The sequence below is a fragment of the Lentzea sp. NPDC051838 genome (assembly GCF_040681245.1).
In the GTDB taxonomy this organism is placed as follows: domain Bacteria; phylum Actinomycetota; class Actinomycetes; order Mycobacteriales; family Pseudonocardiaceae; genus Lentzea.
Map to the genome: position 1 here is coordinate 286,174 of NZ_JBFAYI010000002.1, position 57,671 is coordinate 343,844.

The following is a 57,671-nucleotide window of genomic DNA, read 5'->3' on the forward strand; positions in this document are numbered from 1 at the left end:
TCGAGCTGCGGAACAGCACCACCGTGATCGACTCGGCGGAGATCGGGCGGAACTCGATCACGGCGTCCTGGCGCGGCAGCGAGACCTCCTGCCGCAGGAACTTCTCCAGTTCGAGGTCCTTCGCGGCCGCGGGGTAGCTGAACAGGATCCGCAGCTTGCCCGTGCCGCTCGGCGCGAACCCGCCCGGCACGAGACCAGCGAGCTTCTCCCGGAACTGCAGCAGCTCGTCCTCGCCGACCTGCACACCCGGCTTGCCCGCCGCGGCCGCCAGCAGGTCCTGCAACGCCGGCAGCAACGGCCGGTGGTCCCCGTCGCGGAACGAGAAGAGCCGCTTCACCGCCTGTTTGACCTGGTCCTTGACGTGCGCGACGGCCATCGCGGGGCCGCGTCCGTCCAGCACCATGTCGTAGGCGTTCTTCCAGCCCTCCTCGCCGAGGATCTCGGTGACCAGGTCGCCCGCCGTCGCGGTCGGGTGCAGCTTGCCGGCCTGGTGCACGTAGTAGGCCACGAACCGGCGCACCACGGCGTCGTAGAACGAGTCGAGCTCGCCCTGGCGCGGCAACAGGTACGTGACGCCGACGCGTTGCTGGTACAGCTCCTGGGTGCGCGGGCCGAACCGGCGTTCGCTCTGCCGCGCGTGCTCCTCGAACGCCGTGACGAGCGAGAGAACCTGCTGCTGCACGGCCTTGAGCTTGAGGTCCCACTGCACGGCCCTGTCGTTCCACGCCGCGTGCCAGACCCGCTTGGCGCGCCACGCGTACCACTCGTTCTGGCGGGCGAGGGCAGCCCGCACGGCCGGGTCGGAGTACTGCAGCTTGCGCAGGAACTTGCCCTTGATCCCGACGCTGGTCGGTGGGTTCAGCGTCAGGCCGGGCGGAGCGGCCGGCTCGCCGCGGCGCAGTTCGAGGATCTTGGCGAACCCGAGCGCGCTGGCCTCGTCGGTGAGCCCGTCGTGGCCGTTCAGCACGCGCCGCAACCGGAACAGGTCGAGCTCGCCGAGCAGCGACTTCACCGCGCGGCCGGCGTCGAACGTCTGCACCATGTCCGGGATCTGCCTGGCCAGCTGGTTGTCCAGGGTGACGAGACCGGACTCCATCGTGCGGGCACGGGTCGCGAGCGCACGGGAGATCGCCTCGGCGCCGCTGACCGCCGCGGGTTCCTTGATCGGCACGGGTGCCCGCAGCCGCAACGGGTCCACATTGGACTCGGTGAAGAACCGCTCGATGAACGGCGCGTTGTTCTCGGCGGTTCCGGCGGCGGGCTGGTCCAGCTCGGTGATCGCGGAGGCGAGCAGGCGGGACGCGATGATCTCCGCGATGTCGTCGACCGGGACCGTCATCGACGCGACCGAACTCGTGGACACACCGCGGTTTCCGATGCCCGTCGCGGCAGGCACCTCGCGTTCGACCGCGCTGTTGATGAACGAGTCGGCGAAGCTCATGTAGGTCTGCGTGATGGCGTGACTGCCGCCGTCGCCGTCGGTGCCGAGATCCGTGCCGATCAACGACAGCACCAGCGACACGATCGACCGGTGCAGGTCTTCCCGTTGTACGCCAGGACTCTTGCCGAACAGGAACGCGGTCTGCACGGTCGAGGCGCGCAGCCGGATCTCCTCGCGTTCCGGGTAGCGCACCGACAGCGAGCCGCTGATGCCGCTGCTGTCCAGCTCGGTGCCCGCGGTCTGGGCGTTCTGGTCGTCAACCAGCCGGAACAGGTCGAGCAGCGACCGGCCCGCGTTGAGTCTCGCTGCCCGGCCGCCGCCGAGTCCTTCGTCGAACGCGGACGGCATGAGCACCAGCGGGAAGATCCTCGCGCGGTAGTCCTGGTGCGCGAAGACGTCGCCGATCAGGTGCAGGAAGTCGAAGAAGATGCCGCTGCCGGTGCCACCCGCGACGGAGAACGCCACGAAGACGTCGCACGACAACGACCTCTTGCCGCCGCCGAGCATCGCGAGCTCGCCCAGCGAGTTGTTGATTGCGCCGATCGCCTTGCGCAAAGGGGCTTGCGCAGCTGATGTGCCGCCGCGGAACGTCTCGAAGAGCGCCGCGCGGCCGACGGTCGGCAGCTGACCGGCGCCGCGGGCGAGCGGGCCGATGCGCGGTTCACCGGTGGGCGGGGGCAGCCACGACTCGATGTACTGCGGTGCAGCCAGTCGCAGGCTGCGCGCCACTTCGGGATAGGTGTCGTGGTGCGGCACCAGTTCGCGGACGAGGTGCAGCGTGCGTTCGGCGGCGGGCAGGTACTCGGGATCGGGGACCACTCGGCGCTCCAGAGCGCCGAACTCGTCCTCGCTCAGGTCCGCGTACACGAACTGCAGGCACGACGGCAGCTGGTAGGGCAGGAAGTTCTTGCCCTGCATGCGGTGCTGCAGCTCCGAGCCGTCCGGTCCGCACAGCTCCTCGCGCAGTTTGCGCTCCAGCTCGGCACCGACGCGGCAGCCGGTGCCACCCAGACCGACGTAAAGCATGGGCTGGTAGATCTGCATGCTGTTCCCTTTGCTCAGAGCAGATGGCTGCCGCTCGACGGGCGTTCCTCGTGGTGAGGCGCCGTCAGCGGGTCCTGGTCGGGGAAGTCGACGGGGGCGAGCTCGTCCTGCACCTCGATGGCGAGGTTCTCGCTGACGGTCACGCGCTCGCCGAGCTGAAGTGGCAGCGTGTCGCCGTACGGAGTGCGCAGCTGAAGCTGTCCGCCCACGCGGCTCAGCTCGTAGCTGTCCTCGCCGCCCGCGGAGTGCGAGAGCTGCGCGAGTCCTGTGTGGACTTCGCCGAGGTGGAAGCGCAGGACGGATGCGCGCTCTTCCGGTGCGGCCAGGTCACCGCACGGCCGGTAGCCGTCGTAGAGGCGGACGACGAGACCGCGGACGTCGCGCCGACGCCGCCACTGGACGGCGTAGACCACCGCTGTGGTGACTGCGATCGCGACGCCGACTGCGATCGCGATCTCCATCCAGGGCAGCGGCTTCTTGACGGTCGCGGTGATCCGCCACTCGTAGATCACGTCGTCCGGTTTCTCGTCGTCGACGACTCTGAGCGTCAACGCGTTGGCACCCAAGGCGGTGTTCTTGCTGAAGGCCAGGCCGAAGTCGAACGTGGTGGTGCCCGTGGGCGGCACGTCGAGCACGGTCTGCTCGCCGGGGATGCTGACGACGGTGCCCGGTGACGTGTCGGTGACGACGATCCTGGCCTTTCGGGCGCGCCCTGAGGAGTTCGTGACGGTGACCTTGCCCTTGATCGTCCCTCCCGCGTCGACCTCCCAGTCCTTCTGCTCGAACCCCGCGTCCGCGAAGAACTGGCGTGGACCGGAGACGAGTGCGGCGTCGACGGTCCTGGTGTCGCTGCTGATGCCGATGCCCGCGACCGTGCCGGTGAACTTGACCTTGCCCTTCGCCTGGTCCGGCACGACGACCTTGCCGGAGTAGACGCCGTCCCGGCCTCTGCTGTCGCCGTTCTGCGCGTCGTCGTTGAGCGGAATCGCGGTGGTGAAGCCATCTCCGGCGAGGTCGGCGGTGAACGCGACGTCCCTCAGCTCGTTCGGATCGGTGATCGACCGGCTCCTGGTCTGCAGGCTCAGCGTGACGGTGACCTCCTGACCAGGTTGGGGCGCGGGCGGGTTCACGGTCATGCTCGACCGGATCGCGCCCTGGTACATCACGACGGTGCTGACGTCGAGCGCCGGCACTCCTGGCGCGGACGCGATCTTCACGGTCCACTCGCCCGGCAGCGGGTTCACGATCCGCAGACCTTCGACCGTGCCGTTCTCGCCGCTGACCTGGAACGTGGAACCGCCTTGAGTGCCCGACTTCGGCACGGTGTTGCCCTCGGGGTCCACATAGGACACGGTGATGCGCGAGTCGTGCTTGGTGACGAGGATGGAGCCGTCGGTGGCGATCACCGGGATCCTGACCTTGGCCTCCGCCGTGCCGCCGCTGCTCACCGGCGTGCGCTGGATGTCGCTCGCCCCAGCGCATCTGCCCGCCTGGAACGCCTTGATGAGCGCCTGGGCGACGTCCGCGCTGCTGTTGACCTTCGTGGCCGTCGGCGTCGGGGACTTCGCGCCGCACTGGCCCTGGAACGAGCCCTTCGCGAACCGGTCGAGCTGTGCCTGGTCGACGTCGCCGAACCCGAGCGGCCAGGCCTGGATCTTCTCCTTGTTCGCCTCCTGCAGCAGGGTGCCGATCAGGTCGTGCGCGGTGCGGTTGCGCTGGTCGCCGATGTTGTCCGGCCCGTAGCGCGGGCTGTCGGTGACGTCGAGCTTGCCGTCGGTGAGCAGGAAGACGAGCTTCGGACCCTGCTTGTCGCCCTTGAGGTAGCTGAGTGCCTGCTGCAGCGCGGCCGCGTGGTCGGTGCCGTCACCCTCGGTGCGGCTCTTGAGGTTTCTGGTGCAGTCGCTGAGGCGCTGGCGGTCCTGCGCGGTCGCGACGGTGCTCGGCGGGCACACCACGTCGACCGGCGACTGGCCGCCGTTGTCGCTGCCGAACCCGACGACGGCGATGGTGCTGGACGGGGCGAACTCGCCGAGCGCGATGAGTGCGGCGGCCTCGCGCTCGCGATCCATGTCCTGCGCGCTGATGCTGCTGGACTCGTCGACCAGCACCACGATGTTCGCGGGCTGGATGACGGGTTCTGGTTCTTGCAGTGCCACGCCCGGCGAGCTCAGCAGCAGCGTTGCCGCTGTCGAGGCGAGCACGGAGAGACGCATAGGTCAATTCACCCACTGACGCTCGTGGAATGTACCGAGGATTGATACCGCACCATTGGCGGGACCGGTCCCTTATTGGTTCACGTATGAGCGCGATTATGCCGGGTGAAATGGGTGGGATTCATGGACAAAACGTGGTCAATAGCTGACCGCTGCTTTGTCTTTGCCGGCCTTTATCAGAACTGGGCGACGGCTTCCGGGGAATAGCCGTAAAAGCCCGGAAGACCACCCGTGTGGAGGAACACGACGGGTACTTCGCTGGTGGGCGCGAGGCGTTCGAAAGCCACCGCTGCCTTGCCCGTGTAGACCGGGTCGAGGATGACGCCCTCGGCCCGGGCGAACAGCTTCAGCACGCTCCACATCTCCGCCGTCGGAACGCCGTAACCAGGGCCGATGGTGTCGTCGGTGACTCGGACGTGGTCGAGCTTCGGGGATGCGACCCGCAGCAGTTCGGCGGCGTCGTTCGCGAGCGTGCGGAGTTCCTGTTCGGCGTCTTCCGCCGAGTGGGAGACGCTCGCGGCGTGCACGGTGCCGGGCCAGCCGAGCAGTTCCGTGCCGAGCGCGATGCCCGCCGCCGTGGCGCCACTGCCCTGCGGAACAACGATGGTGGCGTTGTCGACACCGCGTTCGTTGAGCTGCCCGATCAGCTCGACCGCGGCGGCGACGTAGCCGAGCGTGCCGAGCCCGTTCGAGCCGCCGACCGGGAGCGTCACGGCTTTGTCGTGGTTTACTCGCGCGTAGGTTTCCACCGTTTCCTCGGCGTCCGCGCAGATGTGCACCTTCGCGCCGAACATGTGGTCCAGCACGACGTTGCCGGACTTCTCGTACGCGTCGCCCTTCATCGGCACCTTGGCCGTGAGCACGAGCTCGCACTTCAGCCCGAGCTTGGCGCACGCGGCCGCGGTCTGCCGGCCGTGGTTGGTCTGCAGCGTGCCGAACGTGATGATCGTGTCCGCGCCGTCCTCGATCGCCTGGCCGAGCAGGAACTCGAGCTTGCGCAGCTTGTTGCCGCCCGCGCCGAGCCCGTTGACGTCGTCGCGCTTGATCAGGACCGGCGGGCTGCCGAGCGCGGTCGCGAGCCTCGGGGCGTCGTCGAGCGGGGTCGGCCAGCTGCCCAGTGCGACTCGGGGGAACGCGCTCAGGTCCATGGGGCGAGCTTAAGGGCTTCTCCCGGCTCCGGGGCCGGCCCGATGTCGTGCAACACGTTCGCGAGGATCTCGATGCCGCGCACGACCCGTGGCCCGGGGCGGTTGTAGTAGCTCGGGCCGTCGAGCACCCACGTCTCGGGGAACCGCTGGTCGGGGAGCTCTTTCAGGGTTCGTTCCGGTGGGAAGCCGCACGGGATGAGCAGGACGACGTCGGGGTTCGCGTCGTGGACGGTCTGCCAGGTGATCGGTGTGGTGTGCTCGCCCTTGGCGGCGATGAGAGGGACTCCGCCGGCTTTCGCGATCTGCTCCGGGACCCAGTGGCCGGCCGGCCACACGGGATCCAGCCATTCGATCGCCGCGACCCTCGGGTGTTCCAGCGTTCTGGTCTGCTGTTCGACGTGGTCGATGCGGTGGTGGAGACTTGCGATCTTGTCGTTGCTGTCCACTCCGAGCGTGTCGCCGACGGTCCTGAGGCAGTCGAGCACCTCGTCCAATGTGGACGGCTCCAGGCTGAGCACCTTCGGCCCGACGTCCATCAGGCGGACGGTCTCGGAGACCTTCTCGTAGGAGATCGCGCAGACGTCGCACAGGTCCTGCGTCAGGATCACGTCCGGCTTCAGGTCGTTGAGCAGGTCGGTGTCCAACCCGTACAACGACGAGCCGTGGTGGACGGTCGCCGAGATCTCCCGGCTGCTCAGCGTGTTCTGGTCGATGCCGGTGCTGGTGACGACCGGGACGCTCGCGACCTCGGCCGGCCAGTCGCATTCGTGGGTGCGGCCGACGAGGTGTTCCAGCAGGCCCAGCTCGGCCACGATGTCGGTGGCGGCGGGCAGCAGCGAGACGATCCTCATACTTCCCGCCCGAACTCGGCGTAGACCGTGGAACCGCTCTCAAGCGCCCTGAGAGCCAACGTGAGCCGCCGGTGCAGCGACGGGTAGATTCGAGCCCGCGCCTCGTCCAATGTCAGGTACAGGACGCCTGAGAGCTCGTCGTCGTGCGCTCTCGCGTCGTCCACGACCCCGCCGTCGAACACGAACTGGTGGCAGTCGCGCCACACGCCGTTGCGAGGCGTCCAGTCGACGACGAGCAGCGGCCCCAGCGCGAGGTCGAGCCCGAGCTCCTCGCGGATCTCCCGGACGGTCGCGGCCTTCGGGGACTCGTCGTCCTCCGTCATGCCGCCGGGGATGTCCAGCACGGCCTTGTAGGTCGGCACCACGAAGAGCACACGTCCGGTGGAATCACGGATCAGCGCGCCACCCGCGGAGGTCTTGGTGGGCCGTCTCGAAGCAACGCCCGGCTCGTACTCCGGCTCGGCCGGACCTTCGTCGAGTACATCGGCGGCGAATGAGGCGGGGTCTCCCGCGTGCTGTGCGGACACCAGTTGATGATCACACCACCGAGTGAATTCCGCACCGTTCAGGCAACCTCCAGCCGCTGGTGAGCGGACGTGCGGGTGATGACAGTCCGCAACCAAACGACCAGGGAGTACGCTTGGGCGTTGTAACTCCGTGCGATCAATCGCCGATGTCCACGGCAACATCGGTGGAGGTGACGCCAATGGGGGCAAGTGGTGCCGCCAGACGCAGAAACGACAGCAGATCGGCCCCGTGGTCGGTGGTCGGACTCACTGTCGTCTTCGTCGTGGTGGCCCAGGTCCAGTTCGCCATCGCGGTCGCGGAATCGGTCTGGTGGCCGGTCGCGATCGGGGTGCTGCTGCTGGCCGCGGCGGTCGCGTTCGTGAAGACGGCGCGCAGGCTGCGTTGGGACGACAGCGACCCGTACGAGGCCCCGCCCGCGGTGGCCAAGCCGGTTCCGGCCGAGTACGAGCGCCACGTCGACGCCGACGGAAGCCTCGCGCGCGCGGTCGGCGACGTGGTCCACGCGTCCCGGCGCTGGCGGGCCTGACAGCCTCGTAGAGCGGAGACCGGGCCGAAGGCGGCCCGGTCATTTCGTCGTGTCTCAGTCGAAAATGAGGTCATGCCGACGTCGCAACAGTGGCTCGAAGTCCGCGCTCACCTGCTCGAACACCGCCACGCGCTGGCGGTGAAGGCCGCGGGTGAGTACCCGGACGTGCCCAAGGTCGCGGGCACACCGCTGCTCACGGCACCGCACTGGATGCCTGCCGCTCCGGTGCCGCTGGAGGACCTGTCGCTGTCGCTGGGACGGTCGTCCGGCTTCGAGACGTTGTCGTCGGACCTGCTCCCCGACGGGTTTGGGAGCTACTCGGAGGCGATGGCCGCGCTGGCCTCGCCGACGGTGTTCGAGAACCGCGAGACCTACCGGCTGCTCGACTTCACCGACCGGCACCTGACGTTCGGCCTCGGCTCGTACTTCGACGGCATCGACGTGGGCGAGGCCTGCGCGCACGAGTACGCGGCCCGTGAGCTCGGCGTGACGCACAAGCTGCCGTTGCGTTCTGCCGTGGGCGATCCGTGCGACCCGGCTCATCGGCCGGTGAACGTCGCCATCAGCACGTTGACCATCCGGCACGACTCGGCGACCGGCGACGCGACGTTCTACCTGCACTGGCGCGACCCGAAGCGCGTCGGGCACGCGGGCGGCATGTACCAGGTGCTGCCCGTCGGCGTGTTCCAGTCGGCCGGCGACGACGACTTCTCGTTGTGGCACAGCATGATCCGCGAGTTCGCCGAGGAGCTGCTCGGCGCACCGGAGATCCACGGCGTCGACTACTCGTCGTGGCCGTTCGCGCGGCAGCTGACGTCGGCGGCCCGCGTGTCGTACCTCGGCATGGGCGTCGACCCGCTGACGTTCGCCACCGACATGCTCACCGTCGCGGTGATCGAGGCCGCCGAGTTCGACGCGCTGTTCGGCGATCTGGTGTCGCACAACGACGAAGGCCGCGTGCTGGAAGGCCTTCCGTTCACCGCGTCGACCGTTGAGCGCTTCGTCCACCACGAGCCGACCCAGGCGGCGGGCGCGGCGCTGCTGTCGCTGGCGTGGCAGCACCAGGAGGTCCTGCTGGGCGGCGGTCAGGTGCCCTGAAACGGGTTGGGCAGGCGTGCCCACCGCGTGGTTTTGGGATCGAGCCGCATCAGCGTGAGCGGTTTGGCCGGAAGCGGGTCGTGCAGCAGCGCGTGCCGGTCCGGGGTGTCGGGGATCGTTCGTGCGACGGCCTGCCAGAGGTCCTCGGGTGGCGCGTCGAGGGCGGTGACGAGGCCGGTCATCGCGGTCGCGAAGAACGTCGCGAACGTCTTGGTGCGCAAGCTCTCGTGGTCGGCGTGCAGGCGTTCCGGGAGGTCCGGGCGCGGGCTGACGCGGATGTCGGCGAGGTCGCGGTAGATCAGCCTTCGCGGCCTGCCGTTGACCAGTCCTACCAGCAGGTTCTGCTCGTGAGCCTCCAACGCGACGCCTCGGGCCAGCAGCGTCATCAGCGGTGGGACGGCCAGCTCGGCGAACTCGGTGAGCCACTCGACCGGGTCGCCGAGTTCCCGGATCGGGGGAGGGCCGCCGGTCACGGGGCGTGCGGTCAGGGCGGCCAGCGGGAGAAGGGATTCGCCCTCGCGTGGCACGGGTTTGTCCCTGAGGATCACGCCGAGCGCGCGGTCCGGTTCGCCGTGGGTGAGCGCTGCCGCAGACGCCCGGTTGTGCTGCAGGTCGATGCCTTCGACGGTGCGGCTGAGGAAGTCGGAGACCGTCGTGGCCGTCGTGATCGAGTTGCCGGAGATGTCCCTGACCGCGGACGTGATCTGGGCGCTCAGCGTCGTTTTGACGTGCCAGTCGCCGGCCGAGAGGGTCCGGAGTGCCATCAGCGGGCCGGCGTCGAGCGTGGCGACGCTCAGGACGTTCAGGCGGTCGGCCTGCCACGGGTGCACCGGGAGCAGGATCTCGTCGCCGTCCCGCAGTTCGGCGGGCCAGTCGCCGTGGACCACGTGGTTTTTGGCGGGGTGGAGTCTCAGCACGACCGTTGGGCGGTGCTCAGGGCCGTACGCGAGGTGGTCCGTCGCGGTGAACCCGGTGCGGTTGCGGCAGCACGGGTGCAGCGGATGGCCGTCGACGACGCTCTGCTCGTGCTCCTCCAGCGACCGGTGCAGGAATGGAGTCGTGAGCGGGCTCGTTGTGCGGGACAGCGCCAGTCCGGCCACGCTGTGGGCGACCTCGGCGGTCAGGTTTTCAGCGTTCGCCCAGCGCAGTGCGGTGAGGAGGTCGACGGGGTGTCCGTAGTCGTCGGCGTTGACGCTGACCTGCGGCAACGGCTCGATCGTGAGGGCTCGTCGCAGACGCGTGAGGACGGCCGCGCGGGCTCCCGGCAGTGCCGCGAGGAACCGCCCGGCTCGGTCGGGGGACAGGGCCGCGGCGAATTCGGCCTCGACCGGCGTCTGCGTCAGAATGATCAGATCATCACACATCGGCACAGGGGAGCGAGTACCGGTGGACTCTGATGGCATCACCTCGACCGCCCTGCTCAACTGCCTGCGGCGCGAGGTGGGGGAGGCCGGGCCGGACGGCACGATCCGCCTGCCGCGCACGGATGTGCTGCTGCGGGCGCGGCAGGGGCGGTGGCTGTCCGACCCCGAGGTGTTCACCGGTTCGTGGCAACCCCTGTCGTGGCACGAACTGGCTGTGTTGATCACCAAGGAGCTCGGGGATCCGCCGGTCGGGTTCCTCGACGAGATCGCGGGGTCGCGGTCGGCCATCGCGGCGATGCTGGCGGCTCGTCCTGAGCCGCCTGCGGACCTCTACCAACGCTCTGAGCAGGCGTTGATCGCCGGGCATCGCTACCACCCCGCGCCGAAGGGCCGTGGCGGGCTGCCCGCGTCCGAGTGGCTGCCGTACTCGCCCGAGGTGCACGCGTCGTTTTCGTTGGTGCACCTGGAGGGTTCGTTCGTCGACGACGGCGACGTGCCGTTGCCCGCCGGGGTGCTGCCGGCGCATCCGTGGCAGCTCTCGTTGCTGGGCATGAGCGGTCCCGAGGCCGATCACGTGGTGTGGCCGACGTCGTCCGTGCGGACGGTGTACGACCCGGCGGCCGACCTGTTCTACAAGTTCAGCCTCGACGTGCAGATCACCAACGACGTGCGCCGGTTGTGGGCGCACGACCTGCGCTGGATTCCGCCGCTCGCGCGGGTGCTGAGACCGGTGTTCTCCGACATCGCTTCTACTTACCCCGGAACGGCGTTCCTCATCGATCGTGGTTACCGGACTTCTCAGGAATCCTTTGAGGGACTTGCGGTTGTGGTGCGCGACGGGGTGCGGCGGCACACGTTGCCCGGCGTGACACCGTTGCTGGCGGCGGGAATCAGTGAAGGGTTCGACGGGAATCCGTTGGACGGTCTGGATTCCTCTTCCGCCTTGCGGTGGTTCCGGCAGTACTTGTCGGTCGTCGTTCCTCCTGTGCTGCACGCGTTCTTCGCGCACGGGGTGGTGATGGAGTGCCATCTGCAGAACGTTCTGGTGGGCGTTGACTCTTCCGGGATGCCGGTGCAGGCGTTCTACCGCGACCACGAGGGCATGCGTTTGCTGCCAAGGCATGCTGAGCTTCTGTCCTCTGTGGACGGTCCTGGTGGTTCGCGCGGGGTGTCCGAGGCCAAGGGCTGGGAGCGGCTCCAGTACTGCCTGATCGTGAACCACCTGATGGAGATCGCGGGTGCGGTGCTGTCACGGCATCCCTCGCTGGATGTGTGGTCGGAAGCACGGGAAGTTTTCTCGGGGTATGGATCGTTCACACTGCTGAACTCGTTGCTGGAGAGTCCGACCGTGCCCGCGAAGGCGAACCTGCTGTTGCGCTGGACGCGGGCGGAAGGCGCGGCGAGCGTTTACGTGGACTGCCCGAACCCGTTGTACCGGAACTAGCTCCATTCGTTGACGCAGGTTTAACACCGCCAATAGCGTGCTGGACATGACACGTCTGCTGGCGCTGCTCGTGCTGATCTCGGCGATGTTCGTTGGTGCACCAGCAGCTTCGGCGTACGCGCCACCGACGTTGCGCGCCTCGGTGAGCCTGGACTCCGGCTGGCGCTTCCTGCGCGCGGACGCTCCCGGGGCCGAAGCTCCCGCGTTCAACGACTCGTCGTGGAGCGCGGTGTCGGTTCCGCACACGTGGAACGCGTCGGACGGTCAGGACGGCGGCTCGAACTACTACCGGGGAATCGGCTGGTACCGCAAGCACTTCACGCCTGCGACGTCGTTGTCCGGGCGGCGGTTGTGGCTGCAGTTCGACGGGGTGAACCAGGTCGCGGACGTGTGGGTGAACGGGGTGCGGCTGGGGCAGCACCGCGGTGGGTTCGCGGGGTTCCGCTTCGACGCCACCTCGGTGCTGAAACCGGGGCAGGACAACGTGATCGCGGTGAAGGCGGACAACCGTGCGGCCGCCGACGTGGCGCCGTTGTCCGCTGACTTCACGTTCTTCGGCGGAATCTACCGGCACGTGTCGCTGACCGGCGTGGATCCGCTCGGGGTGCGCATGGGCGACTACGGCGGTCCTGGCGTCTACCTGCGGCAGCGTTCGCTCACCGATGCGTCCGCGAGTGTCGAGGTGACCACGAAGGCGTGGAACAACCGGGCTGCGCCTGCTCGCGTCAAGGTGCGCACGGTCGTTGCGGATCCTGCCGGCGTGGTGGTGGGTGAGAGCGTTTCCGCTGTTCGTTCGGTCAATGCCGCCACCGGGTTCGACACCGTGCAGACGGTGACTCTTGCTCGTCCGCATCGGTGGAACGGCAAGGCGGATCCGTACTTGTACAGCGCGAGCGTGGAGATCATCGACGCGGACACGGGTGTGGCGAAGGACGTCGTCACTCAGCCGCTGGGCTTGCGGGTCACCTCCGTTGACGCCGCGACCGGCTTTTCGTTGAACGGCAAGCGTTTGCGGTTGAACGGCGTGAACGCGCACCAGGACCGGCTGAACGTGGGCTGGGCGGTGTCGGCCGAGCAGCAGCGCCAGGACTTCGACCTGATGGACGAGATGGGCGTCAACGCGTTGCGCACCGCCCACTACCAGCAGGCTTCGCAGGTCTACGACCTCGCCGACACGCGTGGTTACGTCGTCTGGACCGAGATTCCGCTCGTCAACGAGGTGGCCGACAGCGCGGCGTTCCGGTCGAACGCCCAGCAGCAGCTGCTGGAGATGATCCGGCAGAACTTCAACCACCCGTCGATCGCGTTCTGGGGCATCGGCAACGAGCAGAAGACCAGCAACACCGCCACCAACAACCTGCTGCGCGACCTGGCGGCGTCGGTGCGGGCAGAAGACGCCGGGCGGTTGTCCACCTACGCGAGCCACATCGGCGACCTCGACCCGGTGTCCAGCCACGCCGACTTGGCCGCCTACAACAAGTACTACGGCTGGTACGACAAGAGCAGCACGGGTCCAGGCGCGTGGGCGGATCGCCTGCACGCCCAGGATCCCGCGCGCAGGATCGCGCTGAGCGAGTATGGCGCCGGTGGCAGCGTGGTGCAGCACGAGGAGAACCCGGCCCCGCCCGTGACGACCTCGCGCTGGCACCCGGAGGAGTACCAGACGCTGGTGCACGAGAACTCGTGGACGCAGCTTCGCAGCCGGGACTACCTCTGGGGTACGTTCGTGTGGAACATGTTCGACTTCGCGGTCGACAGCCGTTCTGAGGGCGATACGTTGGGCCGCAACGACAAGGGCCTCGTCACCTATGACCGTTCGGTGCGCAAGGACGCGTTCTGGTTCTACAAGTCGCAGTGGACCAACACGCCGTTCGTGCACCTGAACAGCGCCCGCTGGACTTCCCGGACTGCTGCTTCGACGACTGTTCGTGCTTACGGCACAACGGACAACGTGCAGCTGGTGCTCAACGGTGTCGCGGTCGGTGCGCCGAAGCCGCGTGCCGACGTCTACACGTGGCCGATCACGTTGCGTCCGGGCGCCAACACCGTGACGATCACCGGCACGCGAGATGGCCGTGCCTACACAGACACGGCCACCTGGACGCTGGGCTAGCCGTTGTAGCCGGAGAAGATCCGCGCGAACTCGTAGGGCTGCTGCGGGATGTTGTTGCACCGGTAGAGCGCGCCGGTGCAGGCGTTGGCATCCCGCCCCTGCTCCCAGAACGAGAGCATCCCGAGGTGTACCGAGCTCGCGAAGCTCACCAGCGCCCGCGCGTCCTTCTGGTAGAAGATCTCGTTGCGCGAGTCGTTGACGCCCAGCATCGGCGTGACCCCGATCTTCTTCCAGGCGGCCGAATCCGACAGCCCGTAGACCGACTTCACCTGAGCCTGCGTGGCCTTCGCCGCCGCGATCGCCTTGGCCCCCTGGTCAGCGGGCCCCTCGTAGTAGTCCATGGCCATGACGTTGACCATGTCGAGGTTCACACCGGCGTTCTTGGCCGACTGCACCACGTTCACGCCGTCCTGCGTCAACCCGCTGGGCAGCACCGGCAACGTCAGCGAGATCTTCAGCCCGGGATTGCGGTCCTGCAGGATCCTCAACGCCTGCGACCGCCGCTGAATGGTCGTCGGGTCGGCCACTGCCGCGCCCTCGATGTCGAAGTCCACGTACTTCAACGCGTACGCCTTGACCACGGCGTCGTACTCGGCGGCCAACGTCTGCGGCGTCGTGCAGTAGTACGCCAGCTCGATCCCCGACGCACCACCGAAGGAGATCTTCACGTCCCCACCGGCGTTGCGGAGCTTCTGGATCTCCTCCTTCTGCCACCCCGTCCTGGGGTCGTAGGCACCGAACCAGCTGGCCTTGCAGCCGTACGAGGTGACGAACCCGAGCGTGAAGCTCTTGACGCCACCCTTGCTCGCCATCTCCGACAACACCGGCGTGGGCCAGGCACCCATGTCGACGTAGGGGGCGACCGACGACGCCGTGGCCGCTTGCGCGTTCGGCAGGGGTAGCGCGGCGGCCAGTGCGACAACCGCGGCCAGCTTGAACAGCTTGTTCCGCATGACGAACCTCCTGAGGGCAGGGATGGAGGCGGGGCCACTATTGGTATAGACCATCAATCGGGCCATGGCCAGACCGGAACTTCTCGACGCGCTGAAAACGTCGGAATGCTCCCTGTCTATGGGGATTTCAGAGCCGCGCGTGGACCTCGGCGTCGTCGAGCATCAGCGGCCGCCAACTGCCGGCGCCATCCCGCCCATGCCCGGGGTCGACCCCGATGAACAACCGCCCGCCCACCCTCGTCGTCACGTGGCGCGCCGCCCAGTCGACAGTCGTGCGATGTTTGACGCGGCCGTCGCACCGCCAACGCTCGTGCTTGAAATCAACGACCGTCGAATGCCCGTGAATCTGCCCGAACGGAACGATGCCGCCATACCGCATCCACGGCTCGTGCAGCGCCGCCCCGGACTCCGCCCACAACGGCCCAGCCTGCTCATCGCGCGCGTGCGCCCCCATCTCCCAGATGAGCTCAGGCCGTTCGTTGAGCAGATCCGCGGCTTCGGCCGCGTCGGCCGGCTCACCCAACCGCTGCCACGCCGAAACCGTCAGCCCCGCGTGCGTCAACAGGAACTCGTCCCCGTTCGCCGTGACAGCGGCAGCAACCCGCATCCGCCCGTCGGCCCACCACGCGCGCAACATCTCCACACCCGGCAGCGGCTCGGGCCAGAAAACCGTTGCGCCAGGCAGATACTGAGCCTCGTGGTTGCCCGCCAGTTGCACCCACCGCTCGCCGAGCATCGGCGCGACGGCGTCGAGGACGCCGAGGCTGTCCGGTCCGCGGTCGACCAGATCGCCGACCTGGATCACCGTCACATCGTGTGGCAGCTCACGCAACGCCTGCCGCAGTTGGACAGCGTGTCCTCCGACGTCACCGATGACCGCGATCCTCACCAGGCCCCCATTCCTTGGCCACAACACTACGGCCGTCTTGGCCAGGAGTGCGGGTACGGTCGCGCCATGGACTCGCCGAGTGTGCAGCCGCCGGTCCGGCATTTGGTGCCGCTGGGAGCGGAGAACAGATGGAGCGACCTGATCGCGGCCATGATCGAGAGTGATCCCGAACCGGTTGCCGAGCTGCTGGGTCTGGGTGACTCGCCGCAGCGGGTCGTCGTCCAGCGTGAAGTGCCTGTCCGCAAGCGCGACCGCATCGACCTCGTCATCACCGTGGGCGACGAGAAGCGCTGCGTTGCGGAGGCGAAAGTCCTGTCCGGCCTCGGACTCGACCAGCTGCATCGATATCGCACCGCAGTTCCGGATGCCGCCCACTACGTGCTGATCTCGCCTGAACGCCTTCCGATCGACGCCGCAGAGTCCAGCGGATGGCGTTCGGTCTACTGGGAAGACCTTCTGCGGGCGATGGCGGACAGCAAAGTCGCTTGGATCTCGGAAACCGCTTCCGCATGGCTTTCGTACGTGGATCAGGCAATGCCGCGACTCTCAGCCGACACCAGGTGGAACGACCTGCGAGACCGCGAGCCCTTCGTCATCGCCATGCGGGCTCGGATGGCGTGGGTCTACCGGCGGCTCCGTCCACCGTCCGCGGTCGAACACGACCTGGTCAGCTCTTCAGCCGGGCAGAGTTGGGTCGCGCGGCTCTACACGCCCGCGAAGAAGACGGGTTACTGGATCTACGTCGAAGCCGAGGAGAGGCTCAGCGTCCGCAACTACCCGAAGTTCGCGGGTGATCCCCGCTGGGGAAGCGTCATCGGGCCGTCCGTCAAGGTCTGCCTGATGCAGAAGGAAGTGCAGACGTCCGCCGGCTTCGACTGGGCGTACCTGCACTCGCTCTGGCCGACGATGGCCGCAGCGAGAAAGGACTGGGTGACCAGTTCGGCCAAACCCAGGGCGGCGCACGACCGAGCCGCCTGGGAACAGATGGTTGCCGAGGGAGGGCCGCGTCATCTCGGCATCGGCTTCGGCGAGAACCAAGCCAGACAACGTGGCCAATGCATGTTCGGTGCCAGGTTCCAGCTGCCCGCCGACGCGACGCTCGGCACGATCGCGGCCGAGCTCAACGCGACGACGCAGCTTCTCCTCGATCTTGCCGCCGTCCCGAGCAGCTGACGCGGCCGCGGCATCCGTGCTGGATGCCGCGGCCTGAAGTGTCAGCCTCGGTTGTGGAGCGAGACCAGGTAGTACCCCGCGACCTGCACGCTCTCCGACGCCGAGAACTCGACGAAGAACGCGGTAGTGCCGGCCTGAGTCGTGACGGAGCTCTGCCCGGACACGGCCGACTGGTCATCGGCCTCGAACGAGCAGCCCGCCTCCTTCAACGCGCCCAGAAACTCTTCCCGCGCAACCTCTGCCGACGCTCCGTCGTGCCGCGACCCCAACGCCGCGGGCAGCTCCAGCCGGGTGCCCGGCCGCAATCTCAGCTCGACCCTGGTCACCTCGCCACCGGACACCTCCAGCGAGAGACTTCCCCAGAAGTACGGGTAGCCGTCCGCGTCCGGCCTCATCCTCAGCATCGGATGAGGCCGCCCCGGACCGAGCAGTGCCTCCGCTTCGGAGAGCGGCATGCCCGCTCTCACCGGGCCGATCCGTCCGGTGAGAGCGAGTTCGATCAGCAGGTCCATCACAGGCCCATCATCGATCACGGCGTGCCGAAGCGAACTTCGACGTTCGTGTAGTTGCCGAACTCACCCCTGAGCGCCTTCTGGTCGATCTTCGGTTGGGTGAAACCGTACTTGGCCGCCATCTTGCCGGTCGGCGTCAGGCGTGCCGCGTCGTCCATGCTCTTGCCGGCTTTCAGCGCGTTGTTGAACGCGTCGAGGTTGTCCACCATGTCCTCGTCCACGCCGCGGCCCCACTTGCCGTTGATCGCGGTAACCCGTCCGGCGAAGTGGTCCATGGCCGAGTTCACCATCCACGACCCGATGCCCTGCTTCTTCACCGTGACCTTCATCGCCAGGTCGAGCGATCCGTCGGCCCTGATGTTCGCGAGGAACTCGCTACCGTCGTCGAGGAAGATGCCGAAGTCGTCGGTCTTGCGCAGGTACTTCGCGTTCAACGCGATGATCTTCGCGTACCGGCCGATCACCGCCGGGAGGAGGAAGATCCCCACCGACCAGGCACAGCCCTCGAGCTGTTCGCCCATGTTGTCCGCGAACGCGCACTTGTAGAGGTCGTCGATCGTGCTCTTGGCGAGCGCTTTCAGCCCCTCGCTGCCGATCACGGCGCTGTCGGTGGTGTATTCCTTGACGAACCTCATGTCGATCGGCGAGGTGCCGACCTCGACTCGCGTGCACTGGTCCTTGCCCGTCGCGCCGGCCGGGCACTGGAAGGTGAACCAGCGCAGCGTGCCGGTGATGTGGTGCTCGACCTTCCAGGTGCAGGTGGTGTGAACGGCCGTCCAGACGGCCAGCGGCGTCTTGCAGCTCAGGCCGCTGACCTCGCGGGGGTCGTCCCTGACGTTCTCCGGCACGCTCTCCATGCCGAACGGACTCAGGTCCTTCTCCGCCTGAGGATCCGGCGTGTTCTGGTTGGCGTCCGCCCTCTTCGCCCAATCCTCTGCGATGCCCTGCGCCTCATCGGCGGCCGCCTGGGCGGCCACGGCGTCCTTGCCGGCCTGGATCGCGCTGGCACGGGCCGCGTCGGCGGACGCCTTGGCCTCACCGGCCTTGGTGTTGGCGTAGGTGGCTGAAGCGGCCGCGTTGGCCGCGGAAGCCGTTGCCTCGTTCGCACTCCGGCCCGCCTGCGCGGCCGCGTCACGAGCGCGCTTCGCCGATGCCGCTGCCTGGTCAGCTGACCTCTGAGCGGCGTCCGCGTAGGACTGCGCCTCACGAGCCGACTCCGCGGCGGCCGCCTTCGACGCTTCCGCCTTGTCACGCCACTGCTTCGCCTCGTCGGCGGCCTTGCGCGCGATCGCCGCCCACTCGGCGGCCTTCTCCGCGTTCTCCCGGGCGAGCTCCGCGGACTGGTCGGCCTTCGCGAGGTAGCTGTCGATCGACGCCTCGTGCTTCAGGCGGTCCGCGTCGGCCAGCTGTGCCTTGGGCAGTCCGGTGGTGAGGAACTTGCGCAGGTACGAGTCCGGGCCGGACAGGGCTGCCTGTGCGGCGGCCTTCACCTCGAGATCGCCGGTGTCGTAGGCCTTGTTGACGGCCTTGCGGTCGTCGTGCAGCGCCGCCGCGAACCGGCCGGTCTCCAGGAACTCGTGCAGGGCGTTGGCGTTGCCCGCGAGCTCGGCGTTCAGCGCCTCGTTGCCCTTGGCGTAGACGACGGAGTCGCTGCCCGCCGCCGCCATGACCCGGTTGACCTCCTGGCGGTCGGTGTCGCGCTTGCCGGGGTACGCCTTGGTGCGCAAGTACTCCTTGATGCCGTCGTAGTTGCCGTACTGCGCTGCGACCGCGGTCTCGCGCTGGGCGGCGACCGTCGTGGTGCGCGCGACGATGCCGACGCTGGAACGGTCGTCCTGCTCGACGGCCCGCGTCAGGTTGGTGCCCAGGAAGCTCTTGACCGCCCACTCGTCGCCCTCGAGCGCGGTCTCGGCGGCGGCGACGACCCACGGGCCACCGCGCGTGAGCAGACGGACCGCGACCTGGCGTCCCAGCGACAGCTTCGTGGTGTCGTTGCCGTTGCGGGCTTCGGTCAGCAGGCGTTCGGTCTCGGTGTCGAACGCCTCCCGCCTGCCCGCGGTCCAAGTGATCTTGTCGCGGTTGTTCCGCTCCTCGACCACGGCGTCCTGCGCGTCCCGCACGCCCTGCGACTCGGCCTGCTTGATCCGCTCGGCCTCGGAGTCCCTGGCGGTCTGCGCGACCTGGTGAGCCTTGTCGGCGGCGGCTTTCGCGGCCTTGGCGGCCTTGTCCGCCTCGGCCGCGGCCGTCGCCGAACGTTCCGCCGCCTTCTCCGCTTCACCGGCGTGGTTCGCGGCCTCGTCCGCGAAGTCCGCTGCCGCACGGGCGTGCGTGGCAGCCGAACGTGCGGCGTCACGCGACTCGTAAGCAGCCGTTGCAGCCTGCCCCGCCAGCGTCTGGCTCCGCTCGGAGGCACGGCGAGCTTCCGCTGCCGCCGCACGGGCACGAGCCGCGGCCTGCTCGGCTTCCTGGGCGTTGGCGCCCGCCGCACGCGCGGAAGCCGCCGCGTCCTCGGCCGCCTTGGCCGCGAGGTCGGCGTTCTTGGTCGCGCTGTTGGCGGCACCCGAGGCGATGCCGGCCTGCTCGACGGCCTTGCCAGCGGCATCCGCGGCGTTGGCGGCCGAGTCGGCGCTCTTGGCGTTGTCCCGAGCCTTCTCCGCGGCGACACGGGCGTCGTGCGCCTTGGTGGCGTCCGAGGCGGCGGCCGACGCGGCGTCGTGGGCCTGGCCCGCCGCGCGTTCGGTCATGGAGGCGGCGATGGCGGCCTGACCGGCGGCGTTCGCGGCCACCCGAGCCGCGCTGTTCGCCCGTCCCGCCGCGTCGATCGCGCTCTGGGCCGCGGCAGCCGCACCCTGGGCAGCAGCCGCGGCACGCGACGCCGCCTGGGCCGCCTTGGTGGCGTCGTTGCGGGCCGCGAGTGCTTCAGCCGCAGCCTTTTCGGCCGCTGCCTTGGCCTTCTCCGCAGCCGCCACGGCCTGGTCCGAGGCCTCCTTGGCGATGTCGTTCTGCTCGGCGGCGCGCTGCTGCTCCGCCGCGGCGAGCTCGGCCAGCGCGGCGACCGTCATGGTCTCCTGGTCGCGCTGGGCCGCGACCTGCCAGCCACTGCGCAGGAACTCGCGGACGTCGTCGATCGTGCCGTCCAACGCACGCTGAGCGGCCACGTAGACGTTGGACCCGTCGGCCGTCGCCGCGAGGATCTTGTTGACGCGAATCCGGTCGTCGTGCTCGGCAGCGGCGTACTGGCCGGTGCCGAGGAACTTCTTGACGTCCTCGAACGTGCCCTTGAGCGCGGCCTGACCTGCGGCCTGCACCTTGGGCCCGCCGCGCGCGATGATCTTGTTGACCAGCTGGTACTGGTCGTTGCGCCACGGCTCCTTCCACCCCTCGTTGAGGAACGCGCGCACATCCTCGACCGACCCGCCCATGGCGGTGTTGGCCGCGTTGCGCACCGCCGTGCCCGACGTGGCCATCATGCGGGTGAGCCTGATCCGGTCGTCGTGCTCCGCGATGACCGGCAGGTCCTGGGACAGGAACCGGTGCACCTGCTCGTCCGTGCCGACCAGGGCGGCGTTCGCGGCCTTCACCACGAGGTCGCCGCCGGTCCTGGTCAACGCGAGCGTTCTGGCTCTCTCACTCGGTTCCGCGGCACCCGCGACCGGCGCGACGGGAGACACGGTGCTGATAGCCAGACCGAGAACCGTTGCCAGAACAAGACTTGCGCGGCTCATGCGGAAGCCGCGCGTCTGCACGCGCATGCGTTCACTTCCCCCCAGAGGAAGCCGATGTCGCTCACCGGCCCGTTGAGCGGAGGCTACAACCGCGCACTCCGGGCCAAGATCCGGTTGAACACCTCACGACCTCAGCCGGGCACGACCGCCCACTGCGCGGGAGCCTTGGCCGCGAGCCGCGGCTTGGCATCGGCCCACCACCGCACCGACCGCTCCAGCAGCCCGGCCGGGTCCACGACCTGGTGGGTGGGCTCGAACGGCGTCGCCATGCTCGTGTAGCTCTCGAACATGCCCAGCAGCTCCACTGCCCGGTGCTGCACCTCCGAGAGGTGCTCCTTGGCCAGCGGCAGGAAGAAGCGGTGCCAGCGGCGGGTCGCGATGAACGGCGGCACGGTGATCTTCTCCAGGCCGCGTTCGGTCCGCCACTCGTTGAGCGTGCCGCACGCGACGTCCAGCAACGTGGACAGCCGCATGCAGTTCTCGCCACCGGCGATGGTGAGGACCGCGGATTCCCTTGGTGCGGAACCGGTTGCCGCGGCGGCGATGACCTCTGCCACCTGGTCGACCGGCGCCACCTCGGCGAACCCGTCCGGATCGCCCACGACGGCCGCGGCCAGACCGGACACCAGGGTCTGCAGCAACGTGTACGGGCCGGAGAACCGCGAGATCGCGCCCGTGGCACGGCTGCCGAGGATCAGCGGCGGCCGCACGATCGTGAGCGGTCCGGGGTGCCGCGCCCGCACCAGGTCCTCGCACACCGACTTGGACCACTCGTATCCGTTGCGGTAACCGGAGAACTCGCGCGCGTCCGCGTCTCGCCAGCCGTCGACGTACGCGGTCGACACGTGCACCAGGTGCGTGTCCGCGTCAGCCAGGTCCAGCACGGCCTCGGTCGGGCGCACGTTGGCCGCCATCGCTTCGTCAGTGCTCATCGTCCACCGCGTCGAGGCCGCCGCGTGGATGATCACGTCCCAGTGCCCGCGCAGGTCCGCGGGTGGTGCGTCGGTGCCGATGTGCCAACGGACCTGGCCCGGCGCCGGACGCCGGGTCACCTCGGTCAGCGGCAACGTGCGCAGCAGGGCAGCCACCTCGCTGCCCACCACGCCGCCCGCTCCGGTCAACAGGATCCTCATGCGTCACCGGGCCCGAGTACGAGGCAGGCGTTGTGCCCGCCGAAGGCGAACGAGTTGGACAGGACGTGGCCGCGCGGCACCTCCCGCGGTGTGCCCGCGACCACGTCGATCAGGTCGGTCAGGTCGCTGCCCGCGAAGTTGGCCACCGGCGGTACGAGGCCGGTGTTCGCAGTCGCGAGCGACACCACCGCCTCGACGGCGCCGGCCGCTCCGATGAGGTGGCCGAACACCCCCTTCGGCGCCGTGACGGGCGGCCGGTGCGCGCCGAACGTGGCCGCGATCGCGAGCGCTTCGGCCTGGTCGTTGAGCGCGGTCGAGGTGCCGTGCGCGTTGACGTGGCTGATGTCGGACGGGGTGAGTCCCGCGTCCGCGATCGCCCTGCGCATGCACCGAGCCGCGACGGCGCCGTCCTCGCGCGGTGCGACGATGTGGTGCGCGTCGGAGTTGGTCGCGTAGCCGCTGATCTCACCGAGGATGCGCGCGCCGCGGGCGACGGCGCGATCCCACCGCTCCAGCACGACGAACGCCGCGCCCTCGCCCATGACGAACCCGTCGCGGTCGCGATCGAACGGACGGCTCGCCAGCCGCGGCTCGTCGTCCCTTGTGGACAGTGCGGACATCCTGGCGAACGACGACATCACGACCGGGCTGATGCCGGAGTCGACACCACCGGCGATCACCACGTCCAGCTCGCCGGACCGGATCTTCGACGCCGCTTCGCCGATCGCGGTGGCACCGCTCGCGCACGCCGTCGTGTACGTCAGGCAGGAGCCCTGCGCCCCGGTGCGCAGGCTGATGCGCGCGGCCGCCGAACTGGCCATGATCCGCGGCACCGTGGTCGGTGACACGCGGCCGGGATCGGTGTGGTGCCGGGCGACGAGGTGCTCGGCCGCCGTGAGGCCGCCGATGCCCGTGCCCACCAGGACACCGGCGGACTCGGGCTCGGCGGCGATGTCGCAGCCCGACTCCTCGACGGCGTCGAGCGCGGCGACCAGGGCGAGCAGCACCGGCCGTTCCAGCTGCCGGAGCTCGCGCACCGAGCAGTACTCGGTCGCGTCGAAGTCCGGCACGGTGCAGGCGAACCCGACCGGCGCACCGGCCAGCTCCGGCACGGGCGCGGCCACCGACACCCCGGCGTTGAGGGTGTCGAGCACCGTCTTCACGTGGTTGCCGGCCGGGGTGCGCAACCCGATGCCGGTCACGGCGACACGCGTCCTCATGCCGGCACGCCCAACCGGATCTCCAGCAGGGTCACCGCGTCGCCGACGGTGTCCATCTTCACCAGGTCCTCGACCTGCAACCGGATGCCGAACGCCTGCTCGAGCCGGGCGCCCATCTCCATCAGCTCGAGGCTGTCCACCTCGAAGTCGCGGCGCAGGTCGGTCTTCTCGGTCACCTCGGTCGCGTCGACGCCCAGCACGTCGGCGATCTTCTGCACGGCCAGTTCGGCGATCTCCTCGCGCTGCATGACCTTCACTCCTCTCCCGCCGCCGCACGCAGCAGCGGTGCTTGCTCGTCGAGATCCAGCGACGCGGGCAGGCCCAGCGCACGACGTGCGAGGAACTGCCTCGTCGCGGCAGGGGTGGGTGGGTGGAACCGGACGGCCTGCGCGTCGCGCCAGAACCGTTCGAACCCCGCGCCACGGGCATAGCTCACGCCACCCGCGGCCTCGGCCAGCACCTCCAGCAACCGCGGCACCACCCGGATCGCCTGCTGCTTCACCGCCAGCGCGGCGCCGAGCAGGTCCTCCGGTGCGGCTCCGGCGTCCATCCGGGCCGCCACGTGGGCACAGCCCGCCTCCAGCTGCAGCAGGTCGGCCACCGGATCACCCAGCACCGCCTGGTAGCTCGGCAACTCTGCGCGGGTGCTGCCGAGATGCGCGATGCGTCCGCCGCGCAGCAGGGCCCCTCCCAGCTCGAGGGCGGACTGGGCGAGCCCGAGGTAGCAGGCCGTCGAGGTGAGCGCGAACCAGACGATGCCCGCCGCGAGCACGTCGTCCTGCTCGTTTCCCGCGGCAGCGCGGTAGAACACGAGGTCGTCGGGAATCTCGCAGTCCTCCAGGACCAGCGTGTCCGACGCCGATCCGCGCATGCCGAGGGCGTCCCAGTCGGGCACGACGGAGAGTCCCGGCGCGGTGGTCGGCAGCAACGCGACCAGCACCTCGTCGCCTGTCTGCACCTGCAGGCAGACCAGGTCCGCCTGGCCTGCCAGCGAGCACGGGCGTTTGCGCCCTGTCACCCGCCAGCCGTCGCCGACCTGCTCGGCCTGCAGCGTCGACCGCGTCGCCGAGCCGCCGAGTCCCGGTTCGGCGAACGCGGAGGCGAGCAGCCGGTTCTGCGTGGCGATGGCCTCCATGAGCAACCACGACGTGTCCGTGCGCCGGCGCCAGTGCTCGACCATCAGGCCGGTCGAGAACAGGTGCATGTTCACCGCGATCGCCAGCCCCGGATCGGCCGCGCCGAGTGCGCGCTGGGCGGCGCAGCACCGCACGAGCCCGGCGCCCTTGCCGTGGAACAGCTCGGGAATCGCGAGTCCCGGCCAGTCGATCTCCTTGAGCAGGTCGAGGCTCGCCACGGGTGGTTTGCCGTCGTGGTCGGCGTCCCGGCCCCACTCGGCGATGCGTCGCAACGAGTCATCGGGGAACACGTCGTCCACCGCGGGCCAGATACCGGTGAACAGGCTCATGCCGGCACCCCCTGCGCGATCCTCGCCGCTACGACAGCGTCCTCGAGCGCGGCGAGTGCTGTCGCCACGTCGGCATCGGACGCGACCAGCGGTGGCAGCAGTCGCAGGGTCTCCGGCCTGCTCAGGCACGGGGACACCAGCAGACCGCGTTCGGCGAGGCCGAGCTGCACCTCACCGGCCAGGTCGGGAGTGCGGAAGTCCACGCCCCACAACAGACCCCGGCCGCGAACCTCGGTGACCACGTCGGGATGCCGGTCCCGCACGGCCGTCAGCCCGCTCAGCATCCGTTGCGACAGTGTGGTTCCGCGCGCCGCCGAGGTCTCCTCGATCGCTTCGAGCGCGGCCGGGACCGCGGCGACGCACAACGGCTGCCCGCCGAACGTGGCAGTGTGCCGGAACGGATCCTCCAGCAGCGGCCGGTACAGCTCGTCCGAGCACACCGCGGCCGACAGCGGTACGACACCACCGCCGAGCGGCTTGCCGAGCAGCACCGCGTCGACCGGCAGTCCGGCGGCCAGCGCCACGGACACCTCGCCGCACCGGCGAAGTCCCACCTGGATCTCGTCCGCGATCACGAACGCACCCGCGGCCTTCGCGTCGGCACACCACTGCCGCACCACGTCCTCGTCGAGAATCCGCACCCCGTTCTCGCCCTGGATCGGCTCGAACACCAGTGCCGCAAGGGGTTCGGTCAGGCGTGCCACGGCGTGCGGATCGCCGGGGTCGAGGTGCACGGTGCCGCCCAGCACGGACTCCAGCCCGTCGCGGAACCGGTGGTGGTGCGTGAGTGCCAACGCTCCCAACGACTTGCCGTGGTAGCCACCGGCCACGGCCGCGATCGTGGTGCGTCCGGTGGCGAGCCGGGCCAGCTTCGTCGCCGCCTCCACCGCGTCCGCGCCGTTGGTGCCGAAGCAGACCCTCGGCAGTCCGCCGCCGAGATGACGCACGAGAGCCTCGGCCGCCTCGGCCGCCACGGGGTTCGCCAGCGACCGCGTCGACGTGGGCAGCACGTCGAGCTGTGCCCGCACGGCGTCGACGACGGCCGCGTTGCGGTGGCCCAGCAGTGTCACCGCGTAGGAACCGAAGTCCAGCATCGTGCGGCCGTCGGACAACGTGACGGTGGCCCCGGACGCCGACACCTCCACCGCGCCGCGGCCGGCGAACTTGCCGGCCAGACCGAGCGCGGGGGAGAAGTGCCGGTGGATGCGCCGGAACGTGCCGCGCGCGTCGATCGTCACGACGCGGCTCCGGCACGCACGCTCAACTGGCGCAGGATGGCCTTGGAGTTGTCCTCCAGCGCCCGTGCCGCGACGGGGTTGAGCATCTCCGACATCAGCGGGATGCCGATGTCGAACTCGACGTGCAGCTCCACCACGGTGTCCTGGCCCTCGGTGCTGATCTGCCAGTACCCGGTGAAGTACGCGAGGTCGCCCTCGGTCTGGTGGAACTCCAGCCGGTGCCGCTCGTGGTCGACGACCTCGGCCTCGTCCCACTCCAGCTCGGAACCCTTGAGCAGCACGGCCCAGCGGCTGGAGCGCTGCCCGCCGTTGTCGTCGAGGATCTTCACCGACACCACCTCGTCCATGTAGGACGGGAAGGCCTCGCAGTCGAGCAGCACCTCCCAGACCTTCTCGACGGGTTCGGTCGTCACGTGGCGGGTGGTCACGGTCGTCATGCGTTCGCCTTTTCTGTTGCGGGAGTGAGGGCACGCCACCACGGGTGGGTGGCCGCGCCGGCGAGCAGTGCGCTGCCCGACGCCAGCAACACGCCGCCCAGCACGTCGGTCGGCCAGTGCGCGGCGAGCGAGAGCCGGCTGACCCCGACCACCGCGACGGTGGTGGCGCCGGTGGCGACGAGTGCGCGGCGGCCGTTCGTGCCGAGATGGGGCCACAGCGCGACGCCGAGCACGAGAGCCGACGACGTCGCCGTGGTGACGTGACCGCTCGGGAACGAGTTGTCGGTGCTGTCGACCAACCGGCCCGCCGGGCGCTCGCGCTCGATCACCCGGCGCAGCACGATGGCGACGTTGGGCGCGGCCGTGGCCAGCCCGACCGCGGTCGCCCGTCCCCAGTCACGGGTGCACAGCAACGCGATCGCCGTGCCACCACCGCAGATGAGGCCCACCCAGTGGTCGCCGGCGCGGGTCAACGTCCGCATGCCCGACACCCAGCCGGGATTCGCGGTGCCGAACCGGTGCGCGGTCTCGGCCAGGCGTGCCTCGGCCGGGTGCACGCGCCGGGTGACCGCGCCCGCGAGCGCCGCCAGCCCGCCGAGTGTGGCCGCCGCGCCGAGCACGAGTGCTGTCCTCACCTGATCATCAGCCCTTCGCCGCGCAGCCACCGGCGCCGCCCGGTCTCGGGGATGGCGGTGATCGCGTCCGGCAGGTCGTGCTGGATGTAGTGGCTGCCGACCAGCACGGTGGCCCAGTCGTCGATTCGCGCGCCGCACGTGTGCAGCGCCGTGCGGAAGTCCGTCCAGTCAAGAACTCCGCCGTTCACCGCCGCGTCCAGCGACTCCAGCGCCCGCCCGGCCGCTGACGCCGTGCGAGCCCGGCGCACCAGGTCCTCGCGCACGGCGGCGACGGCGGGCTCGATCCGCAGGCTCACCGGCTCGGTGTCCGCCTCGATCTTCTCCAGATCAGCGGACAGGTCGACGGCCCGCGGCGCGTCCAGTGCCCGCCCGAGTGCGCGGTACACCCGGCGCAGCCCGTCCTCGTCGAAGATCACGCCGAGCTCGCGGACGATGTCGGCCGGTTCGTCCGGGCAGTGCACCTGCACCATGACCCGGTTCGGCGCGCCGATCCGTTCGCGCAGATGCCATTCCTCGCGGTCGACCGGGAACGCCGAGCCCTTGAGCCTCGTCAGCCTCGGTGCGGCCGGGATCTCCAGCGGGTCGGTGGTGTCCAGGAAGAACACCGTCATCGCGGGCGTGCGGTAGTGCACCAGGTCGCTGACCGCGATCCGGTCGAGCGTCGCCACGTTCCACTGGTGGCGCCACAGCTCCCGCGTGGTGGACCGGTTGTACCAGAACGTCTCCGCGTGCACGGGCAGGAACCCGTTGTCCCGCATGTAGTCCAGCACCGCGTGCTCGTTGCGGGCCAGCACCGCGTCCGGCTTCAGCGTGAGGATCGCGAGGCGCTGGAACAGTTCCAGGGCGCGGTCGCCGAGCACGTCGACGGCCGCGCGCCAGCTCTCCCGGAACCAGATCTCGTTGCGGTGCAGCTCGAACTTCAGCGGCACCGTGGTCAACGCCTGCCAGGTGCCCTCCTGTTCAAGCCGGTCGACCTGAGGGCAGAGAACGACGCTCATGCGACACCCACCATCGTGGTGCCCGCCGAGTTGAGGTCCTCGCACGCCTTCGTGACGCGCGCGGCCATGCTCGTCTCGGCCTTCTCCAGGTACGCCCGCGGGTCGAACACCTTCTTGCTGCCCATGCGGCCGTCGACGTGCATCACCTGGGCGTAGTTGGTGAACATGTAGTCGGCGATCGCGCGGGTGAACGCGTACTGGGTGTCCGTGTCGACGTTCATCTTCACCACGCCGTGCGACACCGCGGCGGCGATGTCCTCGGAGCTGGAACCGGAACCGCCGTGGAAGACGAGGTCCAGCGGCTTGTCCCGGCCGATCTCCCGCCCGACGGCGTCCTGCAGCCGGCCGAGGACCTCGGGCCGCAGCTTGACGTTGCCCGGCTGGTACACGCCGTGGACGTTGCCGAACGCCGCCGCCACCAGGTAGCGGCCGTACTCGCCGCTGCCCAGCCTCCGGACGGTGCGCAGGGCGTCCTCCTCGGTGGAGTAGAGCTTCTCGCCGACCTCACCGGTGACGCCCTCCTCCTCGCCGCCGACGACGCCGATCTCCATCTCCAGCAACGCCTTGGCCTTGTCGCACGCGGCGAGCAGGTCCTCGGCGATGGTGAGGTTGCGGTCCAGCGGCAGCGCTGAGCCGTCCCACATGTACGACTGGAAGTACGGTTCGCAGCCCTGCGCCACGCGTTCGTGCGACGCGGCGATCAACGGCCGCAGGAACGAGTCGAGGTCCTCCTCACCGCAGTGGTCCGTGTGCAGCACGATGTTCACCGGGTACTTCGCGGCGACGGCTCGCGCGTAGTCGGCGAAGGCCGTCGCGCCGAGAATCCGATCCTTCAGGTAGCTGCCCGACCAGAACTCCGTGCTGCGGACGGTCAGCTGGATGATCCCGTCACTGCCCGCGTCGGCGAACCCCTTCAGCGCGGCGTGCAGCGCCACCGAGCTGCGGACGTTGATCGCCGGGTAGGCGAACCCCTTGGTCCGCGCACGGTCCAGCATTTCGCCGTACTCGTCCATTGTCACGATGGGCATGTCGTGTGCTCCTCCCCCTGGAGTGTGTGAAAGTGCTTGCGCAGAAAGCGAAAGGTCGCGTCGGGACCCGGTGTGTCCGCGCGGACGACCGGGAACCCCTCCGCTGACGGGTACGTGGTGCCGGCGCAGAAGACCGTGGCACCGCGGAACTCCCGCTGAAGCAGGTCGGTGTCGGCCTCACCGTCGCCGAACGCGTCACCCGCGATCACGACCCGGCTCGTGCCACCGAGCCGTGCGGCCACGTCGCGCGCGGCGGTGGCCTTGGTCGACTTCGGGAGGGTGATGTCGATCGACTTCCTCCCGGCCGCGCGCACCAGCAGCTCCGGCAGCGCGTTCGACAGTGCGCCGACCACCGCCGGCCGTCGGTGCTCCAGTCCTGGCAACGCGACGGTCACCTGGCTTTCGCGGTCCTCGACGGTCACCGCTGTGCCGAGACTTCGCACGGCCGCGTGCACGGTCGGCCGATGTGGCGCGAACTCCGCGCTGTGGTCGTACAGGTAGTGCGCGTGGAGGTCGGCGTCGAGCCGGAACCCGCTACCGCCTCCGTTGGCGTACAACAGCATCCTGCCTCGATGGCGAGGTGCGATGACGGCGCCGAACCTGGTGGTCAGGTCCCGCACCGACGACCCGGTCACCACCGCGACGACGACACCGGCGTCGATCAGGCTCTCGATGAACGCGGCGCGGTCCGGTGGCAGCGGTTCGTGCAGCCCGGTCAGCGTCCGGTCCAGATCGGACAGGAGCAGGTTCATGCGGGCACGCTGTCCCACAACGGCTTCGCGGACCGCCGCGCGATCGCGGCGAGTCGTTCGAAGCGCGGCGCGGCGGTCGTCGCGATGAACTCGTTGCGCTGAGCCGGATCCGGCAGGTCGCGGATCTCCTGCCAGATGGACCTTCCGGCGACGAAACCAGAACATCCCGCCGCACAAGCCAGGTCGAGAGCACGTTCGAACGACGTGAAGTCGGCGCCACCGGACAACATCGCCCACGGGCGGTCCACGATCGCGGCCACCTCGCCGACGAGGTCCGCACCGGGGAACTCGACCTTGAAGACGTCGGCGTTCACGTCGGCGAGCAGCTCCAGCGCGCGGAGGCCGAGCAGACCTCGATCCGGTGCGTCGGCGGGCACGATCGGTTCGAACAGGAACACGACGTCGTGCTCGACGCACTCGTCGGCGACCCGCAGCGCCAGTTCCCTGCTCGCCGCAACGCTTTCCGGCACTTGTGGGTCGATCTGCACGAGCAGCTTCACTCCGGACGCGCCCAGCTGTGCCGCTTGTGCCACCGACCAGCCTGAGCGCAGCTCGCTCACCGCGTAGCCGTCGCGCTGGGCGAAGCCGGGCCGTTCCAGGGTGAAGATCAGCCCGGCGGCGCCGTGGTCGAGCCCGATGCCGTAGTCGGGGTCGAGCAGAGCCCCGCTGGCCCACGGCCGGAACGTGTCGAGCAGGTGCTGCTTGAGCCCGCGGACACCGTCGTGCCCGAGGATTCCGCCGTAGAACGCGGCGAACGACCTGCGGTGGTCGAGCGCGGCGATCGTGAGGACGCCGGCGTCGCTGAGCGCTCGCAGCCCGCGCGTCTTTCCCGGGTGGTGCTCGGTCATGCTCGGGACTCCTCTCGGTCCGCGGCGGTGCGGACGGTCCGGAGGTGCCGGACGAGACCGGGCAGCTCCGCCGTCGTCAGGTAGGTGGCGAACACGACGAACGCGAACCCGTTGGCCAGCAGGGCATCCCGTGCCGCGATGCGCTCGTGCAGCTCGCCCCAACGGTTGGTCCAGCTCGCCGGGTCGGCGGCCGCGGCGAGCACGTCCGCCGCGATTTCGCCGCAGTGCCGCGCGAGGTGCCGGGTGGCGCTGTCCAGATCGGCACCGACCCCGTCGGTGCGCACGGGCACGTTGGTGACCACGCGTTCGACAGGAGGCAACTCGGCGTCGAGCAACAGCGCTCGTTCGGCCGCGTCGAACAGCACGGCGAGCTCGCGGAACAGGTCGGCCGGCTCGTCCGGCGAGTGCACGAAGTTGAGGTACGCGTTGTGGTTGCCGAGCAGTTCGCGCAGTTCGCCTGTCGAGCGCTTGGCCGGCTTCGCGGGGCCTTTTCCGGCCGCGAGGCGTTGTGTGGCGGGTTCGTCGTGCGTGGTCGCGGAGCGCAGCAACAGGAACAGCGAGTCGGACTGCGCGAAAAGCAGGTCGACGACGTCCTTGTGCTGCCGGGTGACCGCGTTCCAGTGGTAGCGCCACAACCTGCGCAGAGTGTGCCGGTTCGTGCGCACCTCGCGTGCCGCCACCACGTGCCATTCGTTGGCGCGCAACCAGCCGAGGATCGCCGGCAGCTTGCCCAGCAGCAGTGCCTCCGGCTTCACCAGGAGGTAGCTGTGCGTGCGGCCGTAGGCTTCGAGATCCCGGCCCAGCAACCGTTCGCCGTCCTGCCAGCCCTCGACGAAGTACGTGTCGTCGGCGAACAGCGTGGCCTTCGCGGGCAGTGCGGTGGACCAGGCGGGTGGCGTGATCATGACGCGCCTCGCAGCCGCCGTGCCAGCGTTGCCGTCGCCGCCATGCCCAGCGCGAAGACGATCGTGACCCACTCGGCGGCACGCGCGGTGGACGGTCCGGTCACCGCGGTGGTCGCGATGACGAGACCACCGGCCGCGACCATCAGCGCGTTGCCGATGGAGTCGGTGATCCGCATGGCCGCGGAGGCCGCGCCGCGCTCGTGCTCCGGCGCCGTCTCCAGCACGAACAGGTTCAGCCCTGTGATCGCGACGCCGAGCCCGAGCCCCGCGACGAGCCAGCCCGCGTAGGCGAGTACCACCGGCAGATCCGGGTCGAGGCCCAGCGCGGTGATCAGCATCCCGGCGGCGAGGGCGGCGAGGCTGACCGCCATCCTCGTCGACACGGGGATCCGCGTGAGCTGTTGCCGGCTCTGCAGCAGGCCGCCGAGGCTGAACCCCACGACGCCGCAGGACAACGCCAGTCCCGCGCCGACGGCCGAGTAGCCCCTGCCCTCGCTGAGCGCCAGCGGCAGCAGGTACTGCGCGCCGGAGAAGAACCCGCCGACGAAGCCGCGCAACAGGATCCCGGTGGGCAGGCCGCGGGCGAACCGGAACGTGCCGGCCGGCACAAGCGGTCGCACACCGAACGCGATGGCGAGCAACGCGCCCGCGAGCACCGGCCACGTCCAGGACTCGGGGAAGAGCCGCAGACAGGACACCGCGACCACACCGGCCGCGAGCACCAGAGCGGCGAGCAACCGCACGGCGACGGGTTCGACCGACTCCCTGCGCACGCTCGTCCGCTGCACCACGAGCAACGTGGGCAGGACGACCACGAGCGCGGCCAGCTCCACCACCGGCACGCTGAGGAACACCGACCGCCACGTCCAGGCCGCGCTCATCAGTCCACCGGCGACCGGCCCGAGCAGACCGGGAACGGCCCAGGCGCTGGCCATCGCCGCGAACATCCCGGTGCGCTGCTGTTCCGAGTAGCACTGGGCGACCAGCACGTACACCGACACGGTCACCAAACCGCTGCCGACGCCCTGGACAAAGCGGCCGACGAGGAACCAGCCGAAGTCGCCGGCGACTCCGGCGAGCACGAGGCCCAGGACGTGTGCGGTGGCACCACCGAGGAACGACCGGACGGGACCGAGCGTGTCGCACACCCGTGCGCCGGCCACCAACGCCACCAGTTCGGCGAGCGTGAACACGGCGAACGCCAACGCGTACACCGAACGCCCGCCGATGTCCGTGGTGATCGCCGGCATCAGCGCCGCGGTCGCGGTCGTGACGAACGAGGCGACCGCGACCGTCGCCATCAACGCCCCGGTGAGCACCGGGAGCCGGACTCCCTCGACGACGCTCACAGCCACGCCATCCAGTCGATCGGTGGCAGCCCGATGCTCTTGCGCAACGCCTCGAGGTCCGCCCCGATCCGCACGCTGGGGAAGTAGCCCTTGACCGTCCGGATCGTCGGCAGCTTGACCGGAAGCCCGGCCTCGAGCTCGTCCGCCGCTTCTCGCGCGGACCGTTGTGCCGCTTGGGCATCCTCTTCGCCTGCCGTGTAACTCACCGGCAGCGCGCGCAACCGTTGTGCGACGTCGCCGTCGTCGAGGCACACCAACAGATCCAGCTCGCCCTCAGCGCAGCGTCCCTGCAATCCGTTGAGCACCAAGTGACACAGGAAGACCGAGCGCAACGCCGCCGAGCTCGACTCGACGGCCGTGGGCCAGTCGCCCTCGGCGATCGCCGCGTCGATGTCACCGAGCGAGCTCTGCACGTCGTTGATGAAGACCAGAGCGGCAGGCGCCGCCCGCGAGGCGAGCCACAGCGCGTCGTGCGATTTCATCGGGAAACCAGCTCCTCGCTCAGCAGAACGTCGTCCACCTCGACGCGCACGACACCCGCGCGCAGCAGTTCGACCAGCTCCAGGGGCTCCACCGCGCCCACCACCTCGGCGAACGACCCATCGGTGATCGGCTCGCGTTCGACGATCCGGCCGTGCCTGGTCCGGATGAACCGCTGGCGCCCGATCCGCTGCACCTCGGCACCGGGATCGTTGCGAATCACCGTGGCGCGCAACGGATCCACCGCAGGCACCCCGAGCAGCGCGACCTCTCGCACCAGCCTCTCGACCGACCGGACCTCGCCGGCCGCACCGACCAGTGCGGGCTCCAACCCGGCCGCCCGAATCCGCGACGGCAACCACTTGTCCCCGATCGGCGGCCATCCCCGCACCGTGCAGGCGAGATCGAGCAGCCCGCGCCCGCACAACCGCCAGGCGTGCCCGGCGTCCAGCCCGGCCAACCCGACCAGCTCGGCAACAGCGGCCGCCCCGACGAGCCTGGTCAACGCGAACCGCAGCAGATGCGGCCGAATCAACCCGTGCTGCGCCTCGTCGAACAACGGCGTCTCACCGAACAACGGCAGCGCGGTCGTCCACCGGATCAGCCGCGTCCTCGTCCGCCGCTCCAGCCGCCGTCCGGTGGAAATCGCCCCGGCCGGGGTGTCCACGACATCGGCGTCCAGCCCACCCAGCACCTCGAGGTGCACGCCGGCCGGAAAGTGCTCGATGTCGACCGGCACGTCCCCGACGAAGCACAGGAACGGCGGAGCGGCCCGTTCGAGCTCGGGCACGAAGAGATGAACGTCGACGTCGCTGCCCCGGTTGCCGAACCCCTGCGCGAGCGATCCGACCAGGTACGGCCGACCGGCTTCCAGAACACTTCCGCCGACCTCGACAATGTCGTCGACGGTGAGGCCAACCCTTTTCAGGGCAGCACAAACAGAACTGCGCTCGGCGTTCAAAACTTCCCCCAGGTAGTTAACTCCGCCCTTCTTCGAAGTTAACAGGGCGTGGAAGGTGCTGCAGTCGACCGGATTAAACGTGAGACAGGTCACATTCGACCTGAAATGGCCTCGTCTTGGCCGTCCCTGCGCTAATCGCGCGTACGTGGAATCGATTCGCCGTCGATCGTTCTTGAAATCGTGTGGTTTGTTGCAAGAAACGGAGTCGGAAATGTTCTTGCCGCAAATGGATCCCAGGTGCAACTGAGCCACCCGCTCCCGCGCTTTCGGTAGCGTTGGCCGGGGCGACGTTTCGTGACCTCGGTCGAGGAGTTGGTGGGCAGATGTCCGATGAGGTGCTCCAGGTGCCACTCCACAAGGAGCTGGACGCGCTGTTCGGCCAGCACACGGCGGCCGGGCACTCGCGCGCGTTGGTCTACGGCATCACCGACCAGGACGGGCTGGCGCACACGGCCGGCTTCGGAGCGGTCGACGAGCAGGACCGCCTCCCCGACGCCGACGTGGTGTTCCCGATCGCGTCGATGACGAAGAGCTTCATCGCCTGCGCGGTGTTGATCGCCCGCGACCAGGGCAAACTGTCCCTGCACGACCCGATCACCAAGTACGTCCCCGAGTTCGTCCTCGTCGACGGCCAGGAGGACGTCCCCACGATCGAGATGCTCCTGGGCATGTGCGGCGGCCTGACCGAGGACAACTCCTGGGTGGACCCGTTCATCAACACGCCCACCGAGAACCTCCTGGCCCTGGTGTCCAAGGGAGTTCGCCTGAGCCACCTGCCAGGCGCGGTCTTCGAGTACTCCAACCTCGGGTTCACCCTGGCCGGCCTGGCCCTCAGCCGTGCGGTGGGCCGCCCCCTGGCGGAGTTCGTGACCGACGAACTGCTCCGCCCGCTGGGCCTGACCTCCACGTTCTGCGACACGGCCGTGCCCGACCACCTTCAGCGCGCCGTCGGCTACTCCCTCGACACAGAGGGAAACTGGATCGCCTACCCGCCACAGACCTCGGACGCGTTCCTGGCCGCAGGCGGCCTGGTGAGCACGGTGCGAGACCTGGCGCGCTGGATCACCTGGCTGGGCTCCGCCTTCCGGCCGGCGCAACCCGAGGACCGCCCGGTGCTGAGCCGCTTGTCCCGAAGGGACCTCCAGCGGGTGCGCGTCTTCACAGCACCATCGCTGAGCCTGACCGGCATCGGCCAAGCCAGGCTGAGCTCCAGCGGATACGCCCTGGGCCTGGGCGTGACGACCGACCTGCACCGCGGCACGGTCATCTCCCACACCGGCGGACTCCCCGGCTTCTGGCTGGTAATGGCCTGGCATCCAGAATCGGGCCGCGGCGCGGTCGTCCTGACCAACGGCAACCGCGGCAACCCGGGCGCGCTTTGCATCGAGGCGCTAGGACGGCTGCTGAACCACCACCAGACCCCCGCGGCCACCGCCACCCTCTGGCCGGAAACCGTCTCACTCCACCATCAGGCCGACGCGCTGGTCCGGAACTGGGACGATTCCCTGGCCGCCCAAATCTTCGCCTCGAACATCGACTTCGACCGCCCGCTCGCACACCGCCGCGAGGACCTCGCCCGACTCGTGGCCGAAGTGGGCCCCCTGCGCGACTCCTGCCCGTCCACCGTCGTCTCCGCCACCAGCGCCGCCGACATCACCTGGTCGGTCCCCGGCGAGCGAGGGGAACTGCTGTGCATGATCCACCTGACTCCGGTGGAACCAGCGCGCATTCAGGAGTTCGTCGTGAAAGCCGTCCCGGCCGGCCGCCCGCGATCGGCCGGCGCAACGGACATCTCGCTACAACGCCGTTTCGGGGACGCCTATCTCACCCCGGCGGCAAACGTTCGCGTCTGCTTTCCCGATCCCGAATAGGTGCGCCCTTTTGCGCATCGAAATCCAGCCCGGAAGGACAAGCCGCCGGGCTGGGTAATTGCGCCGATCGCGGGTCCTGAGAATCATGCCGTGGACTCGCGCACCACCAATCGGCACGGTTGTCGGGCGACTCCGGACGTTGGACTACCTCCGAGTGCTGCCAACAGGTGCGTGACGGCTGTTGTGCCGAGCTGCTGGAGGTTGAGGTCGATCGTGGTGAGCGGCGGACGGCAGTCCGAGGCGAAGATCTCCCAGTTGTCGTAGCCGACGATCGCGACGTCGTCCGGTATGCGTCGGCCGAGTTCGGTGAGCGTCTGCGTGACACCGCTGGCGATCTGGTCGTTGCCGCAGAAGATCGCGTCGACCTCGGGCGCGGTGGCGAGCAGGAGACGGGCGGCGTGCCTGCCCCAGCGCTGTGACCACTCGCCGTGCAGCGGCTCTTTTCCGACGAGCGCAAGGCCGTGCGAGTCCAGGACGGTGCGCACGGTGGCAGCGCGGTCGCGGGCGGCGCGATAGGACTGCGGGCCGGTGATGTGGGCGATGTGTTTGCGGCGCAACGTGATCAGGTGCTCGACAGCGAGCTTGGCGCCGCCTTCGTCGTCGGAGACCAGGCTGAGGTCGGCGGGGTTGGTCGAGCGGCAGTAGACGTACACGGCGGGGACCGGGATGTCCGCGGTCAGCGAGGTGCGGACGTCGTTGCTGTCGCCGACGATGATGAACCCGTCGACCTGGCGGGCGAGCAGGGTGCGGATGTAGTGGTTGCGGCGGATGGCGTCGCCGCGGGTGTCGCACAGCAGTACGGACATTTCCTGGTCTGACAACGCGTTTTCGGCGCCGAGCAGGATCGGGATGGCGAACCGGCCGTCGAACTCGTCGGTGAGCAGCCCGATCGCCCGTGTCCGGCCCGCCACCAGGCCCTGCGCCAGGAGGTTGGGCTGGAAGGAAAGTTCGGCCGCAGCGCGCAGCACGCGGGCTCTGGTGGCCGCCGCGACCTCGTCCCGGTCGTTGATCGCCTTGGACGCGGTGGCGATCGACACGCCCGCCCGCTTCGCCACGTCCCCGAGTGTCACCGCTTCCGACCGTCGTCTGCCCATCGAAAACCTTTCGAGTTGAATTCGACTGCTCATTCGACGATTTGTGCTCCTGATGGCGCATTGTCGAAATCGTTTTCGGACACCAGAGTGCGTTGTGTGGCTCAGATGCGCAACACTCAGTTGATCCGCGGTCCGGTGGTTCCGTCCCGCGGCCCTCTCCGTCCATTGGGGACGGACGAGGTGCGTGTCGTTGGCGGGTTTTGGGCTGAGCGGCAACGGGTCAACGGTGAGGAGACGCTCGGCCACGCGCTGCACTGGATGGACCGGCTCGGGTGGACCACCAATTTCACCGTCGCCGCCAGCGGTGCTGAATCACGTGAGCGGAAAGGGCGGGAGTTCTCGGATTCGGAGGTCTACAAAATCGTCGAGGCGATGTCGTGGGAACACGGCAGATCCCCGAACGACGGCCTGAACACCCGAATCGACGCGCTCATTGCCACGTTCGCCGCGGCTCAGGCGGACGACGGCTATCTCCACACGGCGTTCGGCAGGGCCCGGCAGCGGCCGCGCTACAGCGATCTGGCTTGGGGCCACGAACTCTATTGCACCGGTCACCTTCTGCAGGCTGCGGTCGCCCGTACGAGGGTGGCGGGCGAAGGGCAGTTGTTGGAGGTCGCCCGGCGCGCAGCCGACCACGTCTGCGCGGTTTTCGGGCCGGACAGCACGGGCGTCTGCGGGCACCCGGAGATCGAGACCGCGCTGGTGGAGCTCGCCCGGCTGACCGGGGAGCAGCGTTATCTCGACCAGGCGGCGTTGTTCGTGGATCGCCGCGGCCACCGCACCCTGCCCGCGCACGAGTTCGGTTGGTCTTACTTCAGCGACGACGTCCCGGTGCGCAAGGCGACAGTCCTTCGCGGGCATGCGGTGCGCGCGCTGTACCTGGCGTGCGGTGCGGTTGACGTTGCGGTCGAGACCGGTGACGACGACCTGCTGGAAGCGGTGGCAGCGCAGTTCGACCGCACGTGGGCGCGGCGCACGCACCTCACCGGCGGGATGGGGTCACGGCATCAGGACGAGGCGTTCGGTGAGGACTTCGTGCTGCCCGCGGACCGGGCGTACGCGGAGACCTGTGCCGGGGTCGCCACCGTGATGCTGGCGCACCGGCTGTTGCTCGCCACCGGCGACAACCGCTACGCCGACGTCACAGAACGAGTCCTGCACAACGTGATCGCGACGGCGATCGGTGACGACGGCCGGGACTTCTTCTACGCCAACACGTTGCACCAGCGCATTCCGGCGCAGGCCAACGGTGGCGGTGAGCGGCTCGACGTGGGTGGCGGGCTCCGGGCGCCGTGGTTCGAGGTGTCGTGCTGCCTGCCGAACCTCGCCCGGCTGGTCGCGAGCCTCTCGTCGTACCTCGTCACCGCCGACGACACCGGGCTTCGCCTGCACCAGTACACCGACTACGACGTCGACACCGGCCTCACCGGGCTGCAGGTGCGCACGTCCTATCCGGACGACGGAAACGTGGCCGTGCGGGTGACCAGGAGCGGCGGCAACCCTTGGTCGATCACCCTGCGCGTTCCCGACTGGGCGACCGGTGCGGTGCTCGTCCTCGACGACGAGCGCCGCCCGGTTGCACCAGGCGAAGTCGTGCTGACCCAGGAATGGGCGGCGGGGCAGGAGATCACGCTGGAGCTACCCATGCGGCCGCGGTTCACCTGGCCGGACCCGCGCATCGACGCGGTGCGGGGGTGCGTTGCGGTGGAACGAGGTCCGCTCGTGTTGTGCGCTGAGTCATTGGGGGAGAACGACCTCGACACGCTGAGAGTCTGCACCGCCGACGATCCGGTGGAAGACGGGGACGGCGCGGTGGTGCACGCGCGGTTCGAGGAGCCTCTGGAGTCGTCGTGGCCGTACGGCGCACCGACCACCAGACTCGGCGCGCCTGTTCCGGTGCACCTCACGCCCTACCACCGCTGGGCTCGCCGCGGCCCCTCGACGATGCGGATCTGGTTGCCCACCACGTAGGACCCACGTCTCAAAGGAGAGACCGTGAAAGCGATGCTCGCGGCAGTCTCGCTCGTCCTGGCCACCGCGGCCTGCGCGGAGGCGCCCGGCGACGGGCCGACGACCCTCACGCTGTGGACGCGTGCCGCGACCGAGTCGGTGTCGAAGGCCTACGCCGACGCCTACAACGCCGGGCACCGCGACAAGATCGAGGTCACCGCGTACCCCAACGAGGAGTACCCGGCGAAGCTCGCCTCGGCCGCGGGTGCGAAGTCGTTGCCGGACCTCTTCGCCGCCGACGTGGTGTTCGCACCGCAGTACGCCGCGCAGGGACTGTGGTCTGACGTCTCCGACCAGTTCAAGTCCTTGCCGTTCAAGGACTCCGTAGCCCCCTCCCACGTCCGTGCGGGCACGTGGGAGGGCCACAACTTCGCGGTGCCGCACACGATCGACCTGTCGGTGCTGCTGTACAACAAGGACCTCTACGCCAAGGCCGGTCTCGACCCGGAGAAGCCACCACGCACGCTGACCGAGTTCGCCGAGCACGCTCGCAAGATCGACCGGCTCGGCGGTGACGTCGAGGGCACGTACTTCGGCGGCAACTGCGGCGGATGTATCGAGTTCACGCTGTGGCCGTCGGTCTGGGCAGCGGGCGGGGACGTCCTGGACGCCGACGGCAAGAACGCGCGCGTCGACTCACCCGAGATGGCCGGGGTGTTCGCGCTGTACCGCGAGCTCTACGACCAGGGCGTAGCGGCCCCGGGGTCGAAGGGCGAGGCGGGACCGACGTGGCTCGGCGCGCTGCAGGACGGGAAGGTCGGCATCGCGCCCGGCCCGTCGGTGTGGCTCGACGCCATCGAGGGCAAGGGCGTGAAGATGGGACTGGCGCCGATTCCCGGCCTCACCGGCGGCGAGTCGACCTTCGTCGGAGGCGACGCCATCGGCATCGGTGCGACGAGCTCGAAGTCCGCGCAGGCGTGGAACTTCCTGGCCTGGACGATGTCGGACGAAGCCCAGGTCGAGGTCATCGCGAAGCGCAAGGGCGTGCCGGTCAGGACCGACCTCGCGGCGAACAAGTACTCGTCGGCCGATCCACGGCTCGTCACCGCGAACGGGCTGGTGGCCAAGGGGAAGACGCCGTACGCGCGCAACTTCAACGCCACGTTCAACGACCCGCAGGGGCCGTGGCTGACCACCGTGCGCGGCGCGTTGTTCGGTGACGCGTCGGCGGCGCTGATGGCGGGCAACGAGGCGATCACCAAGTCGTTGCGGCAGGAGTGACCGGTGCGCAGGCGGGCGGTCAGCGGAGCCCTCTACGCCACACCCGCGGCGGTGCTGGTGGTGTTGTTCTTCGTGGTTCCGTTGCTGCTCGTCGGCTGGATGTCGCTGCACCGCTGGCCGTTGCTCGGCAAGCCCCGGTTGAACGCGCCGGCCAACTACACCGCGATCGGTGAGAACGCCCTGTTGCACGACGCGGTCTGGTTCACGTTGAAGTACACAGTGCTGATCACGGTGTCGCTGTTCGCCTTGGCGTTCGGGCTCGCGTTGCTGGTGCAGAACCGGCGGCCGGGTGTCGGGTTCTTCCGCACCGCGTTCTTCCTGCCGATGGCGGTGGGGTTCGCGAGCGCTTCGCTGCTGTTCCTCGGCTTGCTGCGCAGTGACAGCCCGGCGCTGGGAGAAGCCGTGCTGCTGGTGCTGTGGCGGTTCGCGGGCTTCAACATGCTCATCCTGCTGACCGGGCTGCAGGCCATCCCGCTCGACGTCTACGAGGCCGCGCGGATCGACGGCGCGACCAGGTGGCAGCTGTTCAGCCGGATCACCGTGCCGTTGCTGCGGCCGACCATCGCGCTGGTGCTCACGATGATGATCACCGGATCGCTGCTCGCGTTCGACCAGTTCTGGATCCTGACGCGCGGAGGCCCGGACAACAGCACCACGTCGGTCGTCATGGTGATCTACCGGGAGGCGTTCATCCGGCTCGACCTCGGTTCGGCGGCGGGGATCTCGGTGGTGCTGCTGGTGCTGCTCGCTCTGGTCAGCTCGGTTCAGTTGGCCGTTCTGCGCCGGAGGTCGGCATGAGGACCTCCTACTACGTCACGGGCACGGCGCTCGCGATCCTGTTCCTGTTCCCGCTGGTGTGGAGCGGGTGGGCGTCGGTGCGCACGGACACCGGGTTCGGCTTGGAGAACTACGCGCGGCTGTTCAACTCCGCCAACGGGATCCGTGCGGTGCACGTGCTCAACAGTGTGATCGTGAGCGCATTGACGGTCACGGGCACGCTCGTCGTGTCCACTTTGGCCGGTTATGCGTTCGGCAGGTTCAAGTTCCCCGGCCGCGAGATGCTGTTCCTGCTCACGTTGGCGATCCTGATGGTGCCGTACGCGACGATCCTGATCGCGCTGTACGTGCTGCTCGGCTGGCTCGGGCTGGAGGACTCGCTGATCGGGCTGAGCCTGGTGCTGATCGTCTTTCAGCTGCCGTTCTCGGTCTTCATGATGCGCAACAGCTTCGAGGCCGTGCCGGTCGAGCTGGAGGAGTCCGCTCGCGTGGACGGGTGTTCGAGCTTCGGCACGCTGGTGCGGATCATGCTGCCCGCCGTGCGGCCCGGTCTGGTCACCGTGGGGCTGTTCGCCTTCCTCAGCTCGTGGAGCGAGTTCTTCGCTCCCTTGATCCTGCTCAACTCCACCGGCAAGTTCACCGCGATTCTCGCCGTGGTCAACATGCGCACCGCGAGTCACGGCTCGATCGACTACGCCGCGCTGGAGGCGGGCGTGGTGTTCATGGCGGTGCCCTGCCTGGTGCTCTTCGCGTTCCTGCAACGCAGCTACGTCCGGGGGTTCACCTCGGGCGCCCTCAAAGGCTGAGGAGATGATCCGAATGTGGAAGGGATTCGTGGCCGCTCTGTTCGCGGCGGTGATGGCAGTGGGCGTGGCGGCGCCTGCGAGAGCGGACACGTGGAACCCGCCCGCGAACCTGGTGACCCCGTTGAACCAGGTGTGGCAGCACGTGGAGAGCACCTACGGCGGTCTCTACGGCTTCCGCAACTACGGCTGGGACCAGCTCTTCGTCAACAAGGGATACCTGAACTTCTGCGTGCGCTGGGACTCGCCCCAGCCGGTGACCGCGCAGCAACGCGACGCCGTGCACGCTCAGCTCGCCCGTCAGTACAAGAAGTGGATGGACGCGATGGCGGGCCACAACAACTTCCCGTACGCGTCGGTGCCTATCAAGGTCGTCGGCTGGGCGGTGCGCGATCGGAACCAGTTGAAGTGGAACGACAACTCCGTCGACATCTACGTCAACGACATCCGGGAGAACGCACCGCAGTGCGCCGAGGGCTGCGGCAGGTTCTTCAACCGGGGTGGCACGTATCCGCGGTGTCCTGGTGGCGTCGCGCGGCACTACGACCAGTCCCTGTGGCTCACGGCCGGCTTCGGCGGCGGCGCCGGCGGTGACTGGGGACAGCGGATCGGCAGCGAGTACTACATGAACAACCTGAACTCGTCCGACGTGCACATCCTGCTGCACGAGATAGGCCACACGTTCGGGCTGGACGACTTCTACGACTGGACGCCCAGCGGCGTCGACCGGTTCATCATGAAGGCCGGCAGCTCCACGGTGATCACCGAGTTCGACAAGTGGATGCTGCGCGACTTCTGGCGGCACCTGAAGAACCGGTACGGCTTCTGATGGGCCTCCTCCCTCGACGCACTGTGTTGCGTGCGGGCGCGTTCGCCGTTGCGGCGACGGCGTTGCCCGCACGCGCGCTCGCCGCGGCCCGCCCCGACTTCGGGGTGTCCGCCGAGCTCCTCCCGCTCGGATCGGTGTCCCTGCTGCCGGGGCCGTTCCGCGACAACACCCTCCGCACCCACGCCTACCTGAAGTTCCTCGATCCCGAACGCCTGCTGCACATGTTCCGGCTCAACGTGGGGCTCAACTCGTCTGCTGTCCCTTGTGGAGGGTGGGAGTCGCCGACCACCGAGCTGCGTGGGCACTCGACCGGCCACGTGCTGTCGGCGCTGGCCCAGGCCTACGCGAGCACCGGTGACACCGCGTTCAAGGCCAAGGGCGACCACCTCGTGGCCCAGCTGGCGATCTGCCAGGACCGGGCCACGACGGCGGGGTTCACGGCGGGCTACCTCTCGGCGTTCCCGGAGAGCTTCATCGTCCGGGTCGAGACCGGCCAGCAGGTGTGGGCGCCCTACTACACCCTGCACAAGATCTTTGCCGGGTTGCTCGACATGCACCTGCTGGCGGGCAACGCGCAGGCCCTGACGGTGCTGAACCGCATGGCGGCCTGGGCGGGGACGCGCAACGGCAGGCTGACCTACGCGCAACGCCAGAGCATGTTGCGCACGGAGTTCGGCGGCATGAACGAGGTGCTGGCCAACCTCTACCAGCTCACCGGCGATCCGCAGCACCTCACCACCGCCCAGTACTTCGACCACGCGGAGATCTTCGACCCGCTGGCGCAGAACAGGGACGCGCTGAACGGCTACCACGCCAACACCCAGATCCCGAAGGCGATCGGGGCGATCCGCGAGTACCACGCGACCGGCACGTCCAGGTACCGCGACATCGCGAGCAACTTCTGGGAGTTCGTCGTCGGCACGCACAGCTATGCGATCGGCGGCAACTCCAACGGCGAGTACTTCAAGGCACCCGGCCGGATCGCGTCCGAACTGTCCGACAACACCTGCGAATCCTGCAACTCCTACAACATGCTGAAGCTCACCGCGCAGTTGTTCCGCGGCAATCCCTCTGACGCGCGGTACTTCGACTTCTACGAGAAGACGCTCTACAACCACCTGCTGGGCGCGCAGAACCCGAACTCGTCGCACGGTCACCACAGCTACTACACGCCGTTGCGACCTGGCGGCATCCGCACGTACAGCAACGACTACAACGACTTCACCTGCTGCCACGGCACCGGGATGGAGACCAACACCTGCCACACCGGCCGCATCTACGCGCAGTCAGGCACCGCCTTGTACGTCAACCTGTTCATCGCCTCCACGTTGAACTGGCGCGGGTTCACCGTGCGGCAGGAGACGTCGTTCCCCGAGTCGGAGTCGACGAAACTGACGATCACCGGGTCCGGGACGATCGACCTGCGCGTGCGGATTCCCTCGTGGGCGGCGCGTGCGCAGATCCGGCTCAACGGAGTGCTGCAGGATCCGGTCACCGCTGGTTCCTACGCACGGCTCAACCGGGTGTGGTCGAGCGGTGACGTGGTGGAGATCAGCCTGCCGATGGTGTTGCACCGCGAGTCCACTCCGGACAACCGCGCGGTGCAGGCGGTGCGGTACGGGCCGATCGTGCTGGCCGGTGCGTACGGCACGAACAACCTCTCGTCGATGCCCACGCTGCAACCGTCGTCGATCCGCGCAACCTCGACACCGCTGCAGTACACGGCCACGGCGAGCACAGGTCAGGTGACGTTGATTCCGTTCTACAAGGTCCATGGGCAGCGTTACACCGTCTACTGGACGGTCGCCGCGGAGACGCCACCGTTCATCGCGCACTACCCGTTCGACGGCAACACCAGCGACGCCACGGGCAACGGCCTGACCGCCGCGCTCGCGGGTGGTGCCGGGTGGACGACCGGCCGGACCGGGGGAGCGGTCGACCTGGCCGGTTCCGGCGCGCACGTGGTGCTGCCGTCGGGCCTGCTTGCTGGAGCCACGGCGTTCAGCGTCGCCACCTGGGTGCGGCTGGACACCGTGACCACCTGGTCTCGCGTGTTCGACTTCGGCAACGGCACCGACGTGTACGCCTTCCTCACCCCGCTCAGCTCAGCTGGCGGTGCGAGGTTCGCGATCACCAGTGGCGGCGCGGGCGCGGAGCAGCAGATCAACGCGTCGGCGGCGTTGCCTCAAGGCGTGTGGACGCACGTCGCCGTGACCCAGAGCGGTGATCTCGGCGTCCTGTATGTCAACGGTCTCGAGGTCGCGCGCAACTCGGCGATGACGTCGAGGGTTGCCAACACCTCGCAGAACTGGATCGGGCGGTCGCAGTACGCGAACGACCCCTATCTCGACGGCGCCGTGGACTCGTTCCGCGTCTACGGCCGCGCCCTCACCGCCGCAGAGGTCGCGAACCTCCACTCCACTGGTGCATAAGGAGGATCGATGCGCGCCATCCTGCTGGCCGCCGCGATCACGTTGCTCGCGGGTGTGACGCCCGCGAGCGCGGCGAACCCGATCATCACCTCGGTCTACACCGCCGACCCGGCACCGCTGGTCGTCGGCAACACCCTGTACATCTACACCGGACGGGACGAAGCCGCGCCGGGTGAGCAGAACTTCGTCATGCGCGAGTGGCGGGTGCTCTCGTCCACCGACGCCGCCACCTGGACCGACCACGGCGCGAAGGCGAACATCGGTACGTTCCGCTGGGCCGGTGCCGACGCGTGGGCGAGCGAGGTAGAACCCAGGAACGGCAAGTACTACTGGTACACCTCGGTCAACGGCAACGGTCCCGGCTGGATGAACATCGGCGTCGCGGTCGGCACCAGCCCGCTCGGACCGTTCACCGATGCCAAGGGCGGGCCGCTGATCAGCGACAGCACACCGAACTCGTCCGGGCTCAACATCGACCCCACGGTCTTCACCGACGACGACGGCCAGGCCTACCTCTACTGGGGCAGCTACTGGGGCGCACGGGCGGCGAAGCTCAAGCCGAACATGATCGAACTGGACGGCCCGGTCGTGACACCGCAGGGTCTCGCGAACTTCTGGGAAGCGCCGTTCATGTTCAAGCGCAACGGCCTCTACTACATGATCTACGCCGCAAACGACACGAACGGCTGCGTCACGTCGTCCAGCTACGCCTGCCAGCGTTACGCCACCGCCACGAATCCGATGGGGCCGTGGACGCACCGGGGTGTGGTGCTCGGTCAGGTCTCGTCGACCACCAACCACGCGGGCGTCGCGCAGTTCAAGGGCCAGTGGTACATGGTCTACCACAACGCGAACGCGCCCGGCGGTGGCAACTTCCGCCGCTCGGTGGCCGTGGACCTGTTGCGGTTCAACGCCGACGGCACGATGCGGCGAGTCGTCCAGACGGCGGCCAACACCTTCGACACCAGCACGTTCCCGACGGGAGTCCTGGAATGGCAAGCCTTCGCCGCCTGACGGCACCCGCGCTGGCCGTCGTACTGCTCACCGGCGGGATCGCACCCGCCTCGGCCGCGCAACCGATCGGGTACCCGACGTTCAACGGACCGTCGATCCCAGCGCCCCCGGTCGGCTACAACACCGGCAGCACGATGCGCGCGATCTACGACGCGGAGAGCGGCGGCACCGACTTCTGGATGGACCGGCTGCTGGCCCGTCCCGGCGGTGACCCGGCCGGCGACTTCCTGATGACGCGGGGCCGCGGGTTGTTCATGTACACCCACAATCCCGGCGTGATCGGGTTCGGCGGCCGGTCCGCGTACTGGGACGACATCAGCGGCCAGAACGCCTACCAGATCGCGGTGTCGCCCGGCACGTTCACCGAACAGGTCGGCAGCCGGGTGCAGAAACCCAGCCACTACAAGGGCGTCTTCACCAGCGGGTCGATCCGAGTGGAGATGACGAAGTTCATCACCCACAACAACGTGGCCGTGACGAACCTGGCGATCGTCAACACCGGCGGCTCGTCCGCGACGCTGCAACTGCGAGCCACCTCGCCGTACGCGACGACCGCGAGTGGCAGCGAGCTGACCGGCAGCCGGCTGGTGAAGAACAACCTCACCACGATCCGGCCGCGCCTCGCCGGTGACGGCTTCACCGTCGGCAACGGTGGCCTGGACCGGTCGATCACCGTCGGCGCCGGGCAGACCGTGTCCACCAAGGTGGAGATGGGCTTCCTGACGACCGAGATCCCGGAGTCGGCCAGCGAGTACGAGGCGTACCGCGGGTTCACGCCTGCCACTGCCTTCGCGACGCACGTGCGTACGTACAACCGTTGGTGGGCAGACAACATCCCGTACATCGACGTGCCAGACCCGGCGATCAAGAAGAACATCTACTACCGCTGGTGGCTGATGCGCTTCAACCACCTCGACGTCGACATCCCCGGCCAGGACTACCAGTTCCCGATCTCGGTCGAGGGCGCCACCGGGTACAACAACGCGATCGTGCTGACCCAGCCGATGCACATCGACGACCTGAAGTACCTGCGTGATCCCGTTTACTCGTACGGGCCGTGGCTTTCGGCGGGGCAGACGTCGCGCGGTGGCCGGTTCATGGACAACCCCGGTGACCCGCAGAACTGGTCCAACTCCTACACGCAGTACATCTCCGAGGCCGGGTGGCGCAGCTACCAGGTCCACGGCGGCCAGCCCGCGATCGCGGCCCTGCTCGCCCGGTACGCGGAAGGAGATGCCAAGGGCCAGCTGTCGTTCTACGACACGAACAACAACGGCGTGATCGAGTACGACTGGGGCGCGCTCACTGGAAACGACGCCGACGCGGTGTCGTTCGACTGGCGGCCGGGCAGGCTCGACCGCGCGGAGACCGCCTACGTGTGGAGCGGAGCCGTCGCCGCACAACAGGCCTATGCCTTGGCCGGCAACTCGGCGAAGGCGAGCGAGATGCAGGCGCTGGCCGATCGGATCCGGTCCGGTGTGATCAACACGCTGTGGAACCCGTCCCGGCAGCTGCTGGAGCACAAGCACGTGGACACCAACACCCACGTGCCCTGGAAGGAGATCAACAACTACTACCCGTACTCGGTCGGCCTGATGCCGTCGACCGACCAGTACAAGCAGGCGCTGCGGCTCTTCGCCCAGCCGTCCGAGTATCCGGTGTTCCCGTTCTACACGGCCAACCAGAAGGACAAGGCGGAAGCGGCCGCGGCCGGTCACCCCGGCTCGAACAACTTCTCCACCATCAACTCGACCGTGCAGTTCCGGCTGTACTCGTCGGTGCTGCGCAACTACCCCAACCAGTGGATGTCTGCCGAGGACTACACGAAGCTGTTGTACTGGAACGCCTGGGCGCAGTACATCGGCGGCAACACGCAATGGCCCGATGCCAACGAGTTCTGGGCCGACTGGAACGGCAACTCCATCCAGTACCGGTCGTGGATCCACCACAACATCCTGGGCAGCAGCAACTGGACGGTCGTGGAGGACGTCGCGGGTCTGCGGCCGCGCACCGACGGGTTGATCGAGCTGTCGCCGATCAACATCGGCTGGTCGCACTTCGCGGTGAACAACCTGCGCCACCGCAACGCCGATCTGAGTGTCGTGTGGGATGACCCGGCGGACGGGGTGACCCGCTACAACGGCGTGCCACAAGGCTATTCCGTGTACTTCAACGGCACTCGCGCGTTCACTGTCGACAGGCTGACGCGCGTCCTCTACAACCCGGCCACCGGGCAGGTCACGCTCCCGTCGGGCGGCTCGGTGGTCTTCCAGACGACGGTTCCCGGCGTGCAGGCGCCCCGTGATGTCGTCCAGAACAGCGCCCGCATGGTCGACGTGTTCGCGAAGGCCGGCGTCGACCTGACCTCCACCCGCCCGAACCTGGCTCAAGGCGCTGCGGTGTCGGCCTCCTACACCGCGTCCGGCACCTCGACCGGCGCCGCAGTGGACGGCTTCCCCATCAACGAACCGATCTGGGGCAGCTCCGGCTCACCCAACGGCACCGACTGGTACGAGCTCAACTTCGGGCAGCAGCGGTCGGTCAGCGAGGCACGGCTGTACTTCCGCGACGACCGGGCCGGAAACCGTTATCGGGCACCAGCGTCGTACCAGGTCCAGTACTGGAACGGCAGCGGCTGGGCCGATGCGCCGGGGCAGAGCAGAACACCTGCCTCGCCTCGCGCGAACTACAACCAGGCCAAGTTCACGCCGGTGAGCACGCAGCGGCTCCGCGTGCAGATGACGCACGTCTCCGGTTTCAGGACCGGGCTGACCGAGATCAAGGTCTACTGAGATGCGCCGGACGATCTCGATGCTGCTCGCCGTGGTTCTCACCGCGAGCAGCGTTCCCGCGCTGGCTGACGAGGTCTCCCCGGACCGAGGCCTCGTCAGCATCCGATCGGTGCACGGCTCCGGCAACTTCGTGTCGTGGCGGCTGCTCGGCTCCGACGCGTCCGGGGTGGCCTTCAACGTCTACCGCGACGGCGTGAAGGTCAACGACGCACCCGTGACGACGGCGACGAGCTATCTCGACGCGGGTGCGCCCGCGACGGCGTCCTACTCGGTGCGTCCGATGAACGGAGGCGTGGAGGCGGCGGCCACACATCCGGTGGGCACGTTGGCTGAGAGCCGGGACGTTCCGCTGCAGGTGCCGGGATCCGGTTACGTGGCCAACGACGCGTCGGTCGGCGACCTGGACGGCGACGGCGAGTGGGAGATCGTGCTCAAGTGGGATCCCGCTGGCGCCAAGGACAACTCGCAGGCGGGTCGCACGGGCAACGTGTACCTTGACGCGTATCGGTTGAACGGTACGAGGTTGTGGCGAATCGATCTAGGTCGCAACATCCGCGCGGGCGCGCACTACACCCAGTTCCAGGTGTTCGACTACGACGGTGACAGCAGGTCGGAGATCGCCGTGAAGACCGCGGACGGCACGCGGTCCGGCACCGGGCAGGTGATCGGCGACGCGAACGCCGACCACCGCAACGCCGACGGCTACGTGCTGACAGGGCCGGAGTTCCTCTCGGTGTTCCGCGGCACGGACGGAGCGGTCCTCGACACCGAGAGCTTCGTGCCACCGCGCGGCAACGTCTCGTCGTGGGGCGACAGCTACGGCAACCGGGTCGACCGATTCCTGGCGGCGACGGCCTATGTGGACGGTGCGCGGCCGAGCATCGTCATGGCCCGCGGGTACTACACCCGCAGCGTGATCTCGGCGTGGGACTTCCGCAGCGGGCAGCTGACCCGGCGGTGGACGTTCGACTCGGCGGCGCAGTCGAACCGCTCGGCCTGGGAAGGCAAGGGGAACCACCAGCTGTCGGTCGCCGATGTCGACGGCGACGGCCGCGACGAGATCGTCTACGGGTCGATGGCGATCGACGACAACGGCACTGGCCTGTGGCAGAACAACACCCACCACGGCGACGCGCTGCACGTCGGCGACTTCATCCCGTCCAGACCGGGGCTCGAGGTGTTCAAACCGTCGGAGCACACGAACGAGGTCGCGCACTGGATGGGCGACGCGCGCACCGGCCAGATCCTCTGGAGCGCGCCGACGTGCGGCTGCGACAACGGCCGAGGTGTCGCCGCGGACATCTGGGCGGGCAACCCCGGTGCAGAGGCGTGGTCGTCCGCGGTGGGAGGGCTGCGGTCCGCGACCACGGGAGCCCAGGTCGCCGCGCGGAAACCGGGGTCGACCAACTTCGTGATCTGGTGGGACGGCGACGCGCAACGCGAGCTGCTCAACGGCACCACGATCGACAAGTACGGCCCCAACGGCGACACGCGGCTGCTCACGGGTTCGGGCGTGGCTTCGAACAACGGCACCAAGTCCACGCCGGCGCTGCAGGCCGACATCCTCGGCGACTGGCGCGAGGAAGTCGTCTGGCGCACCTCGGACAGCCGGGCGCTGCGCATCTACTCCACCACCGAGCCGACGACCATCCGGCGGCCCTCGCTGATGCAGGACCGGCAGTACCGGGAGGCGGTGGCGTGGCAGAACACCGCCTACAACCAGCCGCCGCACCCGAGCTTCACCACTCCATGACGTGGGAGAAGACATGAAATCACTTGTTCTGGCACTGGTTCTGGCGTTGCCGGGATCCGCACCCGCCGCTGAAAGCTTGCTGTACGTGTCCCCGTCCGGTCGTGACGGCGCGACCGGCACGATCTCCGACCCCACCACGCTGACCTCGGCGATCACGCGGATCGCCACCGGCGGCACCATCTACGTGCGCGGTGGCACGTACAGCCTCGCCAAGACCATCACCATCCAGCCGACCAACAACGGCACCGCGAGCGCCCGCAAGAAGCTGACCGCCTACCAGGGCGAGAAGCCGGTGCTGAACTTCTCGTCGCAGACCGAGGACCCGGCCAACCGCGGCCTGGCGGTCAACGGCTCTTACTGGCACATCTACGGCCTGACCGTCGAGCGGGCCGGCGACAACGGCATCTTCGTCGGCGGCAGCAACAACATCCTCGAACGCACGATCACCCGGTTCAACCGCGACTCCGGCCTGCAGCTGTCCCGGATCGCCTCCAGCACGCCCAAGAACCAATGGCCCGCCAACAACCTCGTGGTGAGCGCCGAGTCCCACGACAACCGCGACGCCGACGGCGAGGACGCCGACGGGTTCGCCGCCAAGCTGACCGTCGGCCCCGGCAACGTCTTCCGGTACGCCGTGTCGCACAACAACATCGACGACGGCTGGGACCTCTACACCAAGCCGGACACCGGCGCGATCGGCGCGGTGACCGTCGAGGACTCCTTGGCGTACAAGAACGGCACGCTCAGCAACGGTGGCCAGGCGGGCAACGGCGACCGCAACGGCTTCAAACTGGGCGGCGAGGACATCGCCGTACCGCACGTCGTCCGGCGCACCATCGCGTTCGACAACGGCAAGCACGGCTTCACCTACAACCGCAACCCCGGCGCCATGGCCGTCTCGAACAACCTCAGCATCGACAACGACGAACGCAACTTCTCGTTCGACGCGGGCAGTTCCGTGTACCGCGGCAACACGTCGTGTCGCAGCAGCAAGGGCTCCAACGACAAGACTGCCGGGAACGCGGACAGCTCCAACCAGTTCTGGACCGGCGGAAACGGCTCGCGATGTGCCGGGTTCGCCGGTGCCCTCGGCTGGTCGTTCGCCGCGGACGGCAAGCTGCGGGTGACGCTCGGAGGGAGGCTCGTCGTGCTCTAGCTGTGAGGAGTAGGGATCAGTCGAAGACTTGGACCTCGGCGAGTGAGAGCGGCCGATCCGAGCCTACGAGCTGTACACGGACGTAGCGCGCGGTGCGGTTGACGGGCAGCGACAGCGAGGCCCCGACCGCGGCGGTCTGGAAGTGGCTCCAGACTCCGGGTTGCGCGGCGGTCGTCTGAGGGTCGGTAGAGGTGAAGGGTGTGTCGGAGGCGAAGACGTAGAACTGGCGGAGGCGGTCGGAGCAGCAGTCGGTCCGGTTCCACAGTTCGACCGTGCTCACCGCCTTCGCGGCGCCGAGGTCGACCTGCCACCACGGGTTGGTGTCGAGCGGGTTGTCCGAGGTGTGGGTGACCGAGCCGGACCAGAAGGCGCCGTTGGTGTTGCCGTCGACCGCCCTGCTCGCGACCGCGCCGTTCGAGTAGGTGCTCGACTGGCTGGCCGGTGCGTTCAACGCCAGGTTCACGGGCTTCCGGACGGTGCCGGTGGCGCGGTAGGAGTGCCCGGCGGTGGCGGTGAAAGTCCTGCGGTCGCCGGTGCCGGTGGTGGAGACGGGTTGTCCGGTCGTCGTGTCGGTCAGCGTGTACTGGCCGGCGAAGATGCCGTTGCGCAGCGTCAGCGGGCCGGTGCGCGTGGGCTTCACGGTGAAGTCGATGCCGCCGACGGTGGTCCAGGACGCGTCCACGGTGACGTTGCCGCGGGCTTTGAGGCCGGTGACCGAGCCGGACGTCCAGGCGCTCGGTTTGGCCGGCAGGACGTGGATGTCGCCGTTCTGGCTCTGCAGCAGCATTTCGGTCATGCCGGCGGTGGCGCCGAAGTTGCCGTCGATCTGGAACGGCGGGTGGGTGTCGAACAGGTTGGCCAGCGTGGAGGACTTGAGCTGTTCGGAGAGCATCTTGTGCGAGTGGTCGCCGTCGAGCAGCCGGGCCCAGAAGTTGATTTTCCAGGCCTTGCTCCAGCCGGTGCCGCCGTCGCCGCGGTCGAGGAGGGTGGCTTTGGCGGCGTCGCCGAAGGTGGTGCCGGCCGCGATCTGGTGGCCGGGGTGCAGGGCGTAGAGGTGGGAGACGTGCCGGTGCTGCGGTTCGCCGGAGATGGTGTTGCTCTTCCACTCCTGGAGGCGGCCGTTGCTGATGCGCAGGCCGGGGTCCATCGCGGTGAGCTTCTGCTGGAGCTGGGTGCGGAAGGCGGGGTCGACGCCGAGTTCGGTGGCGGCGGCGATGGTGTCGGTGAACAGGCCCTGCACGATTTGCTGGGCCATGGAGTCGCCCGCGGTGAAGGGGCCGTGTTCGGGGGAGTAGCTGGGGGTGGCGACGAGTTTGCCGTCGCGCGGGTCGGTGCGCAGGTTGGCGACCCAGAACTCGCTGGCGCCCTTGAGAAGCGAGTAGGCGCGGTTGAGCAGGGCGGGGTTCTTGCTGAACGTGGAGAGGTCGTAGACCTGGGAGGCCAGCCAGCCGCCTGCTTCGGGGAACCAGAACGCGGTCGCCCAGTCGTGCACGCCGGTGAAGCCGAACGGGTTGGTCTCGTTGTGCACGACCCAGCCGCCGGTGCCGAACATGGCGTTGGCGGTGACCTCGCCGGGGGCCTTGAGCGCCTCGACGAACCGGACGAACGGTTCCGCGGTCTCGCCGAGGTTGGTCTGCTCGGCGAGCCAGTAGTTCATCTGGATGTTGATGTTGGTGTGGTAGTCAGCTGACCACGGCGGTGAGGTCGAGTTGTTCCAGACACCTTGCAGGTTCGCCGGTAGCGAGCCGCTGCGCGAGGAGGCGATCAGCAGGTACCGGCCGTACTGGTAGAACAGCGCCTCCAGCGCCCGGTCGTCGGGCGAGGAGCCTCCGGTGTAGGCGGCGCGCAGGTCGTCGGTGGGCTTGTTCGGCATGATCTGGCCGATGTGCAGCTTCACCCGGTCGAACAACGCCTTGTGGTCCGCGACATGGGCAGCGCGCAGGGTGGCGAACGACTTCGCCGCAGCACTGTCCACAGTGGCCTTGACGCGGGCGGCGGGATCGGAGGTGCGGTAGTTCGGGTAGGTGTCGGCGTAGTTGGTGCCCGCGCCGAGGACGAACGTCGCGCTGTTCGCGCCCGACACGGTCACGGCGTTCCCGTTGCTGGTCACGGTTCCGCCGTCGGTGAGCACCTGGATCTGCGCTTCGAAGATCATGCCGTTGTTGGCCAGCGTGCCCCGGATCTTCAATCGGCCACCGGACGCGGTCGCGGTGAAGTCGCTGCGCGGCGAGGTGTAGCGCAGGGTGAACGACACCTTCCCCGGCTGGTCCGCACCGAGCCGCCCGGCCACCACCTGGCCGGGGTAGCTGGCGAAGTACTCGCGGTCGTAACGGATGCCGTTGTTGGTGTAACTGACCTTGGCGGAGGCGTCGCCGATGTTGAGCTCGCGCCGGTAGCCGGAGAACGAGGTGGACTGCCCGGCCATGTCCAGGCGGAGGTCGCCGAAGGTCTGGTAGGCGCCGAAGTTGGTCTTGGGCTGGCCCAGCTTGCCCGCCACCCACTTCGGGTCGGCCTGGCCGTTCTGGTTGATCGCGTTCACGACCTCGTCGAGCGCGCCGGGACGCGGCGAGGTCCAGTTGCCGAAGTTGTACCCGGAGGAACCAGGGCCGCCGGTCCACAGGGACTTCTCGTTGAACTGCAACTGCTCCGACGTCACACCGCCGAACACCATCGCGCCCAGTGCACCGTTGCCGATCGGCAACGCCCTGCTCTCCCAGTCGTTGGCCGGCTCGTCGTACCACAGCGTGTCGCCGTCCGCCGCCTGCTGCGCGTGGGCCACGGGGCTCGGGTCGGAACCCGTGACGAGCCCCGCCGATGCCACGGCCACCAGGACCGTTGCCGAGAGCCTCGACCTCACGAGAGACCTGTGCATGGACACCCTCCGTTGGGTGTTGAGGCGACACGAACCGTGTCAGGAGCATAGGTCCGATGTATGTGAGAGCGATAGCTCCTGAAGCTATCTTCGACGCCATTCGATCGTGCGTGCTTTCCCTTGGTAATAGGTAACGTTGTGCACGATTCGTGCTCCCGTGGCCTGACCTCGCTGACGAGCGCATGCCCGAGACATCCGATGCATATGGTGGCGAGCGTGCTGTCCCTGTCGACTCTTGACGGGTCCACGGCCGGGTTGCATACTCGCTTAACCTCAAGTTAATCGATTAAACAACCGGGTGACGATCGGAGGGTTGCCGCGATGGTTCGCGTCCGGATGGCCGATGTGGCAGCTCTCGCCGGTGTCTCCACGGCGACGGTGTCGATGGTGCTCAGCGGGGTGAACTCGACCCGCGTGTCGCCACAGACTCAAGCGCGCGTGCGGGAGGCGGCCGAGGCGGTCGGGTACAAGACGAACTCGGTGGCCCGGAGTCTGCGCACCCAGCAGACTCGCCTGGTCGGTCTGATCTCGGACACCATCGCCAGCACTCCGTTCGCCGGCCGGATGCTGGCCGGTGCCAACGATGTGGCTCGTGAGCAGGGGCATCTGGTGGTCCTCGTCGACACCGAACGTGATGCGGAAGCGGAGCGCCAGGCGTTGCGGGCTCTGAGCGGGCAGCAGGTCGACGCCATCATCTACGCGAGCATGTGGCATCGCGTGGTCGAAGTGCCTGAGGATCTGCCTGAAGACGCTGTTCTGCTCGACTGCGCTCCGGCGACGGGTGGCCGGGCCGCGGTCGTGCCGGATGAACGTGCCGGCGGGATGGCGGCCGTGCGGGAGCTGGTGGCCGCCGGGCATCGCCGGATCGCTTTTCTGGACGCGGAGGAACGGTTCGAGCTCGTTGCCTCGCCGCTGCGCCACGCGGGGTATCTCGAGGTGCTGGCGGAGGCCGGGATCGAACCTGATCCCGCTTTGCACGTGCGTGCTGAACCGGTGGCCGGCGGTGGGCGAGAAGCTGCCCGGCGGCTGCTGGACCTGCCCGCCGAGCGGCGTCCGACCGCGATGTTCTGCTTCAACGACCGCATGGCGATGGGCGCATACACAGCCGCGCACCATCGTGGGCTTTCGGTTCCCGCTGATCTGTCCGTCGTCGGCTACGACGATCAGCAGTTGGTCGCGGCCGAGCTCGACCCACCGCTGACGACCGTTGCCTTGCCGCACTACGAAATGGGTCGGTGGGCGATGGAGGTGGCTCTCGGGCTGCGCGAGGCCGAGCCGGAAGTTCCGCATCTCATGCCGTGCCCGCTCGTCCGGCGGGACTCGGTGAGCCCGCCGCCGACCCAGTTTGGCGACTGACCGGCGGCGGACCTCACTTCGTTGCACTGCAATCCACATGGCAGTTGGCGCTGCCACGAGCACGGAGGCGACGGCCGGTCGCGCTCCGGGAAAGAGACTGCACGGTGAAGCGCAAGTCCCTCTCGATGTTAGCAGCGGCGGGCCTGTCCGCGGCGCTCGTGCTCAGCGGCTGCGGCCGTGCGAGCGACTCCTCCTCCGGTGGCTCCGGCGAGATCACGATGTGGACGCACTCGGCCGGCAACCCCGGTGAGCTGGCGGTGTACCAGCAGATCATCGCCGACTTCAACGCGTCCCAGAGTCAGTACAAGATCGTCCAGCAGAACTTCCCGCAGGGCTCGTACAACGAGGCGATCACCGCGGCCGCGACGGCGCGCAAGCTGCCCTGCCTGCTGGACATGGACGGCCCGGTGATGCCGAACTGGGCCTGGGCGGGCTATCTGCAGCCGCTGGGGCTGCCGGACGATCTGCTCAACTCGTTGCTGCCCACGACTGTAGGGCGGTACAAGGACACCGTCTACTCGGCGGGCTACTGGGACGCCGCGCTGTCGATCTTCGCGCGGAAGTCGGTGCTGGACAAGAACAACATCCGGATCCCGACCGTCGACAAGCCCTGGACGCTCGACGAGTTCGACGCGGCTGCGGGCAAGTTGAAGGCGAGTGGCTATCAGACACCGCTGGACCTGGGCGCCGCGGACAAGGGCGAGTGGTGGTCGTACGCGTACTCGCCGATGCTGCAGAGCGCCGGTGGTGACCTGATCAACCGCGACACGATGAAGAGCGCCGACGGTGCGCTGAACGGCCCGGACGCGGTGAAGTTCTTCACCTGGTTCCAGCAGGCGTTCAAGAACGGCTGGGTGGACAACGCGGGCCCGGTCGGCAACCAGCGGTTCATCGACGACAAGGTGGCCCTGAGCTACACCGGTGTGTGGAACGCCAAGGACGCACTGGCCAGCGTCGGTGACGACCTGGTGATCCTGCCGCCGGTCGACTTCGGCAAGGGCCCGAAGATCGGCGGTGGCTCCTGGCAGTGGGGTATCTCGGCCGGCTGCAAGAACGCCGACGGAGCTCGCGCCTACCTGAAGTTCAGCTTCCAGGACAAGTACCTGACCGCCTTCGCCGACAGCCAGGTCGTCATCCCGAGCACGGCGGCCGCGGCGAAGGCGTCGAAGTACTTCAGCGACACCGGTGTGCTGCACCAGTTCGCGGTGCTGTCGCAGAAG

The 57,671-nt window shown here is 68.6% G+C and carries 45 protein-coding genes (2 of these 45 only partly in view); 18 read left to right on the top strand and 27 right to left on the bottom strand.

Going from position 1 to position 57,671, the window contains the following annotated elements; genetic code table 11:
• The 5 genes from AB0M24_RS07275 to AB0M24_RS07295 all read right to left on the bottom strand — a co-directional run.
• Positions 1-2,485: the 5' portion of a tubulin-like doman-containing protein gene (locus tag AB0M24_RS07275; RefSeq protein ID WP_363762125.1), read on the bottom strand. Its footprint begins 671 nt before the window's first position; only the first 2,485 of its 3,156 coding nucleotides appear in the window; it begins with the start codon at positions 2,483-2,485; the stop codon falls past the left edge of the window.
• 14 nt (positions 2,486-2,499) lie between these two features.
• Complete coding sequence (locus AB0M24_RS07280; protein WP_363762128.1) at positions 2,500-4,698, bottom strand: vWA domain-containing protein; 2,199 nt, start codon at positions 4,696-4,698, stop codon at positions 2,500-2,502.
• A 176-nt stretch (positions 4,699-4,874) separates the two neighbouring features.
• The gene (locus tag AB0M24_RS07285) at positions 4,875-5,846 is read right to left on the bottom strand and encodes a D-cysteine desulfhydrase family protein (protein WP_363762130.1); all 972 of its coding nucleotides are present in this window, start codon (positions 5,844-5,846) and stop codon (positions 4,875-4,877) included.
• On the bottom strand, positions 5,837-6,697 hold the full coding sequence (locus tag AB0M24_RS07290; protein ID WP_363762132.1) for a cobalamin-binding protein: 861 nt from the start codon (positions 6,695-6,697) through the stop codon (positions 5,837-5,839). Before AB0M24_RS07290 ends, AB0M24_RS07285 begins: the two co-directional genes overlap by 10 nt.
• Positions 6,694-7,224, bottom strand: a complete 531-nt coding sequence (locus tag AB0M24_RS07295) for an NUDIX hydrolase (RefSeq protein ID WP_363762134.1) — start codon at positions 7,222-7,224, stop codon at positions 6,694-6,696. Before AB0M24_RS07295 ends, AB0M24_RS07290 begins: the two co-directional genes overlap by 4 nt.
• Before the next feature lie 236 nt (positions 7,225-7,460).
• Between AB0M24_RS07295 and AB0M24_RS07300 the strand changes: the two genes are divergently transcribed.
• The gene (locus AB0M24_RS07300) at positions 7,461-7,751 is read left to right on the top strand and encodes a hypothetical protein (RefSeq protein ID WP_363762136.1); all 291 of its coding nucleotides are present in this window, start codon (positions 7,461-7,463) and stop codon (positions 7,749-7,751) included.
• A 72-nt stretch (positions 7,752-7,823) separates the two neighbouring features.
• Positions 7,824-8,849: a hypothetical protein gene (locus tag AB0M24_RS07305; RefSeq protein WP_363762138.1), complete on the top strand. Its 1,026-nt coding sequence runs from the start codon at positions 7,824-7,826 to the stop codon at positions 8,847-8,849.
• Here AB0M24_RS07305 and AB0M24_RS07310 read toward each other — a convergent pair.
• Entirely contained in the window at positions 8,837-10,213 is a 1,377-nt protein-coding gene (locus AB0M24_RS07310; protein WP_363762140.1) for an IucA/IucC family protein, read from the bottom strand. The two genes, AB0M24_RS07305 and AB0M24_RS07310, sit on opposite strands and share 13 nt — an antisense overlap.
• Positions 10,214-10,235: 22 nt before the next feature.
• Between AB0M24_RS07310 and AB0M24_RS07315 the strand changes: the two genes are divergently transcribed.
• Positions 10,236-11,657, top strand: coding sequence for an IucA/IucC family C-terminal-domain containing protein (locus AB0M24_RS07315; RefSeq protein ID WP_363762142.1), 1,422 nt, complete (start codon positions 10,236-10,238; stop codon positions 11,655-11,657).
• Positions 11,658-11,703: 46 nt separating this feature from the next.
• Positions 11,704-13,770 carry a glycoside hydrolase family 2 TIM barrel-domain containing protein gene (locus AB0M24_RS07320; protein ID WP_363762143.1) on the top strand — a complete coding sequence of 689 codons (2,067 nt, stop codon included), beginning with the start codon at positions 11,704-11,706 and terminating at the stop codon, positions 13,768-13,770.
• On the opposite strand, the gene AB0M24_RS07325 is transcribed toward AB0M24_RS07320, so the two are convergent.
• Both AB0M24_RS07325 and AB0M24_RS07330 read right to left on the bottom strand, forming a co-directional pair.
• Positions 13,767-14,723 (bottom strand): chitinase, encoded by a 957-nt coding sequence (locus tag AB0M24_RS07325; protein WP_363762144.1) that lies wholly within the window; start codon positions 14,721-14,723, stop codon positions 13,767-13,769. The two genes, AB0M24_RS07320 and AB0M24_RS07325, sit on opposite strands and share 4 nt — an antisense overlap.
• 127 nt (positions 14,724-14,850) lie before the next feature.
• Entirely contained in the window at positions 14,851-15,612 is a 762-nt protein-coding gene (locus AB0M24_RS07330) for a metallophosphoesterase (protein WP_363762145.1), read from the bottom strand.
• Between the two features lie 66 nt (positions 15,613-15,678).
• On the opposite strand from AB0M24_RS07330, the gene AB0M24_RS07335 reads away from it, so the two are divergent.
• Positions 15,679-16,785: a PD-(D/E)XK nuclease family protein gene (locus AB0M24_RS07335; protein WP_363762147.1), complete on the top strand. Its 1,107-nt coding sequence runs from the start codon at positions 15,679-15,681 to the stop codon at positions 16,783-16,785.
• A 41-nt stretch (positions 16,786-16,826) separates the two neighbouring features.
• On the opposite strand, the gene AB0M24_RS07340 is transcribed toward AB0M24_RS07335, so the two are convergent.
• The 17 genes from AB0M24_RS07340 to AB0M24_RS07420 all read right to left on the bottom strand — a co-directional run bounded on the left by AB0M24_RS07340 (position 16,827) and on the right by AB0M24_RS07420 (position 34,471).
• The gene (locus tag AB0M24_RS07340) at positions 16,827-17,297 is read right to left on the bottom strand and encodes a hypothetical protein (protein ID WP_363762149.1); all 471 of its coding nucleotides are present in this window, start codon (positions 17,295-17,297) and stop codon (positions 16,827-16,829) included.
• Positions 17,298-17,314: 17 nt separating this feature from the next.
• Positions 17,315-21,049 carry an ALF repeat-containing protein gene (locus AB0M24_RS07345; protein ID WP_363762151.1) on the bottom strand — a complete coding sequence of 1,245 codons (3,735 nt, stop codon included), beginning with the start codon at positions 21,047-21,049 and terminating at the stop codon, positions 17,315-17,317.
• A gap of 104 nt (positions 21,050-21,153) precedes the next feature.
• The gene (locus AB0M24_RS07350) at positions 21,154-22,155 is read right to left on the bottom strand and encodes an SDR family oxidoreductase (RefSeq protein WP_363762153.1); all 1,002 of its coding nucleotides are present in this window, start codon (positions 22,153-22,155) and stop codon (positions 21,154-21,156) included.
• Positions 22,152-23,375: a beta-ketoacyl-[acyl-carrier-protein] synthase family protein gene (locus AB0M24_RS07355; protein WP_363762155.1), complete on the bottom strand. Its 1,224-nt coding sequence runs from the start codon at positions 23,373-23,375 to the stop codon at positions 22,152-22,154. Before AB0M24_RS07355 ends, AB0M24_RS07350 begins: the two co-directional genes overlap by 4 nt.
• A complete protein-coding gene (locus AB0M24_RS07360; RefSeq protein ID WP_363762157.1) occupies positions 23,372-23,623 on the bottom strand; it encodes an acyl carrier protein in 252 nt (83 codons plus the stop codon). Before AB0M24_RS07360 ends, AB0M24_RS07355 begins: the two co-directional genes overlap by 4 nt.
• A 5-nt stretch (positions 23,624-23,628) precedes the next feature.
• Entirely contained in the window at positions 23,629-24,840 is a 1,212-nt protein-coding gene (locus AB0M24_RS07365) for an acyl-CoA dehydrogenase family protein (protein ID WP_363762159.1), read from the bottom strand.
• Positions 24,837-26,078, bottom strand: a complete 1,242-nt coding sequence (locus AB0M24_RS07370) for an aspartate aminotransferase family protein (protein ID WP_363762161.1) — start codon at positions 26,076-26,078, stop codon at positions 24,837-24,839. Before AB0M24_RS07370 ends, AB0M24_RS07365 begins: the two co-directional genes overlap by 4 nt.
• Positions 26,075-26,515 carry an SRPBCC family protein gene (locus AB0M24_RS07375; protein WP_363762163.1) on the bottom strand — a complete coding sequence of 147 codons (441 nt, stop codon included), beginning with the start codon at positions 26,513-26,515 and terminating at the stop codon, positions 26,075-26,077. The genes AB0M24_RS07370 and AB0M24_RS07375 overlap by 4 nt, the downstream gene beginning before the upstream one ends.
• Positions 26,512-27,150, bottom strand: a complete 639-nt coding sequence (locus tag AB0M24_RS07380) for a phosphatase PAP2 family protein (protein ID WP_363762165.1) — start codon at positions 27,148-27,150, stop codon at positions 26,512-26,514. Before AB0M24_RS07380 ends, AB0M24_RS07375 begins: the two co-directional genes overlap by 4 nt.
• Positions 27,147-28,148, bottom strand: a complete 1,002-nt coding sequence (locus tag AB0M24_RS07385; protein WP_363762167.1) for a hypothetical protein — start codon at positions 28,146-28,148, stop codon at positions 27,147-27,149. Before AB0M24_RS07385 ends, AB0M24_RS07380 begins: the two co-directional genes overlap by 4 nt.
• Complete coding sequence (gene fbaA / locus AB0M24_RS07390; RefSeq protein ID WP_363762169.1) at positions 28,145-29,176, bottom strand: class II fructose-bisphosphate aldolase; 1,032 nt, start codon at positions 29,174-29,176, stop codon at positions 28,145-28,147. The genes AB0M24_RS07385 and fbaA overlap by 4 nt, the downstream gene beginning before the upstream one ends.
• The gene (locus AB0M24_RS07395) at positions 29,164-29,928 is read right to left on the bottom strand and encodes a hypothetical protein (protein ID WP_363762171.1); all 765 of its coding nucleotides are present in this window, start codon (positions 29,926-29,928) and stop codon (positions 29,164-29,166) included. Before AB0M24_RS07395 ends, fbaA begins: the two co-directional genes overlap by 13 nt.
• A complete protein-coding gene (locus AB0M24_RS07400; protein WP_363762173.1) occupies positions 29,925-30,776 on the bottom strand; it encodes a hypothetical protein in 852 nt (283 codons plus the stop codon). Before AB0M24_RS07400 ends, AB0M24_RS07395 begins: the two co-directional genes overlap by 4 nt.
• A complete protein-coding gene (locus tag AB0M24_RS07405; protein ID WP_363762175.1) occupies positions 30,773-31,681 on the bottom strand; it encodes a nucleoside-diphosphate kinase in 909 nt (302 codons plus the stop codon). The genes AB0M24_RS07400 and AB0M24_RS07405 overlap by 4 nt, the downstream gene beginning before the upstream one ends.
• Positions 31,678-33,036, bottom strand: a complete 1,359-nt coding sequence (locus tag AB0M24_RS07410; protein ID WP_363762177.1) for an MFS transporter — start codon at positions 33,034-33,036, stop codon at positions 31,678-31,680. The genes AB0M24_RS07405 and AB0M24_RS07410 overlap by 4 nt, the downstream gene beginning before the upstream one ends.
• Positions 33,027-33,512 (bottom strand): hypothetical protein, encoded by a 486-nt coding sequence (locus tag AB0M24_RS07415; RefSeq protein ID WP_363762179.1) that lies wholly within the window; start codon positions 33,510-33,512, stop codon positions 33,027-33,029. The genes AB0M24_RS07410 and AB0M24_RS07415 overlap by 10 nt, the downstream gene beginning before the upstream one ends.
• The gene (locus AB0M24_RS07420; protein WP_363762181.1) at positions 33,509-34,471 is read right to left on the bottom strand and encodes a hypothetical protein; all 963 of its coding nucleotides are present in this window, start codon (positions 34,469-34,471) and stop codon (positions 33,509-33,511) included. Before AB0M24_RS07420 ends, AB0M24_RS07415 begins: the two co-directional genes overlap by 4 nt.
• A gap of 323 nt (positions 34,472-34,794) precedes the next feature.
• On the opposite strand from AB0M24_RS07420, the gene AB0M24_RS07425 reads away from it, so the two are divergent.
• Positions 34,795-36,342, top strand: a complete 1,548-nt coding sequence (locus AB0M24_RS07425) for a serine hydrolase domain-containing protein (protein ID WP_363762183.1) — start codon at positions 34,795-34,797, stop codon at positions 36,340-36,342.
• An 83-nt stretch (positions 36,343-36,425) separates the two neighbouring features.
• On the opposite strand, the gene AB0M24_RS07430 is transcribed toward AB0M24_RS07425, so the two are convergent.
• Complete coding sequence (locus AB0M24_RS07430; RefSeq protein ID WP_363762185.1) at positions 36,426-37,436, bottom strand: LacI family DNA-binding transcriptional regulator; 1,011 nt, start codon at positions 37,434-37,436, stop codon at positions 36,426-36,428.
• A 180-nt stretch (positions 37,437-37,616) separates the two neighbouring features.
• Here AB0M24_RS07430 and AB0M24_RS07435 point away from each other — a divergent pair, with 180 nt between their 5' ends.
• Genes AB0M24_RS07435 through AB0M24_RS07480 form a run of 10 tightly spaced genes read left to right on the top strand, consistent with a single transcriptional unit; the run spans position 37,617 to position 52,223 of the window.
• Entirely contained in the window at positions 37,617-39,407 is a 1,791-nt protein-coding gene (locus AB0M24_RS07435) for a beta-L-arabinofuranosidase domain-containing protein (RefSeq protein WP_363762187.1), read from the top strand.
• Positions 39,408-39,440: 33 nt separating this feature from the next.
• Positions 39,441-40,667 (top strand): sugar ABC transporter substrate-binding protein, encoded by a 1,227-nt coding sequence (locus tag AB0M24_RS07440; RefSeq protein WP_363763033.1) that lies wholly within the window; start codon positions 39,441-39,443, stop codon positions 40,665-40,667.
• 3 nt (positions 40,668-40,670) lie between these two features.
• Positions 40,671-41,465: a sugar ABC transporter permease gene (locus tag AB0M24_RS07445; protein ID WP_363762189.1), complete on the top strand. Its 795-nt coding sequence runs from the start codon at positions 40,671-40,673 to the stop codon at positions 41,463-41,465.
• The gene (locus AB0M24_RS07450) at positions 41,462-42,250 is read left to right on the top strand and encodes a carbohydrate ABC transporter permease (RefSeq protein WP_363762191.1); all 789 of its coding nucleotides are present in this window, start codon (positions 41,462-41,464) and stop codon (positions 42,248-42,250) included. The genes AB0M24_RS07445 and AB0M24_RS07450 overlap by 4 nt, the downstream gene beginning before the upstream one ends.
• 4 nt (positions 42,251-42,254) lie before the next feature.
• Entirely contained in the window at positions 42,255-43,076 is an 822-nt protein-coding gene (locus AB0M24_RS07455) for a hypothetical protein (protein ID WP_363762193.1), read from the top strand.
• Positions 43,076-45,508, top strand: a complete 2,433-nt coding sequence (locus AB0M24_RS07460; RefSeq protein WP_363762195.1) for a beta-L-arabinofuranosidase domain-containing protein — start codon at positions 43,076-43,078, stop codon at positions 45,506-45,508. The genes AB0M24_RS07455 and AB0M24_RS07460 overlap by 1 nt, the downstream gene beginning before the upstream one ends.
• Before the next feature lie 9 nt (positions 45,509-45,517).
• A complete protein-coding gene (locus AB0M24_RS07465) occupies positions 45,518-46,522 on the top strand; it encodes a glycoside hydrolase family 43 protein (protein ID WP_363762197.1) in 1,005 nt (334 codons plus the stop codon).
• Complete coding sequence (locus AB0M24_RS07470; protein ID WP_363762199.1) at positions 46,501-49,314, top strand: discoidin domain-containing protein; 2,814 nt, start codon at positions 46,501-46,503, stop codon at positions 49,312-49,314. Before AB0M24_RS07465 ends, AB0M24_RS07470 begins: the two co-directional genes overlap by 22 nt.
• Position 49,315: 1 nt before the next feature.
• Complete coding sequence (locus AB0M24_RS07475; RefSeq protein WP_363762201.1) at positions 49,316-51,067, top strand: rhamnogalacturonan lyase; 1,752 nt, start codon at positions 49,316-49,318, stop codon at positions 51,065-51,067.
• Positions 51,068-51,080: 13 nt separating this feature from the next.
• Complete coding sequence (locus AB0M24_RS07480) at positions 51,081-52,223, top strand: right-handed parallel beta-helix repeat-containing protein (RefSeq protein ID WP_363762203.1); 1,143 nt, start codon at positions 51,081-51,083, stop codon at positions 52,221-52,223.
• A 16-nt stretch (positions 52,224-52,239) separates the two neighbouring features.
• On the opposite strand, the gene AB0M24_RS07485 is transcribed toward AB0M24_RS07480, so the two are convergent.
• The gene (locus tag AB0M24_RS07485; protein WP_363762205.1) at positions 52,240-55,095 is read right to left on the bottom strand and encodes a glycoside hydrolase N-terminal domain-containing protein; all 2,856 of its coding nucleotides are present in this window, start codon (positions 55,093-55,095) and stop codon (positions 52,240-52,242) included.
• 321 nt (positions 55,096-55,416) lie between these two features.
• Between AB0M24_RS07485 and AB0M24_RS07490 the strand changes: the two genes are divergently transcribed.
• Positions 55,417-56,451 carry a LacI family DNA-binding transcriptional regulator gene (locus tag AB0M24_RS07490; protein ID WP_363762207.1) on the top strand — a complete coding sequence of 345 codons (1,035 nt, stop codon included), beginning with the start codon at positions 55,417-55,419 and terminating at the stop codon, positions 56,449-56,451.
• A 104-nt stretch (positions 56,452-56,555) separates the two neighbouring features.
• Positions 56,556-57,671, top strand: partial view of an extracellular solute-binding protein gene (locus AB0M24_RS07495; protein WP_363762209.1) — the 5' portion only. 165 nt of this gene lie beyond the right edge of the window; only the first 1,116 of its 1,281 coding nucleotides appear in the window; it begins with the start codon at positions 56,556-56,558; its stop codon lies off the right edge, out of view.

Excerpts from the sequence above, each read along its gene's own strand:
- AB0M24_RS07280 (WP_363762128.1), bottom strand. The coding sequence starts at position 4,698 with ATGCGTCTCTCCGTGCTCGCCTCGACAGCGGCAACGCTGCTGCTGAGC.
- AB0M24_RS07285 (WP_363762130.1), bottom strand. The coding sequence starts at position 5,846 with ATGGACCTGAGCGCGTTCCCCCGAGTCGCACTGGGCAGCTGGCCGACC.
- AB0M24_RS07290 (WP_363762132.1), bottom strand. The coding sequence starts at position 6,697 with ATGAGGATCGTCTCGCTGCTGCCCGCCGCCACCGACATCGTGGCCGAG.
- AB0M24_RS07305 (WP_363762138.1), top strand. The coding sequence starts at position 7,824 with ATGCCGACGTCGCAACAGTGGCTCGAAGTCCGCGCTCACCTGCTCGAA.
- AB0M24_RS07310 (WP_363762140.1), bottom strand. The coding sequence starts at position 10,213 with ATGTGTGATGATCTGATCATTCTGACGCAGACGCCGGTCGAGGCCGAA.
- AB0M24_RS07320 (WP_363762143.1), top strand. The coding sequence starts at position 11,704 with ATGACACGTCTGCTGGCGCTGCTCGTGCTGATCTCGGCGATGTTCGTT.
- AB0M24_RS07325 (WP_363762144.1), bottom strand. The coding sequence starts at position 14,723 with ATGCGGAACAAGCTGTTCAAGCTGGCCGCGGTTGTCGCACTGGCCGCC.
- AB0M24_RS07335 (WP_363762147.1), top strand. The coding sequence starts at position 15,679 with ATGGACTCGCCGAGTGTGCAGCCGCCGGTCCGGCATTTGGTGCCGCTG.
- AB0M24_RS07340 (WP_363762149.1), bottom strand. The coding sequence starts at position 17,297 with ATGGACCTGCTGATCGAACTCGCTCTCACCGGACGGATCGGCCCGGTG.
- AB0M24_RS07345 (WP_363762151.1), bottom strand. The coding sequence starts at position 21,049 with ATGCGCGTGCAGACGCGCGGCTTCCGCATGAGCCGCGCAAGTCTTGTT.
- AB0M24_RS07350 (WP_363762153.1), bottom strand. The coding sequence starts at position 22,155 with ATGAGGATCCTGTTGACCGGAGCGGGCGGCGTGGTGGGCAGCGAGGTG.
- AB0M24_RS07355 (WP_363762155.1), bottom strand. The coding sequence starts at position 23,375 with ATGAGGACGCGTGTCGCCGTGACCGGCATCGGGTTGCGCACCCCGGCC.
- AB0M24_RS07360 (WP_363762157.1), bottom strand. The coding sequence starts at position 23,623 with ATGCAGCGCGAGGAGATCGCCGAACTGGCCGTGCAGAAGATCGCCGAC.
- AB0M24_RS07365 (WP_363762159.1), bottom strand. The coding sequence starts at position 24,840 with ATGAGCCTGTTCACCGGTATCTGGCCCGCGGTGGACGACGTGTTCCCC.
- AB0M24_RS07375 (WP_363762163.1), bottom strand. The coding sequence starts at position 26,515 with ATGACGACCGTGACCACCCGCCACGTGACGACCGAACCCGTCGAGAAG.
- AB0M24_RS07385 (WP_363762167.1), bottom strand. The coding sequence starts at position 28,148 with ATGAGCGTCGTTCTCTGCCCTCAGGTCGACCGGCTTGAACAGGAGGGC.
- fbaA (WP_363762169.1), bottom strand. The coding sequence starts at position 29,176 with ATGCCCATCGTGACAATGGACGAGTACGGCGAAATGCTGGACCGTGCG.
- AB0M24_RS07395 (WP_363762171.1), bottom strand. The coding sequence starts at position 29,928 with ATGAACCTGCTCCTGTCCGATCTGGACCGGACGCTGACCGGGCTGCAC.
- AB0M24_RS07400 (WP_363762173.1), bottom strand. The coding sequence starts at position 30,776 with ATGACCGAGCACCACCCGGGAAAGACGCGCGGGCTGCGAGCGCTCAGC.
- AB0M24_RS07405 (WP_363762175.1), bottom strand. The coding sequence starts at position 31,681 with ATGATCACGCCACCCGCCTGGTCCACCGCACTGCCCGCGAAGGCCACG.
- AB0M24_RS07415 (WP_363762179.1), bottom strand. The coding sequence starts at position 33,512 with ATGAAATCGCACGACGCGCTGTGGCTCGCCTCGCGGGCGGCGCCTGCC.
- AB0M24_RS07425 (WP_363762183.1), top strand. The coding sequence starts at position 34,795 with ATGTCCGATGAGGTGCTCCAGGTGCCACTCCACAAGGAGCTGGACGCG.
- AB0M24_RS07430 (WP_363762185.1), bottom strand. The coding sequence starts at position 37,436 with ATGGGCAGACGACGGTCGGAAGCGGTGACACTCGGGGACGTGGCGAAG.
- AB0M24_RS07440 (WP_363763033.1), top strand. The coding sequence starts at position 39,441 with ATGCTCGCGGCAGTCTCGCTCGTCCTGGCCACCGCGGCCTGCGCGGAG.
- AB0M24_RS07450 (WP_363762191.1), top strand. The coding sequence starts at position 41,462 with ATGAGGACCTCCTACTACGTCACGGGCACGGCGCTCGCGATCCTGTTC.
- AB0M24_RS07455 (WP_363762193.1), top strand. The coding sequence starts at position 42,255 with ATGATCCGAATGTGGAAGGGATTCGTGGCCGCTCTGTTCGCGGCGGTG.
- AB0M24_RS07460 (WP_363762195.1), top strand. The coding sequence starts at position 43,076 with ATGGGCCTCCTCCCTCGACGCACTGTGTTGCGTGCGGGCGCGTTCGCC.
- AB0M24_RS07465 (WP_363762197.1), top strand. The coding sequence starts at position 45,518 with ATGCGCGCCATCCTGCTGGCCGCCGCGATCACGTTGCTCGCGGGTGTG.
- AB0M24_RS07470 (WP_363762199.1), top strand. The coding sequence starts at position 46,501 with ATGGCAAGCCTTCGCCGCCTGACGGCACCCGCGCTGGCCGTCGTACTG.
- AB0M24_RS07475 (WP_363762201.1), top strand. The coding sequence starts at position 49,316 with ATGCGCCGGACGATCTCGATGCTGCTCGCCGTGGTTCTCACCGCGAGC.
- AB0M24_RS07480 (WP_363762203.1), top strand. The coding sequence starts at position 51,081 with ATGAAATCACTTGTTCTGGCACTGGTTCTGGCGTTGCCGGGATCCGCA.
- AB0M24_RS07485 (WP_363762205.1), bottom strand. The coding sequence starts at position 55,095 with ATGCACAGGTCTCTCGTGAGGTCGAGGCTCTCGGCAACGGTCCTGGTG.
- AB0M24_RS07490 (WP_363762207.1), top strand. The coding sequence starts at position 55,417 with ATGGTTCGCGTCCGGATGGCCGATGTGGCAGCTCTCGCCGGTGTCTCC.